The following is a 56676-nucleotide window of genomic DNA, read 5'->3' on the forward strand; positions in this document are numbered from 1 at the left end:
GTTACGGGCGAAGGGTGGGAGGGCACCGGTGTCCGGCCGAACGTAGAGGTACCGGCAGAAAGGGCACTTGATGAGGCGCTGAAATTGGCGGGCGTGACGTATGACAGCAAGTCGCCCCAAGTGACGCTTCGGTGATGCAAGCATGTCCGGATGGGTTAGAAGCAGACATTCGTAGCCATGGGACTTCGTAGTAAAACAAGCCAAGGTATTGCTACGCCGAGCCTGCGTTCCTGACGAGCGTGGGGAAGGCCACACGTCAGCTACAGAAAAGCCCGTGTGCGCAACGTCTTAGCTGTGCATGTATGCCGACTCCGGCTCCGCCAACTTCTTTGATTGCCATCGCTCCCTCAACGTCCATGCTGCCCGCGTCGCTCCCTTGGCCGAGGCTTCCTGTGTGCGGCGTCGTCCACTGACATGCCTGCGACCACGAGGAAGTGCCCGGACCTGCTTGGAAGGAGGGATAGGGCGGCTGCTTTTCCGGGGACTGGGCCCGCTTCATTTGCGACCACGTGAGGCCTTGCTTGCTGCCTGAAACAGCTACCTGCCTCAGCTCACAGTAAGCGTTTCTGCAGTATGGTGGTGTCCTGCGGCGTGAATACGGTTTCGGCGTGGGCCGCGTGAGCAACGAACAAGCTCAATTCCTTGCCGCACAAGGGCTTTGAGAGAAGGACGGCGTGCTGAAAGCGAGCGGGCAGTTCGGTAACTCCGAAGCCGGACAGGAACCCGAACGGCTTTCCTTCCTCGCCGAGCAGATCGGCGATCGGGAAACTGCGCGCTCCGTTGAGATCCACGTCGAGGAGGGCAGCGTCGATTTCTGCTCCCCCCATCAGTTCCAAGGCTTCGCCCACGGTGGCTGCTGGACCGATTACCCGGCACCCGGCCTCAACCAGTAGCTGCGCGATCTGCAGCGCAATCAGGGGTTCGTCCTCGACAACAAGCACAGAAAGCGACTTGTCGCGATGAGGCTCGGCATGGGCTTGTTGCGGCACTCGCAAGACGGGAAGCTGCCTTCCTCTCTCCACCAGCTCCTTGCCGGGAAGCGACATGTCACAGCAGAGACCTTCCGGCCGCCAATTGTACCGGAGGGTGCCTCCTAGCTGACGCTCGATACTGGCGCTGATCACGGTGGTGCCGAAACCCTTGTGATCGGGCGGGCGAAGCGTGGGACCTCCTTGTTCGCACCACTGGATGTTCAAGCGTTCGTGCTCCCCAAGAGCGTGCCACCAGTGCAGATGCACCGTTCCATTCTCGTTTGACAGAGCACCGTACTTGGCAGCGTTCGTGATCAGTTCATGGAGCACGAGCGCCATCGATTGAGCGGCGGCTGGTCGGAGCTTCACCGGTGGACCTTCGACTTCGAGCTGCTGCGCGACGCCTGTAAACGGCGCCAATTCCTCCTCGATCAGCAAGCAGAGGTCCGCACCTTCCCAGCGCGAGGAGGCCAGCAGGCTGTGAGCCCGTCCGAGCGCTTGAATGCGGCCGTTAACGGCTTGCCGGAAAGCATCAATGTCGTTGGCACGCGTAAGCTGGACGAGAGATTGCACCACGGTCAGCAAGTTCTTGGCTCGGTGATCGACCTCCCTGGCCAACAGGTGCTCGCGCTCCTGCGCTCGGCGGCGATCGGTGACATCGCGGACTATACCGACCATCCTCGCCGCTCGGCCTTGCTCGTCGGCGATGATGCCCCCGTCCACCCGTACCCATCGCACTACACCGTCGTTCGAACGAACGATGCGGAACTCGCTTCTGAACTGCCGGTCGTCTCGCAGCGCAGCATCGATTTCAGTGCGGAAGGCTTCCAGGTCCTCTGGCAGAACAACTCTCAGAACATTCGAATAAGTAGGAGTTGTGTTCGGGCCGTAGCCGAAGATGTCATAGCAGCCCTTGGAAGCCGCTCCTTCTCCAGTCACTAAATTCCAGTCAAAGCTGCCGACGCCCCCAAGCTCTAAGGCAAGGAGGATGTGACGCTCATCCAAATCGGCCCATGAAATCGATGTGTCCGAGCCGATGGAGCCTGGACTGAAAGTAGGCGAAACGGACGACCCGGTATCTACCATCGAGCTCACCAACGCCCGCCCGCTCGATAAACGCTGGATCCCGTAGCAAGTTGCGAGAGACCCACGTCTCCAATGCTGTGCGTTCGTTCATGGTCAGCTTTCGGCCAAGTCTGGCCGTCCGGCCATGAACCGTGCCTAGCTCGGCTTGAGCTCATCCACTTCGGCGATCTTGGCCGCCAACTCTTCCTCCCGGAAGGGCTTGACCAGCCGCACAAGGTCCGGCGCCACGCCGTCTGCTTCAGCATATCCGGACACGAGGAGAACCTTCAGGTCGGGGTCGTTAGCTCGCGCCAGCCGCGCCAGCTCGCTTCCATTCATGCCGGGCATCAGATGATCGGTGACAAGCAAGTCGATGCTTCCGCTTTCGCGCAAGAAAGGTAGCGCTTCCGCAGCGGACGCAGCCTCGACGACCGTGTAGCCCAGTTGAGCCAACATATGGGCCGTGCTGACCCGCACCAGCTCCTCGTCGTCAACCAGCAGCGCTCGGCCGCCGGTTGACCGCACCGGTTCCGCTTCGGGTTTCGTTGCGACCTGCATCTGTGCAGCGCTTGTGGCTGGCAGCCATACTTCAACATTGGTTCCCACCCCGGGCGCACTCTCGATCGTCAGCACACCTCCAAGCTGCGAGGCGAGCCCGTGCACCATCGAGAGGCCCAAGCCGGTGCCCTGACCCACACCCTTCGTAGAGAAGAAGGGCTCGATCGCTCGCTCCCGAGTAGGCGCGTCCATGCCGTTTCCTGTGTCAGATACCGAAAGGCAGATGTAGCGACCCGGCGCCAGTCCGGGCGGATACGGTCGGTCTGGTCCATGCTCGTTCACCGAGAGACGAAGCACGCCTCCGTCCGGCATCGCGTCTCGAGCATTCACACACAGGTTGAGCACCGCCATTTCGATCTGGTTGGCATCAGCAATGGCTGGTGGGAGAGCTTCACTGATCTCGACTTTGACTTTGATCTGCGGACCGCTGGTGCTGGCAATCAGATTGACCATGCCCTCAACGAGATCCCCGACTTCAACGGGTCTCGGCTGCAGCGGTTGCCGCCGCGCGAAGGCGAGTAGTCTTTGCACCAGAACACGCGCCCGTTCGGCCGATTGGAGGGCGCCATCGATCAAACGGCGTTCCCGTTCGTCTCCGACTTGCTTTCGTTGCAGAAGATCGAGCGAGCCGATGATGGGACTGAGCAGATTGTTAAAATCGTGCGCCACGCCGCCGGTGAGCGCGCCCATGGCTTCCATCTTCTGACTCTGGCGAAGCTGCTCGTGAGCCCGCTCCAGCTCGGCGGTGCGCTCAGCAACTCGCTGCTCAAGCGTGTTGTTGAGCTCCCGCAGGGATTCCTCAGCGCGCTTCCGTTCGGTGATATCTACTTGAATGCCGTCCCAGACCACCGTTCCATCGGGCTGGGGCCGTGGTTCGGATCGCAGATGTGCCCAGCGCACCTCGCCGTTCGCATGATGAAAACGCACCTCGATCTCGAAACGCGAGCAGGTCTGGATGGCCTGCGCCGACGCTAGAAGGAACCGCTCTCGATCTTCCTCGACGAGCATCTGGTAGGGCAGCGTGGGGTCCCCCATCACCTGCTCCACGGTCAGCCCGCTCATCCGCTCATGGCTTTGCGAAAGATAGGTGAAGCGGCGATCGGAGCCGTCAGCATTGCCCGACATCTGGTAGACAGAGCCGCCTGGCAGGTTGTCAGTCAGGGCGCGCAGCCGCGCCTCGCTCTCCCGCAAGGCCTCCACGGCGGAATGCTGGGCCGTGACATCATGACCTTCGACGAAGATGCCGGTAACCTGCCCACTTCCGTCGGTCAGCGGCTCATAGATGAAATCGAGTAGGCGCTCCTGGAGTGCCTCGCCGACGTCTGACCCGATGCGGATTGGCACTCGCTCCGCGACAAACCGCTGACCACTGCGGAAGACCGTGTCGAGTAGGCTGAAGAATTCCTGTTCTTGCAATTCGGGAAAGACGTCCCGAACGGTGTTGCCGACATACTCGCGCTCGCCGAATAGCCGCTTGTAGGTTGCGTTGACGAATTCAAACTCGTGGTCGGGTCCACCCAGGATGGTGATAAACCCTGGCGCCTGCTCGAACATGCGAGCCAGCCGTTTGCGCTCTTCCTCCTGCTGTCCTCGCAGGAGGACCGCTTCAGTCGTTTCAGTGCAGGTGCAGAACATGCCGGCAACCTGTCCATCGTCGTCGAAGACGGGCGAGTAGGAGAAGGTAAACCAGGTCTGCTCGTCGTAGCCCCGGCGGTTCATCAGAAGCGGCAAGTCTTCGCGGAAGCTTGCCTCGCCCGCCAATGCGGCGTTGATCAGTGGCGAGATGTCGGGCCAGATTTCGGCCCAGATGTCCCGGAACGGTCTGCCCAGCGCTTCGGGATGCTTCGATCCGAGTACCTGGGCGTATGGATCATTGTAAAGGAAGGCGAGTTCGGGTCCCCACGCGACGAACATCGGAAAGCGGGAATTGAGCAGCAATGCGACGATGGCCCGCAAGGACGCGGGCCATCGCTCGGGCGGTCCGAGTGAGGAAGACGACCAATCGTGATTACGCATCAGCGCTCCCATCACGCCGCGAGCAAATAGATGGTTTGAGCTCATAGGGTTCCTACTTCGGTCACCTTCGCGCTCTGCGCCAAAGTCGTGAAATGGTCCAATCACGCAAGCTCCCAACGCCGCGGTGCGAGCGCAGGTGGGCCAGTCGCCTTCAGCGGTGATGCTATTCCTCGCTTCAGGTGGAGAACTGTTGCGTCGAAGCGGGGCTTTTCCGGGCACGGCGCGAGCAGACGCGATAGTTACCTAATGGATGAAGTTGTCCCGCGGATTGCGGCCCGAACAGCCACCCGGAGTCGCACTCGGATCCTTGGCACCGCCACTGGCCGGCAGCCGCAGGCTCACGCAAGCATAGCACTCGGAGCCACGGCTTTCATCATTGTTGCCCGCCCGGAACGGGAGCGCCCTTGGAGCGTAGTACGGGCACGAGACGGACGCAGGTGGCACCCTGCGTGGCTTCCCCCGGCGCCCATCCCCGGGAACACTCCAGCGACCCGCCAGGGAGGGCGGAGACCGAAGCAGAGATCAAGCCCGCTTCGGGGTCGCTGAAGTCGTTCAGGCGCTTTTTCTATGATGACGTATCCGGCGCAGCAATGCGTGGGCAAGGTACGGCCGATCACGGGTCCTTGGTCCTATGCCTTGCGGTATAATACCGAACCTTGTCGTCCGGCTTGCAGTGCCGCTCTAGTCCGGTTGCACGGACAGACGGTGCTCCCGCTCATAACGGAGCACCTCATCCTCGTGCACGCGCAGGTGCCGGCCGCCGATCCGTCGTCCGACCAGTCGCCGCGTCCTGATCTCCTCGACGATGTAGTCCTGACTGACGCCCCATCGCTGAGCCAGGCGGGACACGGAATATTCGTGAGGCTGTTGCGCTTCTCGCATGACACGGCCCGCTTCGTTTTCCCCATCGGGAATAACCGTGGCGCTGCCGGCAGGTCCAGCGGTCCTCACCTCAAGCTTCTCGAGATCAAGGGAGACCACCACGAGTGTCCGTTGGATTGACTCACGTCATGGCGATCAAAAAGGTCAGTTCGCCGGATTACCTTCGAGCTCTGTTCGCAGCTTGGCGCGCGGGCGACGCCGTGATGCCGCTCAACGATCTGAGCGAGACTGACGTGCCTGGGACGCTGGTTCAGCAGCGATTGACCGTGCTGGAAGGCGGCGGCTGGTTCGACGACCAGATCAGCCTGGCAGATGACGGCACCCCAGCTCTGGTCAGCTTCACGTCAGGCACCACCGGCAAGCCCAAGGCTATCTTGCTCAGCCGGGGAGCGCTCGGCGATGTCACTCAGCGTCTCATTGACGTATCCGGCCTGGACCATTCGGTACGTGAATACGTCGGTGTTCCGGTGACCTATTCGTTTGGATTGGGTCGGGCGCGCGCGGTCGCGGCAGTGGGTGGACGTAGCTTCCTGCCCGCCAAGGGCTTTCGCCCGAGCGAGCTTGCCGAGATGCTCAGCAACGGTGCAATGAACGCGTTCTCCGCAGTTCCGACCATGCTCCGTCTGGTGCTGGCGCAGGACCATCTGTTCCGCGAGTGCGGCCGGAATCTGCGCTGGCTCGAGATCGGTAGCCAGCCGATGAGCCCGGAAGAGAAGCGGGCCATCCGCCGGTTGTTCCCCGAGGCCCGGATCGTCCAGCACTATGGTCTGACGGAAGCCTCGCGCTCGACATTTCTGGACATCAGCGCTGCCGACTACGTGGAGATGGACAGCGTGGGCCGCCCGAACGGATCGGTGGAGGTGCGGGTCGATGCAGATGACCGTATCTGCATCCGCGGTCCGCACCTGGCGAGCGGCGAGATTACGGCCGACGGGCTGGTCAGCTTGACGGACGATGAAGGCTGGCTGCGGACTGGCGACCTCGGCGTCATCGATGCGGGCGGAAGCCTCCACTACCAGGGCCGGGCGGACAACCTCATCAACGTCGGCGGCTTGAAGGTTCCGCTGGAATTGTTCGAGCAGCGCCTGCTCGACAGGGTCACCGCCGAGCAGGGAAGCGTCGCCGTGGCATCCCGCAGCGACCCGTTGCGAGGGCAGGCCATCGTGCTCGCATACGAGCCGGGGGCCGATCTTCGCATACTGCGAGACAAGGCGGTGGAGGTCGCCCACGATTTCGGCCTGAGCGCCGCGGACTTCTTGCTCGTCGAGGTGGCGGCGATTCCAAGGACAGACACCGGTAAGGTCCGCAGAAACGAGCTCTCCCAGCTAGCGCCGGATCTCGGCGGCCGCACCGCTCCACCTGCTCGAAAGTCCGGCGGAGCCATCTCCAGCCGACTTGCCGAGCTGCTGAACCGTGAAGCCATCGACCCGAGCCTCAGCTATGTCGAACTGGGCGGCGACTCTCTGACATTCGTGCAAGTGTCGATGTTGCTCGAAGAGGAACTTGGTGAGCTGCCCGACGACTGGGAACTGCTACCCGTAAGTCAGCTGGATGCACTCACCGCCGGGCACAAAGCCACCGTGCCGACGGGGGCAACGATGGACACCCAGATCGCTTTACGAGCCCTGGCCATCATCGGCGTGGTCCTTAACCATACCACGGAAGCTCAGATTGGCGGTGGTGCCTACCTGCTGCTCGTGCTCGCTGGCGCCCTGTTTGCCCGCTTCCAATACGGTCGGCTGATATCCGGCGACATGCTGCGCGGGTTTGCGCCATTCCTGGTACGGCTGCTGGGTACCTATTATCTGATCTTGGCAGGTTACCAGTTTCTGCGCGGCGACGTAGACTGGCGCCGATGGGCGCTGATCGGCAACTTCTTCCCGGACCTGCAAGCGCAGCATAGCCTGCTCCCGTTCTTTTGGTTCATCGTTGCCTTCGTCCAGCTGGTGCTCCTGTTCACTCTCCCCTTCGCTGTTGCAGGCTTCCGGCGGCGGATGAGCGAGCATCCGTGGCGAGCCGGATTCGCCCTGACGGTCGCCGGCTTCGCCGTGGCTGTGATTAGCCGCTTGGCCGTCCATTTCTTCGCTCCCAGCCTAGCGCTGGAGGAAAATGGGCACTTCACGACCCGCACGCCGATGTTCCTGTTCTACCTGTTCGCCTTCGGCTGGACTCTCCAGTTCACCCGAACTCGCAAGCAGAAGCTGGTGATGTCAGCTGCCACCTTCGTGATGTTTCCCCTGATCGGCGTCCTGCCGTATGCAGTATGGCTGATACTCGGCAGCCTCGCCGTGATCTGGATCCCGCGCGTGCCCGTACCCAGGCACCTCAAGCGCCTCATTGGCGCCGTTGCCGGTGCCACCTTCTATATATTCCTCGTGCACATGTTCCCCGTCCATGTGGTCATGGGCGTATGGCCGAGCAGAGGTTCGCCGCTGCCGAACCTCCTGGCTGTCACCTTCGCCATTGCTCTGGGACTGTTGGTGGCGTTCGTCGTTGACCGGACGGTCAGACGAGTTCGGTCCGTTGCGCCAAGCTACCAACGGATCGAACCAGCCGAATGATCGAGTTACCCGCTTGCCATCCGACAACACGTTGAGGCGGATGCAGGATCTGCTTAGCAGCTGAACCAATGACTGCTTACGAGTGCCCGCGTGAACAACCGCGCCGTTCAAGGAAGCGCTTGGCTGACGGGTCGCAATGGCTGGCAAGCAGACATTTCGGCCAAAGGACACGGGTTTATTGCTTTCCCGATCGGGTCCGACCCGCTGCGCGTCGGCAAGCTGTGGGCGCACTGAGCGGCGTCACGCTGCCCAAGCTTTCGGATGACTTCCATGTGTGCCATCCCGACGGGGTGCTTACCCAGAAGTCACGCTATGCTCTGCGTTCGCTGCTCTACCTGGTGGAAGAGGGCGCCGGAGCGCCTATTCAGCTCGCCCGCATTGCGGACACGCAGAAGATCCCGCCGAAGTACCTGGAGCTCATCATGCTGGAGCTGAAGAAGGCCGGCATCGTGCGCAGTACGAGGGGCCCGCGGGGCGGCTACGTCCTGACCCGATCCCCGCATGAGATCTCGTTCGGGGCAATCGTGCGGGCGTTGGAAGGACCGATCGCACTGATCAGCTGCGCAAGCGAGAATTTCTACGCTCCCTGCGGTGACTGCCACGATGAAGTTAACTGCGCGATCCGGCGGGCCTTCATGGTGGTGCGGGACGAAACGACTCGCGTCCTGGACTCGATCTCGCTTTCCAAGGGGGCGGACTGGGAAGGCAGGCTTCCCGCGTCGGACGGTTCGGAAATCAAGCCGGGGTGAACAAAAGATTAATTGTCTAGTCGTGAGCTAGGGTTCATCTTTTCAACTCTCCTGATACGGGAGTTGAAGATGGCTCGACGTCGTTCGTTCCTTCTGGGTGTGACAGCCCTTTGCGTAGCCGCTCTGCTGCCACAGCGGACCGCCGCCCAGGCTTCGGTTCAAATCCTGAACGTATCGTACGACCCGACGCGCGAACTGTACCGCGACGTCAACCAGCGCTTCGCGCAGCGCTGGCGAGCGGCGTCGAAACAGCAAGTTGCTATTCGGATGAGCCACGGTGGATCAGGCAAGCAGGCGCGCGCTGTGATCGACGGATTGCCGGCCGACGTGGTCACCCTGGCGCTCGCCTACGACATCGACGAGATTGCCAGTCGGGCCAAGCTGCTGCCGGCCAATTGGCAGACGCGCCTGCCGAACAACAGCGCACCCTATTATTCCACGATCGTGCTGCTCGTACGCAAGGGCAATCCAAAGAACATCCGCGACTGGAACGACCTCATTCGTCCGGATGTGAAGGTTATCACGCCCAACCCCAAGACCAGCGGCGGCGCCCGGTGGAACTACCTTGCCGCGTGGGGCTATGCCCAGCGCAAGTACGGTTCGCCTGCGAAGGCGCGCGAATTCATGACCCGCCTCTTCCGCAACGTGCCGGTCCTCGACAGCGGAGCGCGAGGCGCGACGACGACCTTCGCGCAGCGGGGGCAGGGCGATGTCCTGATCGCGTGGGAGAACGAAGCGTTCCTGGCCACCAATGAGCTGGGCCGAGGCAAGTTCGAGATCGTGGCTCCGTCCATTTCCATCCTGGCGGAGCCTCCGGTCGCGGTGGTCGACAGGGTTGTCGACCGCCGCGGCACGCGCCAGGTGGCCGAAGCTTACCTCAAGTACCTTTACACCGGTGAAGCCCAGGACATCATCGCCAGGCATTATTACCGCCCCCGCAACCCGCAGGTCGCGGCCCGTTATGCGGCGCGCTTCCCGCGCATGCAGCTACTGAGCATCGACCGGCACTTCGGCGGCTGGGGCCGGGCGCAAGCGATGCACTTCAACGATGGGGGTTTGTTCGACCAGATTTTCGAGGCCGCCAAGCGCTGACGCACCCGTAACAGGGGACCACCCATGATCGCCATCCTGCTTGCCAGTGCTGCCGCGATGTCACTCGAGGTGCAGCAGGCAACCGTTCCTCCAGGCACCGAGCAGCCGACGGAGGTCGATCCTGCCGTCAGTCCGATCGACAGCATCGTGGGCGACGATTTGAAGCCCGAAGCTGCTGCGCCGAGGGCGACGGGGGACCCCGTGCTGGATCGCCTGAACGCGCTGGAAGCGCGCGTGCGTCAGCTGGAGGCGCGCAATGCGGAGCTGGAGCAACAGGCCGACTTCAACCAGCAGCGGCTGGAAACGGTGGAAACGCGGGCGGCCAAGAACGCGCAGTTCGGCTGGGTTCCGTCGACCTCGGACTCCACGGGCGCTTTCACGTTCAAACCGCGCGGCGTGGTCGAAGCCGATGGCGCCGCATTCTTCGAGCGCAAGGGCGGCTACGACTACAACAATGGCACTGCGTTCCGCCGCGCCCGGCTGGGCGTGGAGGGCACGGCCTTCAAGTGGTTCAACTATCGGTTGGAGGTGGACTTCGCCGGCAATGCGGTGAACCTGACGGACGCATACCTCCAGTATACCAAGATCCCCAAGACCGTTCTGACGCTGGGCCAGCACAAGGCTCCGTTCGGGCTGGAGAGCAACAACAGTGACAATTACAACACGTTCCTTGAACGTGGGATGTTCACCAACGCGTTCGGCAACGCGGGTGCCGAGCGTCGGATCGGGCTGTCCGCCACCTACGGCGCACGGGAGAACCTGAATATCGCCGTGGGCCTGTTCGGGGACAATGAAAGTATCTCCCGCTCAAGCGCAGCGCCGGTCACCGACACCCCGGATGAAAGCTGGGGCGTCAATGGCCGGATCACTTGGGAGCCGCTGCTGCAGCCCAACCGCATCCTGCACCTGGGTGCCGCGGGCTATTATCGAACCGCCCTGAAGTCGGGCGACACGGAAGATGCGGTGCGACTCACTGACCGCCCCAACATCCGCGTGGACAACGGCAATATCGCCGACAGCGGCGTGATCACCGGTGTCCGGTCGCTGCAGTACGGCGGGATGGAAGCGGCAGCGGTGCTTGGACCACTCACATTGGCGGGGGAGGCAGGTCGGCTGTGGCTGGTTCGACCAGGTTTGTCGGACCAGCATTTCACCGGCTTCTACGGCTACGCATCCTACTTCCTGACCGGAGAGAGCCGACCGTTCAAAGCCGGCAATTTCGACCGCGTGAAGCCTTTCAGGGAGCTTGGGAAGGACGGGCTCGGCGCATTCGAGGTGGCGCTGCGATACGACCGGCTCGACCTGTCGAATACGCCGGTACTCGTGCGCCGCGGCAATGACGCGCGAAGCTGGACGTTCGGGATCAACTGGTACTTCAATCCCTATGCCAAGCTGATGGTCAACTATGTGCGCTTTCGCGGGGACAACACCCCGCTGGACCCGGTTGGCGACGAAACGGCTGGTGACGTGCTCGCAACGCGCCTGCACCTGGACTTCTGAAGGAGAGGCCGCATGCTCAAGGTGCGAAGCAGTCGCCCCGTGCTCCCCGGCTTCCGGCTCTCGCTGGGCATCACGCTCTTCTGGCTGAGCGTCATCGTGCTTGTCCCGCTCTCTGCGGTATTCGCGAAAAGCGCGACTGGTGGCTGGGACGGGTTTGTCGCTGCGGCTCTGTCCGAGCGTGCCCTGGCCTCCTACCGGTTGACCTTCGGAGCAGCCCTGCTGGGGGCGGCGATCAACTGCGTGTTCGGACTGATCGTCGCGTGGGTTCTCGTGCGCTACGACTTCCCTGGCAAGCGCGCACTGGGCGCCGCCGTCGACCTGCCCTTCGCACTTCCGACTGCCGTCGCCGGGATCGCGCTGACGACCCTGTATGCGGATACGGGACTGCTCGGGAGGCCCTTGGCTGCCCTGGGCCTGCCGGTGGCCTACCAACCGGCCGGTGTGGTCCTGGCCCTTACCTTCATCGGCTTGCCATTCGTCGTGCGAACGGTGGAGCCGGTCCTGGCGGAAGTCGCGCATGAGACGGAGGAGGCGGCGACGACCCTGGGCGCGACCCGGCTGCAGACGATGGCGCGGGTGATCTTCCCGACCCTGCTGCCGGCACTCGCCACCGGCTTCGCCCTGGCGTTCGCGCGCGGCGCCGGGGAATATGGATCGGTGATCTTCATCGCTGGCAACATGCCGTTCCGATCCGAGATCGCACCTTTGCTGATCGTTACCCAGCTCGAAGAATATGACTTCGCCGGAGCTGCCTCGATCGCGGTCGTCATGCTCCTGGTTTCGGTTGCCATGCTGCTGGTCCTGAACATGCTGCAGCACTGGCAGAGGCGAAAGGGCTGACCGATGGCGCATCCACGGCATCTGTCAGAGCCGCGCCTGCTGCAACTGCTGCTGATCGGGATTGCACTGGCATATCTTGGGCTCATGATCTTCCTGCCGCTGGGAGCAGTGCTGGTGCAGGCGCTTCAGGATGGCTCGGGGGCTTGGGTGGCGGCGGTGACGGAGCCCGATGCCCTCGCTGCCGTGCGACTTACCCTGCTGGTCGCGAGCATCGCCGTACCACTCAACCTGGTGTTCGGGGTCGCCGCCTCCTGGGCCATCTCGAAGTACGAGTTCCGGGGCAAGACGCTGCTGGTGACCTTGATCGAGCTTCCCTTTTCGGTCTCGCCCGTCGTCTCGGGGCTGGTCTTCGTGCTGCTGTTCGGGGCGCAGGGCTGGTTCGGCGAATGGCTGGCGTCGCGCGACATCGAGATCATCTTCGCGGTCCCGGGCCTGGTGCTTGCAACCGTGTTTGTGACCTTTCCCTTCGTCGCTCGGCAGCTGATTCCGCTAATGACGATGCAGGGGCGCGAGGAAGAGGAGGCCGCCCTCTCCCTTGGCGCGTCGGGCTGGCAGACGTTCTGGCGCGTGACGTTGCCGAACATCCGCTTCGGCGTCCTCTATGGCGTGCTGCTCTGCAATGCCCGGGCCATGGGTGAGTTCGGCGCCGTCAGCGTCGTGTCAGGACACATCCGCGGCGAGACAAACACCATGCCGCTTCAAGTCGAGGTGCTGTACAATGAGTACAACTTCGTTGCCGCCTTTGCTGTCGCCTCGCTCCTTGCGGGACTCGCACTCGTCACTCTTCTTCTCAAAAGTTTCCTCGAGTGGCGACACGGAGACGAACTTGCTGCGCGGCACTAGCGCCTCCGTGTCCGTCAGGAGCGTGTCCAAGCGCTTCTCGGCATTTCCGGCATTGACCGACGTGTCGCTCGATATCGCCGCAGGTGAGTTCATGGCGCTGCTGGGTCCGTCCGGATCCGGGAAGACAACCTTGCTCCGGGTGATCGCCGGGTTGGAGGTGCCTGACAGCGGGCATGTGCTGTTCGATGGGCGGGATGTCACCAGGGTGCCGGCGGCCGAGCGAGGCATCGGCTTCGTCTTCCAGCACTATGCGCTGTTCGGACACATGACGATCGAACAGAACATCGCCTTCGGCCTAGATGTGATGAAGCGTCGGGAGCGGCCGCCACGATCGCAGATCAGGGAGCGGGTGAGCGAGCTCCTCCAGCTCGTGCAGCTCGAGGGATATGAGAAGCGGTATCCCAACCAGCTTTCCGGGGGGCAGCGCCAGCGCATCGCCCTGGCGCGGGCGCTGGCTCGCAGGCCATCCATTCTGCTGCTTGACGAGCCATTTGGGGCGCTTGACGCCAAGGTCCGCCGGGAGCTGCGATCCGCGCTGCGGAAGATCCACGAGGAGATCGGACTGACCTCCATCTTCGTCACGCACGACCATGAGGAAGCGTTCGGGCTGGCGGACCGGGTGAGCATCCTGGGTACCGGACGCATCCTCGAAGTCGGCACGCCCAATGGGCTGCGAACCTCGGCTAACCAGGTTGTCAGAAGCTTCCTCGACTAGGCCGGTCCTCCAAGCGAGCCTACCGCGGCAATTGCATCGGACCGGGCTACCCCTTGCGTCCACCTTGCTGGTTGAAGCTGCGCGTTGGCGGTAGTGATTCTCGGATGCACCCGGTCCAGACGTTCGAACTGATCCTAGTCCTGCTTGGGGCCGCCGTGGCGCTGCACCTGATCGCGGCTCGGCTGGGCCTCCCGCCCTCCGCGGCGCTGCTGGTCGGCGGCGGGGCTCTGGCGTCGCTTCCCGGCCTGCCGCCGGTGTCGCTGGACCCGGAACTCATCCTGGTGCTGTTCCTCCCACCCCTGCTGTTCGATGGCGCGTACTACACGGCATTCGGCCGCTTCCGCCGCCACCTGCCCGGGATCATGTCCCTAGCGGTGGGTGCCGTGCTGTTCACGGCCGCGGCAGTGGCGATTGTCACGCACTGGCTGATCCCGGGGCTGTCCTGGGCCGCCTGCTTCGCCCTGGGCGCGGTCGTCTCGCCGCCGGACGCGATCGCGGCCCGTGCCGTGCTGCAGCGGGTGACGCTGCCGCGCAGACTACAGGCACTGCTGGAGGGCGAGAGCCTGCTCAATGACGCCACGGGGCTGGTGCTGTTCCGCTTTGCGGTAGCCGCGACGCTGGTCGGGTCATTTGACGCAAACCAGGCTGTCGGCAGCTTCTTCCTGCTGGCGCTCGGCGGCGTGGCGGTCGGTGCCATCGTCAGCGCAGCCTGGATGTTCGTGCTCCGCCGCCTTCATGACGACACGCTGGTCGTCGCCGCATCCACGCTGATGTGCTGGGCTGCCTATCTCGCGGGCGAGGCGCTGCAGGTTTCGGGGGTGATCGCCACGGTAACCTCCGGGATCGCGTTCGGCTGGTTCCAGCACGGGCTGCTGCCCGCCCGCGTGCGGCTGCAGGGCTCGGCCTTTTGGCGGACGCTGGTGTTCACGCTGGAAGCGCTGATCTTTATCCTGATGGGCTTCTCGCTGCGCGGCGTGGTTGATCGCATCGGCTTTGAACAGGTGCTCGGCTCCCTTCTCGGGCCCGCGCTACTGGTCACCGGCGCCGTGATCGTGGCGCGCCTGGTCTGGGTCATGGGCACGGAAGCCTTGCTGACCACTGTTCGTGCGATGGGCATGCGGTCCGCCCGTCCCCTTGGGTGGCGATCGGCCGCCGTGCTTGGCTGGGTCGGCATGCGCGGCGTGGTGACGCTGGCCATCGCATTGAGCTTGCCCGCCGGCTTTCCTCAACGCGACTTGATGCTGGTGACCGCCTTCGCCGTGATCCTGGTGACCGTTGTCCTGCAGGGCGCGACCCTTGGCGGCGTGATTGCCCTGGTCCGGCCCAAGGACATCGACCCGCCCGCACCGGTGGCGTTGCCAGCGGCCGAAGCGGCGGTCGCGCGGGTCAAGTTCGAGGCTGCCGAGCAGGTCGCTTATGACGGCAACGGCGAGCTCATCCATCCGCAACTGCTTGAAACCTACCGCAGCCGGGCAGTGGGAACGGAGCGCTATGCGGCGGACGCCGACCGCTTCATGGAGAAGATCCGGCCGCACTTCAGCCTGATGCTGGGCGTCATCGCGGCCGGGCGAGCGGAGCTGCTGCGCCTGCATCGCGAGGGCCAGATCGAGGACGAGGTGCTGCACGACCTGGAGCGCGACCTCGACTTGGAGGAGGTTGGCATTATCTATCAGCGTGGCGACGACGCGCCCGGTTGAGTCTAGCCGCCGGTCGCCAGCGACAGCAGCAGCTTGGCATTGAGGCCGGTGATGACGGCGGCGATCACCCAGGCGCTCCACCTCAATGCGGCGCCGTTGGCGAAACGACCCATCAGCGCACGATTGCTGGTGAACGCGACGAGCGGCACTACCGCGAACGGCAATTGCATGCTGAGCACCACCTGGCTGAGCACCAGCAGTCTGGTTGTCCCCGACTGGCCATAAAGCGCCGCGACGACCACGGCTGGAACGATGGCGAGGAGCCGGGTGAGCAGCCGGCGCTGCCAGGCTGGCAGCCGGATCCTGAGGAAGCCTTCCATGACAATCTGGCCGGCCAAGGTCGCGGTCAGGGTGGAGTTCTGCCCGGACGCCAGCAGCGCAACGCCGAACAGGGTGCTCGCCAGACCGACGCCCAGCATGGGGGTGAGCAATTGATATGCATCCTGGATCTCGGCAACGTCGGTGCGGCCGGCGGCATGGAAGGTCGCCGCGGCAAGGATCAGGATCGCGGCATTGATGAACAGCGCGAGCATCAGGGCGATGGTGCTGTCGAGGGTAGCGAAGCGGATTGCCTCCTGCTTGCCGCTGTCGGTCTGCTCGAACGCCCGGGTCTGCACCACGGCCGAGTGGAGGTACAGATTGTGAGGCATCACCGTTGCCCCCAGGATACCGATCGCGATGTAGAGCATGGCCGGATCGGTGACGATTTCGGGCGTGGGCACGAAACCCCGCATGACGGCGCCGATCGCCGGCTGCGACAGGGCGATTTCGACCACGAAGCAGCCGGCGATCACGATGAGCAGGGCGATGATGAAGGCCTCGAGCAAGCGGAACCCTCGCTGCTGAAGCAGCAGCACGAGCAGCACGTCGAGCGCGGTCAGGCATACGCCCCAGACGAGGGGAATGCCGAACAACAACTGCAATGCGATGGCGGTGCCGATCACCTCGGCCAGGTCGCAAGCGATGATCGCGAGCTCGCACGCGATCCATAGCAAGAACGACACTTCCCGGGGGTACTGGTTGCGGCAGGCCTGGGCGAGGTCGCTCCCGGTGACGATGCCGAGCTTGGCCGCGAGTGCCTGAAGCAGAATCGCCATGACGTTCGACAGGAGAATGACGGACAGCAACGTGTAACCGAACTGCGAACCGCCAGCGAGGTCGGTCGCCCAATTGCCCGGGTCCATGTAGCCGACTGCCACGAGGTAGCCCGGACCGGAAAAGGCGCCGAGCTTGCGCCAGAACCGTCGATCCTTGGGAACGGCGATCGAGCGGAATACCTCGGGCAGGCTGTTACCGGACTCTATGGCCAGCTCCCGGTAGATCTTGCGGAACCATAACGGGTCCTTGCAAGCCAAGCAGGCCCGACGCAAGCGGTTGCGGGCCCAGGTCGGGCCTGTCGCAACCTGCCGATCAGTTCGGGCGTAGCAGCGCGGCGGTCCGGGCGAACTCGCCGATGCGGTCGAGGTCGGTCTCGCCGGCGGGAGCGATCCAGCTGCCGCCGATGCAGGACACGGCCGGGTGGGCGAGCCATTCCGACGCGGTGGCAGCGGTGATCCCGCCAGTCGGGCAGAAACGGACATCGCCGAACGGGCTGGCGAGGGCCTTCAACGCCGGCAGTCCACCCGAACTTTCCGCCGGGAAGAGCTTGAAGCGGTCAAGGCCGTGATCAAGTCCGCGCATGATATCGCCGGCGGTGGCGACGCCGGGCAGGTAGGCGGTGCCACTGCCGATGGCGGCGCGGGTCAGGCCGTCGGTCAGGCCGGGAGCCACAATGAATTGGGCGCCGGCATCCAGCGCGGCGTCGAGCTGCCGGGGGTCGAGCACGGTGCCCGCGCCGACGATGGCGCCGGGGACGCTGGCCATCGCACGGATCGCCTCCAGCGCGTGGGGAGTGCGCAGGGTGACTTCCAGGACCGGCAGTCCGCTGGCGACCAGCGTCTTCGCCAGTTCAATCGGGTCGAGGCGTTCGTCCAGCACCAGCACCGGGATGACCGGAGCGGCGCTCATGATGTCATCGATCGTCATGCATGCATCCTGGCGAAGGCGGCGGCCGCGCCGAACAGGCCGGGCTGCGGATGGGTGATGAGCTTGACCGGCATGTCCTCCATCCTGCATTGGAACCGTCCCTTGGCGATGAAGCGATCGCGGAAGCCGGAGCGTGGCAGGTGCGCCGCCAGACGCAGGCCAAGCCCGCCGCCGATCGCCACGGCAGTCGCACCCTGCGCGAGTGCCAGGTCGCCGGCAGCCGCCCCGAGCGTCAGGCAGAAGCGGTCCAGGGCGGCCACGGCCAAGCTGTCGCTGCGATCCATGGCGGCGGCCCAAAGGACCTTCTCGTCGTGGATGGTGGAGGGCCGGGCCTCGATCGCCGCGAGCGCTTCATAGAGGTTCATCAGCCCTGGGCCGGAGAGCAGCCGCTCCAATGACGCCCGTTGAAAGCTGCGCCGCAGCTCGGCCAGGACTCGGTCCTCCAGCGCATCCAGCGGGGCGAAATCGATGTGCCCGCCCTCGGTCTCGATCACCTCGTGACGACCGTCCGTGCGCAGAAGACCCGCGACACCAAGGCCGGTGCCCGGCCCAAGGATCGTGATCATGCCCCTTTCTGGCAGCGGCCGGTCCGGGCCGCACAGGTGGGTGAAGGCGTTGCCGTCGAGCGCCCCCACGGCGTGGGCGACTGCGCCGAAGTCATTCACCACCGTGAACCGCTCGACTCCCAGCTGCTCGGCCACGAGGGCAGGGCGGATCACCCAGGGGTTGTTGGTCAGCTTGAGCAGCTCGCCGTAGACGGGGCCCGCGAAGGCCATCGCGAGCTCCGTCGGCAGCGGCTCACCAAGCTGCCTACCGAACTGCTCCCACGCCGTTTCGAAACTGGCGTGTTCGGCGGTCTTGAGGGTCAGCGCCTCAGACAAGCGGGCGACGCGGGTGCCGTCCAGTTCGGCAACGGCGAAGCGGGCGTGGGTGCCACCGACATCTGCCGTGACAATGCGCCTCATGGCGCCGCCATGGCGTCGGCCGGTGTGGCCCCGGCCTGGTCCTGGTCCATCAGTTCCAGCATGGCCGATGCACCATGCTCAGCGTCGCCGGCGGCCAGGCGCATCATGGCAAACAGCTCGCGCCCGGTGCCCGCGGGCGGCGGCGGCGGCGGGGCAGGATCGCGGCTCGCCAGGTCGACGCCGACCGCCTCCAGTACGCCCTGCTCAGCCGAAAGCCGCACCGGGTCGCCGTTCCGAAGTCGGCTGAGCGGGCCTCCGCCGAGCGCTTCGGGTGACAGGTGGATCGCGGCGGGCACTTTTCCGCTGGCGCCGGACATGCGCCCGTCGGTGACCAGCGCGACCCGATGCCCGCGGTCCTGCAGCACCCCGAGCGCCGGAGTGAGCTTGTGCAGCTCCGGCATACCGTTGGCGCGTGGGCCCTGGAAGCGAACGACGACCACCACGTCCCGGTCCAGCTCTCCGGCACCGAACGCCGCCAGCACCTGATTCTGGTCGGAGAAGATCCGGGCGGGCGCCTCGACCGTCCAGCGCGCCGGATCGACGGCGCTGGTCTTGAACGTCGCGCGACCCAGATTGCCCGCGACCAGCCGCAGCCCGCCGTCCGGCAGGAACGGGTCGCTCACGGCTCGGAGCATGGTCTGGTTGCGGCTTGCGCCCGGGTCGCGCCAGACGAGCGTATCGCCGTCGAGCTCGGGCAGGCGGGTGTAGGCGGCGATGTCCTCCGCACCCGCCGTCACCACGTCGCCGTGCAGCAGGCCCGCGCCGAGCAGCTCCCGAGCAACGACCGCGATCCCGCCGGCATAGTGGAAATCGTTCACGTCACCCGACCCGTTTGGATAAACGCGGGCGATCAGCGGTACCGCGCCGGAAAGGCCGTCGATGTCCTCCCAGTCGAGGATGATGCCCGCGGCTCGGGCAATCGCCGGCAGGTGGATGGCGTGGTTGGTCGATCCGCCGGTGGCGAGCAGTCCAACGACCGCGTTGACGATCGCCCGTTCGTCCACGCATTCGGCCAGCGAGCGCTGCCCGCCGGCGCTGAGCTCCGCCAGCCGGTGCACGGCTGCCCGGGTCAGCGCCTGACGCAGCGGGGTATTAGGCTGGACGAACGCCGCGTTCGGCACGTGCAGCCCCATCAACTCCATCATCATCTGGTTGCTGTTGGCGGTACCATAGAAGGTGCAGGTGCCGGGCGAATGGTAGCTAGCGGCCTCGCTCGCCAGCAGTTCGTCGCGGCCGACCTTGCCCTCGGCATAGAGCTGGCGGACCCGCTGCTTCTCCTTGTTCGGCAGGCCCGAGGGCATCGGCCCGCCAGGAACGAGCAGCATCGGCAGGTGCCCGAACCGCAGCGCGCCGATCAGCAGGCCGGGCACGATCTTGTCGCAGATACCGAGCAGGGCGGCGCCGTCGAACATGCCGTGGCTGAGCGCAACCGCGGTGCCGAGCGCGATGGTGTCGCGACTGAACAGCGACAGGTTCATGCCGTCCTGCCCTTGAGTCACCCCGTCGCACATGGCGGGGACTCCGCCCGCCACCTGCGCCGTCGCGCCGGCCTCGCGGGCGAAGACCTTCATCTGCTCGGGGTAGCGATAATAGGGTTGGTGGGCCGACAGCATGTCGTTGTAGGCGGTGACAATCCCGATGTTCGGGCCGCTGACCGTACGGATGCGCTCCTTGTCGCCTTCGGCAGCAGCGAAACCGTGGGCGAAGTTGCCGCAGCTCATCCGTTGCCGGCTGACACCGCGCTCCGCCTGCTCGGCCATCAGGTCGAGATAGCGGCGGCGGCCGGCGCGGGACCGCTCGATGATGCGGTCGGTGACTGCGGCGATGCGCGGGTCGAGGGTCATGCTCGGCACCAATGGATGTCGATCGGCTGTTCCGCCTCCGCCAGCACGCGTCCGATCGGTAGGCGGCTGCCGGCGCCGTCGGCGATGGCCTGCTCCAGCAGGGCCTTCTTCTTCTCGCCGGCGATGGTCACCAGGATCGTGCGGGCCGACAGGATCGCGGCACGGGTCAGGGTAACCCGGGGGACCGGCGCTTCCGCGGGAAGCGGGTCGGGGCGCACCCCGACCATCCGCCGGCTCTTGGGCGCTTGAAGGGCCTCGTCCAGGTCGGGTCCGGCGAAAATGGACGCGGTGTGGCCATCCTCACCCATGCCCAGCCAGACCAGGTCGGGCGGCCAGGACAGGTCCTGCAACCGCGCATCGGCAGCGTTGCCGGCGAGCTTCACGTCCGGGTTGATCGTCGCCACGGGGAAGACCCGGGCGCCGGTGCTGAGGAAGCTCTCCGCGAGCAGCCGGACGTTGCTGAGTTCCGACTGCACCTCGACCAACCGATCGTCGGTCGGAATGATCGTGGTTTTCTTCCACGGCAGCCGGGCCTCCGCCAGCCGCGCGAAGACTGGCCGCGGCGTACTTCCGCCAGGGAGAGCGATGAGGCTCTGGCCGCGGGCCTCGACCGCGCTTTCGACGATAAAGCCGACGTCGCCTGCCACCGCCTCGGCAAAGGCGGCCGGATCGTCATATTCCCACCATTCCGCTTCAATCATTCCAGCTCACTCCGGCACGCTCGGTCAGCGCGATCGCGGCCGGCGGACCCCAGTTGCCGGCGCCATAGGGCCGGGGATGAACGCCGGCGGCGGTCCACGCGGCGCGGACGCCGTCAATCCATTGCCATTGCGCTTCCACCTCGTCGCGGCGCACGAACAAGGTAGGGTCTCCCTCGATCAGGTCCAGCAGAAGCCGTTCGTAGGCGATCCGGCGACGAGTGTCGGCGAAGGCGTCGGACAGGCGGATGTCGAGCGGCACTTCGCGCAGCCGGATGCCGTTCCGGTCCAGCCCCGGCATCTTGGCCATCAGCTCCAGTGCGATATTCTCCTCCGGCTGGATGGCGATGATCAGCCGGTTGGGCGAGGTCTGCGCTCCGCGCGAGGCGAACATGGAGTGCGGCACGGGGCGAAACTGGATCACGATCTCCGTCCGCCGTTCAGGCAGTCGTTTGCCGCTCCGGAGGTAGAAGGGCACGCCGGCCCAGCGCCAATTGTCGACATGCGCCTTTAGCGCGACAAAGGTCTCCGTGGCCGACGCCCGCCCAAGCTCGTCGGCATAGGCCGGCACCGGCTGGCCGAGCACCGCGCCGGCGGCATATTGGCCAGTGACCGCATGACTTTCGACGGTGCGGGTATCAATCGGGCGCAGGGACCGGAGCACCTTCACCTTCTCGTCGCGGATGGCGGTCGCGCCGAAGCTGGCCGGCGGCTCCATCGCGACCAGCGCCAGCAGTTGAAGCATGTGGTTCTGGACCATGTCGCGCAGAGCGCCGGCCCCGTCATAATAGTCACCGCGTCCTTCCAAGCCGATCGTCTCTGCAACGGTGATCTGGACGTGGTCGATGAAGTTGGCATTCCACAGCGGCTCGAACAGCACGTTGGCGAAGCGCAGCGCCAGCAGGTTCTGGACCGTTTCCTTGCCAAGATAGTGGTCGATTCGGAACGTCTGCTCCTCGGCAAACGCCAGCGCCACCGCGTCGTTGATTTCCCGGCTAGACGCGAGGTCGGTGCCAAGTGGCTTCTCCAGCGCCAGCCGGACGCGGCTCCCGGCCAACCCGGCCGCTTCGAGGTTGTCGATCGTTGCCTTGAACAGCGAGGGCGCAGTCGACAGAAAGATGGCGATCTCGCCGCCGTCGTCGCGCGCCGCCTGCCGTAGGCGCTGGAAGCCCGCGGCGTCCGTCACGTCGAGTGGCAGGTAGTGCAGGCGCGCAAGGAAGCGTTCGAGCACCGCCTCGTCAATCGTGGCCCCGGGCACATGCTCCCGAATGGCGCTGCGGGCACGGTCGCGGAAGCTGTCGTCCGTACCGTCGCTGCGCGCGGTCCCCAGCACCTGCAACGTGTCGGGTAGCAGTCCATCCAGTTCAAGTCCGAACAGCGACGGCAGCAGCATGCGGGCGGCCAGGTCGCCGGTCGCGCCGAACAGGATCAGCGTGGTCGCCTTAAGGCGCCCCGGGCCGCTCACCGCCTGCCCCTGCACAATCGCCGTTGCTCGTCCATGATCCCGCCTATGCACCGGCTTGGTCTGCCCCGCTTCTTGCGCGCGATCACCGCGGATTGCCCGATCTCGCCCGCCAGCATGAGCGTGTCCTCCCAGTCGACCGCCACGTCCTTGATGGACTGGAGGGCCCCGGCTTGCCTCATAGCTCGGCGGGAGGTCGGCGGCCATCTGAATAGGAGGACAGAACGTCACGTGACCAGCTGGCTGCCGTTCCGGGGTCGACGGCACCCGCGTTCTCGTCGCTTTAGCCGATTTTGATCAAGGCCGCGGCGGCGGGCCTGATGGTGGCGGCGCGAGCCCTTAGCAGGTCGGCAGGGCTTGTTCCTGCCGGCGCTATGTGCCCACGGACCATCGTTAAGGCGGGCGTGATTATTGCCGATCCGGAACCATGTCCTTTTCGGCTGCGTTCCAACGACCGCTGACTTTGTGCGCCATCTCCGGTCCATTCGGAACAGGGGGAGCACGGTCTGCCGTTCAACTTCGGGAGAAGGCATATGAAGAAAACCGCTATGGCCCTGATGCTGGCCAGCTCCATTTCGCTGGGCGCCTGCGCCACCACGCCGCAGAATGACACGTTGGCCGACGCCGCCACCGGCGCCGCCCTCGGTGCTGCCGGCGGCGCCGCCGTTGGTGCCGTTGTCCCCGGGATCAGCCCGATCGCCGGTGCGGCGGTTGGTGCGGCCATCGGCGGCCTGTCGGGCGCCGTGTGGGCCGACCGCAACAATGACGGCCAGGCCGACGGCTACGTCCAGAACGGCCAGTACTACCAGGGTGCCCCGTCGGGTTACGACAACACCACCGGCACCATTGCCACGGGTGCGGTCGGCGGTGCGGCGCTTGGCGCTGCGGCCGGCGCGCTGATCCCGGGCGTCAGCGTCTTGGGCGGTGCGGTTGCCGGTGCGGTGGTCGGCGGTCTCGCCGGCGCCATCTGGGCCGACAACAACAACGACGGCCAGGTCGACGGTTACGTCTACAATGGCCAATATTACCAGGGTGCCCCGCCGCAGAGCGCGGCCCCCGCCCCGGCCCCGACGTACAGCGCGCCCGTTCGCAGCGGCGAGCGCGGCTAAGTCGCTGAGCTAGCCAGTCGGCTCGCTTGCCGCGAGCCAACTGGAGGAGAGGTGCCGGTCGCTCTGAAGCGGCCGGCACTTTCTTTTTGAGTCAGAGCCGCGACCAGGTGGCGATGTAGGTGACCCGGTCCACGACCGGCTGTCCACTACTGTCGCGTGCGGGCGCGAAGCTCATTCGTGGCAACAGCAGCGCGCAGATCGCCTGGTCGAGCTGCGGGCTGCCGCTCGAGCGAGCCGGGCGGCAGTCGATCGCCGTTCCATCCGGGCCGACGGTAATCGAGAAGGCCGCGCTGCCGCTGGGTACCTCGAACGCCCGGATTCTCCGGTAATCGCCGCGGGTCAGTCCGCCGCCGAGCCAGCGCGCCCCGCTCGCGCCACCGGTTCCAGCCCCACCCATGCCGCCACTGCCCGCTCCTTCGCCGGTACCGCCGGCGCCGTTCCCGGGTCCGCTGACCGCCCCCGCGCCGGCAGTCTGGTCGGTGCCAGGCACAGGTCCGCGCTCGACTGCCGTCCGAGTCGGGGAACGAGTTGGGACCGGCCTCAGCGGACGAGGCGCGACCACGGGGGCGGCCTTGGCTGCACGATCCGGCGCGCCGGCCGCTGGCTTGGCGCCGCTGGCAGCCGACAGGGGCGGCGGTGGCACGTGGGACAGGGAAATGGAGAAACGAGTCAGGCGCTCTTCTGCGGCCCGCACCAGTTGCGGGCCCTTAAGCCCAGCCAGCAGTGCAATGCCAAGCGCCGCGTGGACGCCGACCACCAGGCCTAGCGCCTTACCCCGGTCACGCCTGTCGGTTCGGTACGGCATGGCCCGCCTGTAACAAGTTTTCCGCGGCGCGGGAGCTAGGCGCTCAACGGAGCGCCGGCACCGGCAGGCTGGCCAGCGACGAGGCGGCGACGAGGCGGCGACGGTTGCACCGACGGGTGCGCTTGCCAACTCGACCGTTGGCACGCTGCGCCGAGAGCCGTGGGTCCAGCGCCGGCCCGACGCCGCGAACGTCAGCACCGCCCAGCGAGCCGGGGCGCCGGTGGCCTTGCTGTGAGAAACCCGGCTCCAGCGAGCATCCAGCGGCGTGCGCTCGATCTGCAGGGGGACCGAGCCAAAAACGTCGGGCTGGTTGAGGGCGATTTGCGCGCGTTCCTCGGCAGGTGCGGGCAGTAGCATCGGCGCTGCCTCGGCAACCGCCGCCGGACGGAGCAGCGTCGCCGCAAGCGGCTGGCCGGTCTAGGCGGCGATCAGCGCCGCCAGCCGGCTCGGTGTGCCGAGGATCGCCTCGCTCTTGGCCGCGGCGATTGTCGTTTGCGCCGTGGCGGGCGTCGTTGCCGCGAAGAACAGGCCGAGCCCGAGAAGAAGCTTGCCGCGCATAGGACCGTCTGTCGCCAAACAAGACGCACATCGGCATAAGCGTCGTGATTACGGCGAGGTAAGCCTAGCTGTTTGCTTCGGCCCCGGCGAGAAAGGCGGCGAGGACGCGGTTGAAGATCGCCGGCTGCTCGACATTCGGCAGGTGCCCGGCGCCGGCAATCTCGACCAAGGTCGCATGGGGCAAGCGGTCCTTCAGTTCCTCGCTCAGGGTCGGCGGGGTGATCCGGTCCTCGCTGCCGCACAGGATCAGCGTCGGGCAGCGGATGGGGGTGACCTGCTCGCGCTGGTCGGCCAGCCACACGGCCGCCGCGCCAAGCTCGTAGGAGGCCGGGTCGATCAACGCCATGGTCTCGATCAGCTCGCGGCGCAGTTCGAGGGAAGCGCCAGGAGCGAGAAGGTGATCGATCCGCGCCTTCGCCAGCTCGCGCATGCCGATCGTCCGCGACGCATCGACCGAGCGGTCGTAGATGGCTTGGCCGTCCGGATGCACGGCGAACGTGTCTGCCAGGATGACCGAGGCGCAGCGCTCCGGCGCCTGGGCATGCATGGCAATCGCAACGATGCCGCCAAGCGAGAGGCCACACAGATGCGCCGTACCCACGCCCAGCCCGTCCAGCGCGGCCCACAGGGCGGTCGCATAAGTGTCGCGGGTGGCGCCGGGCTGCGGAGCGCTGTCGCCATAGCCCGGATAGTCGAATGCCAGTGTGCGACGAGCAGCACCGAACTCGTCCAGCTGCGGCCGCCAGACGCTCTTGTCCGACCCGACGCCGTGCAGCAGCACCAGCGGCACGCCGCCGCTGCCCGCTTCCAGGAAGCCGATCGCGCCGGCGGCGGTGTGCACGGTGGCCATGGCGCCTCTTGGCAGGTCGGTTGCGACCGCGCTAGCCGTGCGCCATGGCCAGCATGACGGTTAACGGACAGGCGCTGCAATACCGACTGGACCCGCAGACCCCTCTGCTATGGGCGCTGCGGGAAGCGTCGAACCTGACCGGTGCCAAGCATGGCTGCGACGACGGCGGCTGCGGCGCTTGCACCGTAATCGTTGATGGCCGGGCGGAGCGCAGCTGCCAGCTGCCGCTGTCGGCCCTGGAAGGCGCATCGGTGATCACCATCGAGGGCCTGAGCGAAAACCGCTCGCACCCGGTGCAACAAGCGTGGCTGGCCGAGCAGGTTACTCAGTGCGGGTTCTGCGAACCTGGCTTCATCATGGCGATCGCCGCGCTGCTGCAGGCCAGTCCGCGACCGAGCGCGGAGCAGGTGGCGGCCTTGCCGAACCGATGCGCGTGCGGCGCGCAGCTACGTATCCTGCGCGCGATTGCACGGGCCGGGAAGATGATGGCGGAAGCGGCGGCGCCGATCCCCGGCCCGAAGCGTTAAGGACCCGCTCAGTCGACGCTGGATAGTAGGTTCGAGATGTTACCGCGCTTGCCCATTTTCGTGGTTGCGCTTGCAGCGGCAATGCCGGCGGCGGCGCAGCGCACGCCCGCGGATGACGCCCTCCAGCGGGTGCGCGACAGTCGCGCAGCGCGGGCCGCGGATGGAACGGAGCGGGCGGGAGCCGTCCGCGACCTGCTGCGGCCGAACGGGAGCGTGAACTCTGCGGTCCGCTCGGGTACGCTATACGAACGGCAGGTTCTGGTCGGCCGCAGCCTGACCCCGCCCGCGAAAGACACCGTACGCCGGCCGCAGCCCGTGATCACCCAGCCGGTCGACACCCTCCTAATTCCGCAGGGCAAGCCGTTCGGGCGCACGCCGCCGCGTCAGCGCCGAACTCTCGCTGAGCGTTAAACGCCGTTGATCGAACGGACAGTTGCCGTCACACGGGCGGCACCGCTTGCCGACGAGCGCCCCCATGTTTCTCAAGGACCTGCCCCACCGATGACCCGTTTCCTGCTGGCCGCTAGCCTGCTCGCCCTCGCTGCCTGCTCGGCCGCGCCGGCTCCCATCGCCGGGCCTGTGCCGGTCGCGCTACCTGAGTCACCGGCCGCTCCGGCCGCCACTGCGGCCAGCGAGCATGAGAAGCTGTTCGCCATTTTCAAGGCGAGCGACGAGGCGAGCCTCGAGCGCAATCCGTTGAATGCCCTGTTCCGCGGCGACATGCGCTTCGCCGACCGGCTCGGTGACAACATCACGGACGCTTATTATGCGGGCGAGAAAGCAGCGGCGGAGAAGGACCTGGCGGCGCTCGGCACCGTCGATCGCTCGGCCCTGAGCGCGACCGACCAGCTGGCCTACGACGTGTTCAAGTTCTCGACCGAGGACACGCTGCGCAACCTGCAGCCGGAGCTGCTGGCGCTGACACGGGTGCGGCCGATGAACCATTTCTTCGGCTTCCACACCTTCTACCCCACCTTCGCCAGCGGCAAGGGAGCCGCGCCGTTCAAGACGCTGGCCGACTACGAGAACAGCCTGAAGCGCAACGCCGACTTCGTCACCTACATGGACCGGGCGATCGGCCGCTGGCGCGAAGGCATGGCGAGCGGAGTGGTCGACACCAAGCTGACCGTCCGCAACATGATCGAGCAGCTCGATACGCAGCTGAAGCAACGGCCCGAGCAGTCGCCTTACTACGGTCCCGTGAAGCAGTTCCCGGCGAGCATTTCGGCGGCGGACCGCGCGCGGCTGACCCGCGCCTACCGGGCTGCGATCACCACGCAGATCTATCCGGTCCTGACCCGCGCGCGCGATTTCCTGAAGAACGACTATCTACCAGCCGCTCGCGAGGGCGTGGGCCTCAGCAGCATGAAGGGCGGCGACCAGCTTTATCGTCAACTGGTCAAGTCCACGACGACGCTCGACATGACGCCCGAGGAGATCCATCAGCTTGGCCTCAGCGAGGTCGCGCGGATCACCGGCGAGTTCGAGAAGGTTCGCCAGGAGGTCGGCTTCAAGGGCAGCTTGCCCCGGTTCTTCGACTACATGCGCACCGCCAAGCGCTTCCAGCCGAAGAGCCGCGCAGCGCTGACGCAGGACTATTACGCGGTCGGCAAGAAGGTCGAAGCGCAGATCCCGCGCTTCTTCAGCGCGGTGCCCAAGGCGCCGCTGGTGATCCGCCCGTACGAGCCGTTCCGCGAGAAGTTCGAGGCCGGCGGCTCCTACGAGCAGGGGACGCCCGACGGCACTCGCCCAGGCACCTTCTACTTCAATGCCTATGACCTGCCGTCGCGCAGCACGTGGGAGGAGACGACTCTGTTCCTGCACGAGGGCGAGCCGGGGCATCATTTCCAAATCAGCCTGGCGCAGGAGAATGAGGCGCTGCCGAGCTTCATGCGGTTCGGCGGCAACACGGCCTATGTCGAGGGCTGGGCGCTCTACGCCGAGACGCTGGGCTACGACATGGGGTTCTACAAGGACCCGTACCAGCGGTTCGGAACGCTGAACGACGAAATGCTGCGGGCGATGCGGCTGGTGGTCGATACCGGCATCCATTCCAAGGGTTGGACCCGCGACCAGTCGATTGCGTACATGCTGGGGCATTCGGGCATGAGCCGCACGGACGCCACCGCCGAGGTCGAGCGGTACATCGCAATTCCCAGCCAGGCGCTGGCCTACAAGCTCGGCGCGCTGACCATACAGCGGCTGCGGCGTAAGGCGGAGGCCGAGCTCGGGCCGAAGTTCGACATCCGCGATTTCCATGCCGAGGTGCTGATGACGGGCGCCCTGCCGCTGGCGATCCTGGAGCAGAAGATCGACCGTTGGATCGCGGCCACGAAGGCTAGCTAGGGCGCGACCCGATCAGGCTGATTTGCCGGCCATAGCTGGGTTCGTTCCGGTGGGTGGCGCGCCGGTAACTGTAGAAGCACTCCGACTGGCCGTAAGTGTCTTGGCCGAGCGCTTCGACCTGGCGAAGACCAGCGGCGGCGAGGCGGGCGAGGACGTAGCTTTCGAGGTCGAAGTGCGGCTTGCCCGACGGCCCTTCGTTGAAGAAGCGTTCGGCGGACGGATCCACCTCGAGGAACGGGTCGGCAAAGCGGAAGTCGACCTCATAGGAGCGCTGGGCGATGCACGGTCCGACGGCGGCGGCGATGCGCTCGCGGCGGGCGCCCAGCTGCTCCATCGCCTCGACGGTGCGGTCGGTGACGCCCGCGAGAGCTCCTTTCCAGCCGGCGTGGGCGGCGGCGACCACGCCGGCCTCCCGGTCGGCGAACAGCACCGGCGCGCAATCGGCGGTCAGAATGCCGAGCAGAATCCCCGGCCGGTCGGTGACCACGGCGTCGGCATGCGGGCGGTCGTTGTCGGGCCACTCGCCGGCTTCCACCACCTCAGCCGAGTGGATCTGGTGCGGTGACACGATCCGGGCACCTGGCAGCACCGCATCGGCGGCTCTCCGGCGGTTCTCGACAATCAGCGCGAGGTCGTCGCCGCTGCCCCAGCCGCAGTTCAGACTGGCCATTGCGCCGGTGCTGAGCCCACCCTGACGGCCAAAGAAGCCATGCGGCACGCCGTCGAGCGCGGCCGCGCGCCAGGCCGGCACGATCACAGGTTCGCCTCCCACACCCGGTCGCAATCCGCCTGGTTGCCGACCATGAACGCATAGGGGCCGCGATCTTCGAAGCCGTAGCGCCGGTAGAATGCCTGAGCGCGGCGGTTATCCTCCCACACAGACAGAGCGATGCGTTTGGCGCCGCGACGCCGCGCTTCGTCCAGCACCCATTCCATCAGCTGCCGGGCGAGCCCGGTACCGTGGGCTTGCCCGAGCAGGTAAAGCTGCTTCAGTTCGATCGCGCCCTCCGGATCGACGTGGGGCAGCTTGACAGGACCGAGCTTCGCATAGCCGACCACGTCGCCGTCCTGCCCGCCGACCTGGAAGGCGAAGGCGGGATCATCAAACTCGCGCTGCCAGGCGCCCGGGGTGAACTGGCCAAGGAAGCTCGCGAGGTCCTCCGGCGCGTAGAGGTGCGCGAAGGTATCGCAGAAGCTGGTGCGGAACACCCGGTCGATGGCGGGCAGGTCGGCTGCGGTGGCGGGACGGATGGTCATAATCCCGCAGGCGTTGGCCACTCCGGCGCAGAAATCGCAAGCACCTTGAACAGGCTGCCCATCTGGTCGGGCCGGCACAGGCGGGCGCGGGCGCCCTCGATCTCCGCCGCACGCTCCGGCGCAGCGTTCGCGAGCATACGGGCCCGCGCCATGATGCCGAGCCGTTCGAGCCAGGGTCCCTGTTCGGCAGGTCCGCTGAAGACGGCACCGGCCTCGCGCGCGATCTCGCCTACCCGCTGAAAGTCAACATGGCTGGTCAGGTCTTGCTCGCCCGGGTTGACCAGCACGGGAGTGAATCCGTGCCGCCGCACCGCTTGCAGGGTATCGCCAGGCGCGGTCCGCTCATGGCCATAGTCGATCACCAGCGCCATGCCACCCAGCGCGACCAGCCGCTCGGAAATCGCCCGGACCGCTCCATCGCGCGCAGGTGACGTTTCCACGATCTCGCCATCCCGGTCGAAGGCGAGCTGGCCGGCGGTGATCACGATCCGCCGCTCAATCCCGCCGACGTGCTGACGGATCGGCAGGGCGTCGAGGAACTCGTTGGCGACCACCAGGAGCGGGCCGTCGCCAGGCAGGTGTTCGATATGCTCGTGCCAGGTCGCGTCCGGGATCGCCGCCTTCTGAGCGGCCCGCAGTGTCTCGCTGGTCTCGACGAAGTGGACCGGAGGGACGAGCCCGGCCGAGCGCATCACTCGCAGCGCATCGCTCGCCAGCGTCCCGCGACCGGGCCCAAGCTCCACGTAGCGCGCGTTCGCCGGCCGGCCCGCGCGCGCCCACACATCCGCCAGAGCGGCGCCGACCAACTCGCCGAACATCTGGCTGATTTCCGGCGCGGTGGTGAAATCTCCCGCCGCCCCCAAGGGATCGCGGGTCGCGTAATAGTAGCTGTTGCAGGCCTCCATGAAGGCCTCGCCCGTCAGCGGGCCCTCCGTCCGGATGCGCTCGCGCAAGGCCCGTTCGAGCGGCGTCACCTCTAGGCCACGCTCTCCGTGCCGACGATCGGCTCCACCCGCTCGCGCCGTCCCTTGGCTGACAGGAACAGCCACAGGCCGCCAAGGATCATCGGAATGCACAGCCATTGCCCCATGTGCAGGCCGGTGGCGCGGGCGAACCCGACCAGCTGCGCGTCCGGCTCACGGATGAACTCCACGCCGAAACGGAACAGGCCGTAGAAGAGCAGAAAGGCGCCGGTCAGCTTGCCCGGCTCGTAGCGGGCGCGGGTACGCCAGAACATCCACCACAGGATTGCGAACAGGACTACGCCCTCAAGCAGCGCTTCATATAGCTGGCTCGGGTGGCGCGGCGGGCCGAGCACCGTCACGCCGGCAACCAGTTCGGGAAAGCGAACTGCCCAGGGCACGGTGGTCGGCGCCCCCCAGAGTTCGGCGTTAACGAAATTGGCGAGGCGTCCCGTGAACAGACCAATGGGCACCACGCAGGCGACATAGTCGTGCAGACGGAGCCAGTTCAGCTTGTGTTTCCAGGCGAGGTACAGAATGCCGAGGCTGGTGCCGACCACGCCGCCGTGGAAGCTCATGCCGCCGTCCCACAGCTTCACGATCTCCAGCGGATTGTGGAAGTAGAAGAACGGCCGGTAGAACAGGACATAGCCGATGCGGCCGCCGAGGATGACGCCCAGCGCGGCGTAGAACACCAGGTCGTCGGCATGGCGGCGAGCCATCGGCGCGCCCGGCTCGCGGATCAGGCGCAGCATGTACCAATAGCCGAGGAAGATGCCGGCGAGGTAAGCGAGGCTGTACCAGCGCAGCTGGAAGAAGCCGAGGTCGAGCGCGACCGGGGACAGGTGGAGGTCCGTCCATGCCACCCCGTTTGTCGCTGTCGCCAGAAGGCTCATCGAAACCTCTTCCCCGTTGCTGTGGCCCGCCTCATAAGGACCCCCGCCCCAAACGCCAAGGAGAGCCGGATGCCCAGTGAACTCGACCAACGCTATGACGCGGTGTTGGCGGCGGTCACCGGCCCTGGCGGCCGCGTGGTGCTGGGCAAGGACGATCTCGGGCGCACGGTGGTGACCAACTTTCCAGCGACCCTGCCGCTGTTCTTCAAGACCTTTTGCGCGCTGAACGGCCAGGTAGAGGCGGTGATCGCCGGTGAGGAGCGGCTGACTTTCGCTGACCTCGATTGCATCTCGGACGACCTCGCCCGGGCGCTGGTGGCGCGGCACGGGGTCCAGAAGGGCGACCGGGTCGGCATTGCCATGCGCAACTGTCCGAGCTGGATCGTCAGTCATATGGCAGTGCTCAAGGCAGGCGGCATTTCCACCCTCCTCAACGGCTGGTGGCAAAGCCACGAGATGGCGCACGCGCTGGAGCTGACTGAACCGAAGCTGATCCTGGCCGACCCGCCGCGCGCGCAGCGGATCGGTGCGGCCTGCGGTCCATGGCCGATCGTGTCGCTGGAGGTCGCCCAGCCGCTCGGCCAGGCACTTGCGCCGTTGCTGGACGACGTTCCGTCGTTCGACACCGTGCTGCCGGATGTCGCGCCCGACGACGAGGCCACCATCCTGTTCACGTCCGGCTCGACCGGCGGCGCCAAGGGTGCGCTGTCGACCCACCGGGCGGTGACGCAGGGCGTCTACACCTATGCCACCAGCCTCATGTGCCTGCTCGGGATCATGGAGAGCATGGGCGAGGGGCCGAAGAACCCGCCCAAGACCCTGGTCAGCGTGCCGCTGTTCCATGTCACGGGCGAGGTGCCGGTGCTGCTGAACAGCTTCGTCATCGGCCGCGGCATGGTGCTGATGCCCAAGTGGGACGCGGGCGAGGCGCTGCGGCTGATCGCCCGGGAGAAGGTCACCTACTTCGTGGGCGTCCCCACCATGAGCCTGGAAATGATGAACCATCCCGACCGGGATCGGCATGACCTTTCCAGCCTGACCGACATTGCGGCCGGCGGCGCGGCGCGGCCCGTGGCGCACGTCCAGCGCCTCAAGGACAGCTTCGAAACGGCGCAGCCGGCCTTGGGCTACGGCCTGACCGAGACCAACGCGGTCGGCTGCGGCAACTACTGGGGCAACTACATAGCCAAGCCGGCTTCGACGGGCCGCGCGCTGCCTTATGTGGAGGTGGCGATCCTCGGTGCCCACGATGCGCACCTGCCGCAGGGCGAGCGCGGCGAAGTCGCCATCCGCACGGCCGCGAACATCAAGGGTTATTGGAAGAACCCGGACGCGACGCTCGCCGCGTTCACTGAGGACGGCTTCTTCAAGACAGGCGACATCGGCTACCTCGACGAGGACGGCTACCTGTTCATCGTCGACCGCAAGAAGGACATCATCATCCGCGGCGGCGAGAACATCAGCCCGGTCGAGGTCGAGGCCGCCATCTACACCCACGAGAGCGTCACCGAGGCGTCCGTGTTCGCCGCGCCTGACGAGCGGCTGGGCGAGGTGCCGGTCGCGGTGGTCCTGCCGGCCGAAGGCGCCGACCTCAGCGAGGAGGAGCTGCGCCGCTTTCTCGAGCCGCGACTGGCGGCGTTCAAGATCCCGGCCCGCTTCATCTTCGCTCACGACAATCTGCCGCGGCTCGGCACCGGCAAGATCGATCGGGTGGCGCTCAAGGCACAGTACGCCGCTTGAGGATCGATCGGCGTACGCTGCTGGTCGGCGGCGGCGCCGGGCTGGGGCTGGTCGTCGCCTGGGCGGCCTGGCCGCGCCGGTTTGCGCCCGGGCTGCCGATCGGCAAGGGCGAGCAGGTTTTTGGCCATTACCTGAAGGTTGGGACCGACGGGCGGGTCACGGTGGCCGTGCCGCAGGTGGAGACCGGGCAGGGCATCTGGACCGCGCTGCCGCAGCTGCTGGCCGACGAACTCGGTGCGGACTGGACCAAGGTGGCGGTCATCCCCGCGCCCGTCGGACGGGTGTACGACAATCAGGTGCTTGGCGGCCGGGGCCGGACCACCGCTGCTGCGACGTCTGTTCGGGCGTTCGCCGAGCCGATGCGCCAGGCCGGTGCGACCGCCAGAATCATGTTGTGTGCGGCGGCAGCGAAGCAGTGGGGCGTCGCGGCCGGGGAGTGTGACACGGCCGGCGGGTTTGTCCTGCATGAGGGCAAGCGCCTGCCCTTTGCTGCGCTCGCGGAGGCCGCAGCGCAGGCCGCCGCTCCGGAGGACGCCCCGCTTCGCAACCGCCCAGCCGGTCTCGCAGCGCAGCCGCTTCCTCGCGTCGACGGGCCGCCCAAGAGCGACGGGTCAATGCGCTTCGCCGCGGATGTTCGCTTGCCCGGCCAGGTCTATGCCGCAGCGCTGATCGGCCGTCCGGCCGGCGAGGTGCCGAAGGGCCTGCATCGGGGCGAGGGGTGGGTCGCCGCCGTGGCCGACACCAGCTGGGCGGCACGCCGAGCACTGGCCGCAGCCGCGCCGGCATTCCAGGGGTCACGTGGCGACGACGACGGCATCACGCAGGCGGTCGAGCTGGCACTGGCCGGCAACGAGTTGCCGTCGCTGACCGGCCGCACCGTGACGGCCGATTACGCCATGGCGCCTGTTCCGCACCTGGGGCTGGAGCCACCCGCTGCCACGGCCCGCTGGGTCAATGGCCAGCTGGAAGCGTGGGCATCGACCCAGCAGCCCGACGCCCTGCTCGCCGCAATCGGCGGTGGCCAGCTCTATCCCATGCCGGTCGGCAGTCCCGATGGGGTCGCAATGAGCAACCCGGCGGCACCGATCGCCGTCGAACTTGCCCGGCGCCTCGGGCGACCGGTGCAGGTGGTGCTGTCGCCGGCTCACGCCCGCGCCGTCGATCCGGTGCTCGCCCCCGCCCGCGCACGGCTGCGCGCGCAGCTGGGCCCCGATAACCGACCGATTGCGCTTGCCGGCCAAGTGGCGGGGCTGTGGCCGTCGTTCCCGTACGCGGTGGGGCGGGTGGACGTCCGCGCCGCCCAGCCCGCCGTGCCGATCACCGCCGGTTACTTGCGTGGTCAGGACGGCCTGTTTGCCGCCTTCGCCCGGGAAAGCTTCATAGACGAACTGGCCCGGCAGGTGGGCTCCGAGCCGCTCGCGTTCCGCATCTCGCTGCTGCCCGGCAAGCCCCGGCTGGCGCGGGTGCTGTCCACCGCCGCCGCGATCGGCGGCTGGGACGGCGGCGGTTCGGGCAGCAGCCTGGGGCTGGCCGCGCATTCGGCCTACGGCAGCCACATCGCCTTGCTCGCCAGCGCGACGATCGGAGGCGACGGGCAGGTCGCCGTAGACCGCTTGGTCTGCGCCGTGGACTGTGGCCGGGTAGTCAATCCGCAGCTGGTTCGCCAGCAAGTCGAAAGCGGGCTGATCGCCGCGCTGGCCTATGCTCGCGCGCCAGCGCCGAGCTTCCGCGACGGCCTGCTGCGCTCCGGCGGCGGAGTGGCGCCGACGCTGGCCGGAACGCCGCGGATCGAGGTGGAAGTGATTCCCAGCGCTGCCGAGCCGGGGGGCTTGAGCGGCCTGTCCACCGCCGTGCTCGCGCCAGCTGTCGGAAATGCCGTAGCGGCGGCGAGCGGGCGGCGCTTGCGCGCCCTGCCGTTCGATCCGATGTCCGAGGCATGAATCCGCCCGCCGAGCATCCAACCATTTCGCCGCGCAAGATCGGCGTGCTGCTGATCAATCTCGGCACGCCCGATGCCCCGGAAGCGCCGGCCGTGCGCCGCTACCTGGCCGAGTTCCTGTCCGACCGACGGGTCGTCGAAATTCCGCCAATCGCCTGGAAGCCGATTTTGCACGGCATCATCCTGCGGACCCGGCCGGCCAAGTCCGCGCATGCCTATAGTCAGGTGTGGACGGAAGAAGGCTCCCCGCTCGCCGCCATTACCCGCCGGCAGGCCGAGGCGCTGCAGCGGCAGTGGGGCGACCGGGTCGTGGTCGACTGGGCGATGCGCTACGGCAATCCCGGCATCCGGCCCGCGATCGAGAAGCTGAAGGCGGCCGGGTGCGAGCGGATCCTCGCCGCGCCGCTCTACCCGCAATATTGCGCCGCGACGACCGCAACGGCCAACGACACGGTGTTCTCGATGCTAGCCGAAATGCGCTGGCAGCCGGCCCTTCGTACGCTGCCGCCTTACCATGACGAGCCGGCCTACATCGACGCGCTGCAGCGCAGCATCGAGCGACAGCTCGCCGCGCTCGACTTTGCTCCCGACCGCCTGCTCTTGAGCTTTCATGGCATGCCTGAGCGCACGCTGTTCAAGGGCGACCCCTACCATTGCCATTGCCGCAAGACCGCGCGGCTGCTGGCCGAGCGGCTGAGCATCGGAGTCGAGACGGCGTTCCAGTCGCGGTTCGGCCGCGCCAAGTGGCTGGAGCCCGCGACGGAGGACGTGCTGGCGCGCCTTCCGGGAGCAGGCATGAAGAAGCTCGCCATCGCCGCGCCCGGGTTCTCGGCCGACTGCATCGAGACGATCGAGGAGCTCGGCATTCGCGGCAAGGAGACCTTCCTTGCTGCGGGCGGCACGCACTTCGCCCGGCTCGACTGCCTCAATGACAGCGACGAAGGGATAGCGATGCTCGACGCCCTGCTGATGCGCGAACTTGCGGGGTGGGTGGCCGGCGCATAGGCTCCTGCGCGGAGGAGACTTTTCATGGCCAGAACAGCAATCGTGACCGGCGGCACCCGCGGGATCGGCGAGGCGATCAGCGTCGCCTTGCGCGACATGGGGATGACGGTGGCGGCAAATTACGCCGGCAACGACGAGCGCGCCCGCGCCTTTACCGAGCGGACCGGGATCCGCGCCTTCAAGTGGGACGTCAGCGACTATGACGCGTGCCAGGCGGGCGTGAAGGAGGTCGAGGCGGCGCTGGGTCCGGTCGACGTGCTGGTCAACAACGCCGGCATTACCCGCGACACGACCATGAAGCGGATGGACCATGCCAAGTGGCAGGAGGTGATCGACATCAATCTCGGCGGTTGCTTCAACATGGCCAAGGCGGTGTTCGAAGGCATGCAGGGGCGCGGTTACGGGCGGATCGTCAACATCGGCTCGATCAACGGCCAGGCCGGCCAATACGGGCAGGTCAACTACGCCGCCGCTAAATCGGGCATCCACGGCTTTACCAAGGCGCTGGCGCAGGAAGGCGCGCGCTCCGGCGTGACCGTCAACGCGATTGCACCGGGCTATATCGACACGGACATGGTGGCGGCGGTGCCGGAGGACGTGCTGGGCAAGATCGTCGCCCGCATCCCGGTGAACCGCCTCGGCCGCGCGGACGAGATCGCGCGCGGGGTGGCGTTCTTGGTGGACGAGAATGCCGGGTTCGTCACGGGATCGACGCTGTCGATCAACGGTGGCCAGCATATGTACTGAGCGAAGCGCCGAGCGCAGCCTAGCCGAGCGGAAGCTCGGCGAGCTGCGCGAAGAGACGCAGAGCTTCGGACGGCCTGCAGCCAACGGCTGACAGGACCGACGGCGCGGATTCACTCCGCGCCGGCGCTCAGGGCCGAACCTCGGCCAGCCTTCCGCGTTGATCCAGCATGTTCGAAACCCTCACCTACGCCCCGCCGGTGAAGCGCAGCGTGCTGATCGCCGGTCACCAGACCAGCATCAGCCTTGAGCCGCTGTTCTGGAGCGCGCTGGAGATCGCCGCGCGGGATTCCGCGCTGCCAGTGAACGCGCTGGTGGCGGAGATCGACGAGGCCCGGCTACAGGTCGCCGACCCTCCGAACCTCACCTCGGCGATTCGGCAGTGGCTGTTCGGCCGCGCGCTCGGCGGCTGACAGGATCGCGCGGGCGAAGCGAGGCTTGGCGTCCTCGGCACAGTGCAGGAAGAGCGCAGGCTCGATCAGCTCCAGTTCGATCACCTGCAGCTCGCCCGAAGGCGCCACGACCAGATCAACGCGGGCGTAGGTGGCCTCGGCCGGAGCGGCGGCGAGGGCCTGCTGCGCCAATTCCAGCGCTCCCGGCGGCGGCGCGCACGCCACCGTGTCACCGCCAAAGTTCGGCTGCACGCGAAAGTCACCCGAAGCGGGCCGCTTCACCACCGTGTGGCTCAGTTCGCCCCCAAACAGAATCAGCGAATACTCACCGGTGGTCTGGATGGTCGGCAGCCACGGCTGGATCATCATGCGCTGGCCGTGCACGTCTTCCGGCACGGCTGCGCCATCGCCCCGGCACAGGCGATAGGTGCCGCTCGCCCCGGCTGAGACCGGCGGCTTGACGACCACCTCCTCCGTTCGAAGCGTGCCGAACGCCGCCGCTAGCGCCGCTTCGTTGAGGTGGTCGACCTCTAGCGTCGGCACGGTCGGGATGCCGCGCCGGTTGAACTCGGCGAGGTACGCCTTGTCGCTGTTCCAGCGCAGCAGCGGAACCGGGTTGATCACCCGTCGGCCTTCCGCTTCGAGCCGGTCGAGCAGCGCCAGCCATTCCGGGTAGCGCAGGTGATAGCCCCAAGCGACCAGCGGCAGAACGGCGTCGAACGGATCGAGCTCGCCGGCCGCCGTCCATGGTCGCGAGGTGACCTCCGCACCCGCTTCGCGCAGCGCCTCGGCCTGGACATGGAACGCCCAGGCGAACGGCTCCGGGTACTCCGGATCTGGCGTCAGCAGCAGCAGCCGGGTCATCGGGCGAGAAGGATCCGCGCCTGGTTCGCGATCTGCGCCAGCATCGGCACGCTCGGTGCACCGGCCGCGCGGGCGCGGTCAACCACGCGGCGGAACTGCTGGATGCGGGGCGCCTGGCGCTCGCACCAGCGCTCCACCGCCGCTTGCGGGTCCTCGCCGCGGCTGCGGCCCAGCCAGTCGAGCCGGAGTTGTTCGAACTCGCGCGCGAGGCCGGCGACGAGCAGGCGCTCCCACTGGTCGGCCGGGGCGAAGCGGCCGATCTGGCTGGTTGCCCAGTCGATCCCCAAGGCTTCGCCGAGGCGGACATAGGCCTGCGCGAGTTTTAGCTCGTCCGTTTCCTCGCGGGCGCCAAGCGCAACGATCCCGAACACGCCGTCTAGTTCGTAGAGCTTGACCAGGCCGCGCGTGATTTCCGGGCTAGCGCCCAACCCGACCAGCCGCTGCTCGCGCTCTGCCGCTTCGTGCCGGACCTCCTCGCGAATGATGTAGCGCGCGGCGGCGTTGACCTTGTTCAGGCCTGGCTCGAGCAATGCCACCAGCTTGCTGACGTTCGTCTCGCCGCCGCCGGCGCGCAGGACGTCGCTGATGTGCGCACGGATGCTCTGCGCAGCCGTGGCGAACAGTTCCAGCCGGCCTTTCTCGGTGACGTCCGCGCCGTCGATCCGATCCCACAATACGTCAAGCTGCAGCAGGTGCTCGGCGGCCAGGAACGAGGCGACTACCTGGCCCAGGCTGGCGCCTTCCTCTTCCGTCAGGTCGAGCGCGGTGCTCGGCCCAAGGCGGTTGACGAAACGGTTGGCGATCTTGGTCGCCAGGATTTCATTCCGCAGCCGGTGGGCGAGGATGGCATCGCGCTGCTGCTTGCGCATCGCGTCCGGGAACGCCGCCAGCAATTGCTCGTGCAGGAGCGGGTCGTCGGCCAACGCGAGGTCTTCGGCCGCGTCCTGCAGCGCCAGCTTGGAAAGGCTGGTCAGAACGCTCAGCTCTGGCCTGGTCAGCCCGCGATTGTCGGTCGCGCGGCGCAGCAGCACGTCGCTGGCATCCAGCCCTTCGACCCGCCGGTCGAGCCGTCCACTCGCCTCCAGCAGTTCCAGCGTGCGAACCTGCGCCGGCAAGGCCGCCGCCCCGCCGCTTTCGGCGATGGATATCGCCAGTGTCTGCAGGCGGTTGTCTTCCAGCACCAGCCTTGCAACGTCGTCGGTCATCCGCGCGAGCAATAGGTTGCGACTTTCGAGGCTGAGCCGCCCTTCGCGCATCTCCCGGTTAAGCGGAATCTTGATGTTGACCTCGTTGTCCGAGCAGTCGACCCCGGCCGAATTGTCGATGAAGTCGGTGTTGCACCGCCCTCCCTTGGCAGCGAACTCGATCCGCGCCGCCTGGGTAATTGCCAGGTTTGCGCCCTCGCCAATGACCTTGGCGCGCAGCTCGGCCGCATCCACGCGCAGCACGTCGTTGGTCGGGTCGCCGACGGCGCTGTTGGCCTGCGTCGAGGCTTTCACATACGTGCCGATGCCGCCGAACCAGATGAGGTCGACCGGTGCTTTGAGGATGGCGGTGATCAGCGATGTTGGGTCGATCGTCGCCGCCTCAATCCCCAGCGCCTCGCGGGCCTCCGGCGTGAGCTCGATCTGCTTTTGCGTGCGCGGCACGATCATTCCGCCGGCGCTCAGCAGCTTGCGATCATAGTCGTCCCAGCTCGACCGCGGCAGTTCAAACATCCGCTTGCGCTCGAGCCAGCTTTCCGCCGGGTCGGGATTGGGGTCGATGAAGATGTGGCGGTGGTCGAAGGCAGCGACCAGCTTCAGGCACTTGGAGAGCAGCATGCCGTTGCCGAACACGTCGCCCGACATGTCGCCGCAGCCGACCACCCGCACCGGCTGGCTCTGCACGTCCACACCCATCTCGCGGAAGTGGCGCTGGACAGAGATCCACGCGCCCTTGGCGGTGATGCCCATCGCCTTGTGGTCATAGCCGTTGGACCCACCGCTGGCGAAGGCGTCGCCCAGCCAGAAGCCGCGGTCGAGCGCGATCTGGTTGGCGACATCGGAGAAGGTAGCAGTGCCCTTGTCGGCAGCGACCACGAAGTAGGGATCGTCCCCGTCATGGATGACCACGCCGTCGGGGTGCACCACCTTCTCATCGACGATGTTGTCGGTAACCGACAGCAGCGAGCGGATGAAGATACGGTAGCTTTCCGTGCCCTCGGCGAGCCAGGCGTCGCGACTGCCGATGGGCGGCAGCTGCTTGGGGTAGAAGCCGCCCTTGGCGCCCGTTGGCACGATCACCGCGTTCTTGACCAGCTGGGCCTTCATCAGGCCGAGGATCTCCGTGCGGAAATCGTCGCGGCGATCGGACCAGCGCAGGCCGCCACGAGCGACCGGGCCACCGCGCAGGTGGATGCCCTCGACCCGCGGTGAATAAACCCAGATCTCGCGATACGGCACGGGCGCCGGCAGGCCCGGCACCTTGGTCGGATCAAGCTTGAACGCGAGCGCCTCGGCCGCGGCGGGTGCGAAGGCGTTGGAGCGCAACGTGGCTTCAACCACGGCGCGGAACAGCCGCAGGATGCGATCGTCGTCGATGGCGGAGACCGACTGCAGCGCTCCGTCGAAGGCCGTTCGGGCGGCACCGACCCCGGTCTCGCGAGCCTCGCCAACGGCCGGATCGTGCGCGGCCGTGAACCAGTTGATCAATGCCCGGGTCGCATCCGGCGAGCGGCGCAGCGCATCGACGATGGTGACGAGGCTGTAGGCGACTCCCGTCTGGCGCAGGTAGCGGAACCAGGCGCGCAGCCATACCACCGGCTGGGGGTCCAGGCCGGCCAGCAGTACCAGCTGGTTGAACTCGTCGTTCTCCGACCGGCCCTCCAGCACCGCGCCGATCGCGCCTTCGATCACCTCCGCGCGGGTCAGCAGTGTTTCGGCATCGCCGCCCTCGGGCAGGGCCACCAGGAAATCGTGGACGTGGCCCAGGCTGCCATCGCCGAGGGCCGTTGGCTGCTCCTCAAGCACGCGAAAACCGAAGTTCTCCAGCACCGGAACGGCGTCCGACAGCGGCACGATGCTCGACTTACGGAAGATCTTGAGCCGCAGCTGGCCAGGCCGCTCGGCCGCGGAGCGGACCAGGCGGACGCCGCGCTGCTCGTCGCTGTCGAGTGCGCTGATCCGCAGGATGTCCGCGGCAGCCTCCTGCGGGCGGACCCGCAGGCGATAGGCTTCAGGGAAGCAGGGCAGGTAGGACAAAGCCAGGCGCGTGGCCCGGCCGCTGCCGACCGCCTCCACCAGTTCGCTTTCGACCGATGGGCCCCAGCCGCGCACCATCTCGACCAGTTGCTGATCAAGGGCGTGCACGTCGGGCAACGGCCGCGAGGGGTCGAAGCCGAGCGTCAACCGGATCAGTGCCAGATCGCCGTCGCCCAATTCGATCGCCAGGCTCTTCACCGACGACAGAACCGCTTCCTCGATCATCCGGCTGATCGCGATGCGGCGGGTGGTGGTGAGTTCGTCACGCGGCAGCCAGACAAAGGCGAACAGGTGGCGGCGGAGCGCGCCGGGCAGCAGCAGGAGGGCGGGGCGGGGCCGGTCCGCCAGGCTCATCGCGGTCAATGCGGCCGCGCGCACGTCACGCGGGTCGAGCGACACGAGCAGGTCGTGGGGCAGGTTGGAGATGACGTGCGCCAGCGCCTTTGCGCCATGACTGGACGGCGAGAAGCCGAATTCCTCATCGAGAGCGGCGAGATGTCGGCGAAGCACCGGCACCTCCAGCGGTGGCGAGCGCAGCGCGGCGCTGGTCCATAGGCCTGTATGCAGGGACACGCTGCCGTCGCTGCGCAGGACCATGACGACGTCCAGCGGCACCCGGCGGTGCACGGGCGACACTCGGTCCGCCTTGAGGATCAACACCCGTCGCTCCTCGCCACCGACCTGCACCGTGGCGGCGGCCGGGTTGAAGTCGCCATCCCACAGTACCAGCCGGTCGCCGCGCAGGATGCCTCGGGCGCCCGTAATTGCGCCGCCAGCGTCCAGCTCGGCATGGCCAAGCAGGGTGAAATGGTTGTCGGCCAGCCACTGCAGCAGTGCTGCATTCTCGGGATCGTCGCTCTCCAGCGCCGCCGCGTCCGCCGCCATCTGCGCAGCCATCGCCTTCCAGTCCTCGACGGCCGCGCGGACGTGGCCCAGCACCGTGTCGATCTCGTTGCACAGCTCCTGCCGCCCGCGTGCGTCGGCGCGGTCCAGCTCGACGTAGATGATCGATTCCGGCTTGCCCGAGCCAATCTCTTGCAGTTCGCCAATATCCGAGCGGCTGACGTCGACGATCGGGTGCAGCAACCGGCGCACGGTCAGGCCGTACCCGGCGATCACGCCGGCGACGCTGTCGACCAGAAACGGCATGTCGTCGTTGACGATCGCCAGCCGCATGACCCGTTGGCCGGCCTCGCCGCCCATCGACTGCAGCTTCAGGGCGACCTGGCCCGGGTGGCGGTTCCGGGCCACTTCGGCGACGAAGCGGGCGGCCTCCGCCTGCTCTTCGGCCGTGAAGTTCTCGGTCTCGCCGGGCAATGCGCCTCGAACCAGCGCGTCGCGCAATGATTGTTCTTGGGGCCGCGAGACGCGATCAGCTGCCAACATGCTGGGCTTGGTCCGGTGCTGTGAGAGTGTCGCGGGCCTTTAGGACGGCCTGCCGCACCGGACAACCCGTAGGGGCCTCGCGTGGCCGCCCGGCTAGTGCGCTGCCTTCTTCAGAGCCTTATCGAGCAGGGCGGCGTCGCTGACCGCGGCGATCGGCGCCACCGCACCGGTCGCGTCGCGGCGGACCAGCACCAGCGCGAACTCGCCATTGCCCGCCAGGCTGTCCAGCGGCCGCGCGTCGGCGACGCGCAGGCGGTTGACGATGCGCTCGCGCCAGTCGCCCACCGGCTGCCCGTCCGGCCGGCGCAGCTGGCGCTCGGCCTCCACCAGCCCCTTGAGACCACCGTCCATGCCGTCGATGAAATCCAGGAAACCGCCGCGCTCGACGCCCTGGCGCGAGGCATAAGCGAGGGCGGCGGCATATTCGGTCAGCCGCGCCTTGTCGTAGTCGGCGCCGAACACGAGCTTCACGACCGGGGTCATGGGCGCACGGGCCTGGGGCACGATACCGCTTTCATCCATAAGTCGCTGGTATTCGTCGGGCGCATCGGCGGCAGCGCAGGCGAAATCGTATGCCTCGGCCAGCGCGCGGTAGAGCGCCTGGCGGCTGCGCCCGTCGGCGATCTTGGCATCCTCGGCCGTGGCGCGGGCGGCAACCAGCCACTCGACCAGCTCGGCCTCGTCCTCCTCAGTCGGCACGTCCCATTGGACGGGCGAAGCTTTCATTGGCTCGGACGCGGGCTCGGCGAAGTCCACCACCTCGGCAACCGGCTCCTCGTCGGCCAGATCCAAAGGCTCCGCGGACAGCTCCAGCGGCTCCTCGGCCAGCTCGACCGGGTGCTCCGGCAGGACCGCGCGCAACACGCGCATCGAGTCCTCGGCCGGCGCCTCTGCAGCCGGCGCGATCTGCACCGGTTCGGCTTCGTAGTGACCAAGATCGAGCGGCTCCACCGGCTGGTCGAGGTCGAGCGGCGGGTGTTCGTCCGTCAGCTCCAGCGCGTCATGCTCCTCCGTCAGCTCCAGCTCGCCGAGTTCCAGCACCTCGTCCTCGTCCCCCGGCACCTGGACGGCAACGTCCGGCACCTCTTCAGCCGTGACCTCCGCGTCGCTCCAGTTGAACACGCCGTAGACGAAGTCGATCGTGTCACCATCGGATGAGAAGGGCATCAGGATGCCGCGGTAGCAGCGGCCCTGGCCGCGCTGGTTGGCGAAGGTCACCTCGACCCCGACCGGCTCGCGGCTGTCGAGGATCTGCGGGTAATAGCCGGCCAGCTTGGCCAGCAGCGAACCGTTCGGCACCTCCGCCAGGCTATCGCTCTCCGCGTCCATGTCGCATTCGCGGCGCAGGGCGGCGCCGACATAAGCGGCCGTGGCGCTGGCAGGTCCGGTGGTGAAGTCCAGCAGCACGCTGTGCTTGGCGAAGTCCGCGATGCTGGACGGCTCCAGATCCTCGATCGAGGGGAAGTCGCGACCGGCCAGCAGCGAGGCCCAGTAGTTGTAGGCTCGTACCTGCATGCGCCGCTCGTCGGAACTGTCCAACTCGTCCGGCACCTCCGGCGCATGGCTGCCGAAAGCCGGCTCGAGATCGTTGGCGAAATCGCGAAAGTTATCCATGCGGCGGTTCCGATTCGTGCGTTTCTGCCACGGAGATACGCCGAACGGCGTTACCAAAGCGTTGAGCATATCGGTTCGACTCGCCGCTGAATCGGTCCGTCGCAGCGGGTGAGTCCGGCGGAGTCGCGCCGCGTTGGGACGATCATGGCATCGAGCTTGATCCGGGATGCACGCTACTGGCCGGACGAGCGGGCGCTGGAGCTGTGCTTCACCACGGGGCGGCGGTTCATCTACCTGGGCGTGCCGGCGCCGGTCGCCGAAGGGTTCGTCGCCGCACCGTCCAAGGGCCGCTTCTTCAACCAGTCGATCAAGGGCCGGTTCGTCTGCCACGAACTGGCCAGCCCCGCCGCTCCACGCAAGCGCCGCGCCGCCAACGACTGAACCGTCGCGGGACACCCGGAACCAGCCGTAGGGCTTGGCGTTCGTTACGCCAGCACAACAGGAGGCATTTTCATGGCCGATCTCAACAACGACGGCGTCAACGATACCGGCCGTGGTCCGGTGGAGCACACAACCATCGTCGAAACCGACCGTGGCGGCGGCGGCGGCGGCGTGCTGGCGGCGGTGATCCTGGTGATCGCACTGCTACTGCTCGCCTACATGTTCCGCGACAGCCTCGGCTTCGGCAACAAGACCACCGAAGTGAAGGTGCCGGACTCGATCAACGTCAACGTCAACTAAGCGGGGGACCCGCACGCGCCGATCGCCGTCGCCGCGTGCGGGTTTTCACTTGTGACGGCCGGGCGTAAGGCGGTGTCATGCTGAGCAACGCCACGCCCGCCTACCTTACCGGCTTCGGCGGCCACTTCGCGACCGAGGCCGTGCCTGGGGCCCTGCCGCAGGGCCGCAACTCGCCGCAGCGGCCCGCCTTCGGCCTCTACGCCGAGCAATTGTCTGGCACCGCCTTCACCATGGCCCGGCACGAGAACCGGCGCAGCTGGCTGTACCGGCTGCGGCCAACCGCCGATCATCGGCCATTCGAGCACTATGGGGGCGCACCGCGTTTCAAGGCTGACGCGGGCGCGGAGCCGCTTGCTCCCAACCGCCTGCGCTGGGACCCGCTGCCGGAGCCCGCGCCTGGCACCGACTTCGTCGACGGCCTGACCACCGCCATGTTCAACCGCGCGCCGTTCGAGCTGGAGGGCGTGGCGGTCCACCTCTATGCCGCCAACCGCGACATGGGCGGCCGCGTGTTCTTCTCGGCCGACGGCGAGCTGCTGATCCTGCCGCAATCTGGCCGCCTGGACCTCATGACCGAATTCGGCCGACTGGAGGTCGCGCCCGGGCAGGTTGCGCTGGTCCCGCGCGGCGTCCGGTTCCGGGTGGCGCTGCCGGACGGGGCCGCACGCGGCTATGTCGCCGAGAACTATGGCGCTCCGTTCCGCTTGCCGGACCTCGGCCCGATCGGGGCCAACGGCCTCGCCAACCCGCGTGACTTCGAGACGCCCATGGCCGCGTTCGAGGATCGTGACGAACCGACGGAGGTCATCCAGAAGTTCGGCGGCGAGCTATGGGTCACGACCCTCGACCATTCGCCGCTGGACGTGGTCGCGTGGCACGGCAACCTCGCCCCGTGGCGCTATGACCTCGCGACCTTCAATGCCATCGGCACTGTCAGCTTCGACCATCCCGACCCGTCGATCTTCACGGTGCTGACCTCGCCGTCCTCGGTGCATGGTCGGGCCAACGTGGACTTCGTGATCTTCCCGCCGCGCTGGATGGTGGGCGAGGATACGTTCCGCCCTCCGTGGTTCCACCGCAACGTGATGAGCGAGTGCATGGGCCTGCTGACGGGCGAGTATGATGCCAAGGCGGAGGGCTTCTCGCCCGGCGGTCTCAGCCTGCATAATCTGATGGCTGGGCATGGTCCCGACGTCGACACCTGGCGCAAGGCGTCGGAAGCGGAATTGAAGCCAGTGAAGATCGGCGGCACCATGGCTTTCATGATCGAAAGCTGCTGGCCCTTCCAGGTCACCGCCGAGGCACTCGGCCGGGCGCAGAGCGACTATGACCTCGCCTGGGCCGACTTCCCCAAGGCGCGCCTGCCATGAACGGCCTCGACCACACCCACGACCCCGCGCTGACCAGCTGGGTCGACAGCGCCAACGGCCATCGTGACTTCCCCATCCAGAACCTGCCACTGGGCGTGTTCAGCGCCGAGGGGGCAGGCCGGCGGATCGGGGTGGCGATCGGCGACTTCATCCTGGACCTGACCCAGGCCGCCGACCTGCTGGACGAGGAATGGCGCGAGGAACTGGCGTTGCCGGTGCTCAACGCCTGGCTGGCCCGCGGCAATGGCGACGGCCGCTTATTGCGCCATCGCCTGTCCGAGCTGCTGAGCGATCCGCGCTACCGCGACGATGTCGAGCCGCTGCTGATCGGCCAGTCGGAAGCGACCATGCACCTGCCGTGCCTGGTCGGCGACTACACGGATTTCTACGTCGGCATCCATCATGCCACCAACGTCGGCAAGCAGTTCCGCCCCGACCAACCGCTCTTGCCCAACTACAAATATGTGCCGATCGGCTATCACGGCCGCGCATCCAGCGTGCGCGCCTCGGGCGAGCCGGTCATCCGGCCGTCGGGCCAGCGTAAGCCACCCGAAGCGGAGGTGCCGGTGTTTGGTCCCTCCCGCCGCCTCGACTACGAATTGGAGCTCGGCGTGTGGATCGGCCGCGGCAATCGGTTGGGCGAGCCGGTTACGGTCGGCGAAGCGGGTGAGCATGTCGCCGGCTACTGCCTGCTCAACGACTGGTCGGCCCGCGACCTGCAGGCGTGGGAATACCAGCCGCTGGGGCCGTTCCTGGCCAAGAACTTCCTGACCAGCATCTCGCCCTGGGTGGTCACGGCCGAAGCGCTGAAGCCGTTCCGCGTTCCCGCCATGACCCGGCCGGAGGGCGACCCGCAACCGCTCGATTATCTGCGCGACAGCGATCCGGCGCCCGGCCTTGGTCTGACCGTGGAGGCGCTGCTCTCGACCGCCCAGATGCGCGAAGCTGGACAGGGCGCCCACCGCCTGAGCCATGGTAGTGCGGCCGCCGCCATGTACTGGACGGTCAACCAGATCGTTGCCCACCACACGGCCAACGGTTGCAACCTCCAACCAGGCGACCTGATCGGCACCGGCACCCTGTCGACCGACAGCGACACTGGCCTCGGCTCGCTGCTGGAGATCAGCCGCGGCGGCAAGCAGCCGATCGAACTGCCCACCGGCGAGACCCGCAGCTTCCTGGAGGACGGCGACGAGCTGATCCTGACCGCGCGGGCGGAAGCGGAGGGCGCCGTCCCGATCGGCTTCGGCGAGTGTCGCGGGCTGGTGGTCGGATGATCGGTCGTTTGCTGGCGCTCGCCGTCGCCGCCTTTCTCGCGAGTCCTGCCACTGCCGCGCTTACTCCGGCCGAGCAGCGGATGGCCGCGACCGTGCAGGCCGAAAATGACCGCACGCTCGGGTTGCTCGAGCGGATGGTCAACCAGAATAGCGGTACGCTGAACCTGGCCGGGGTCGAGGCAGTCGGCCGGATGATCCGCGCCGAACTGGAGCCGCTCGGCTTTCAGGTCCGCTGGATTCCATTGCGGGAGACCGGCCGCGCCGGGCATCTGGTGGCCACCCACAAGGGCCGGGCGGGTACCAAGCGTCTGCTGCTCATCGGCCATCTCGACACGGTGTTCGAGCCGGACTCGCCGTTCCAGCGCTTCGTTCGGGAAGGCAACAAGGGCCATGGCCCCGGCGCGTCGGACGACAAGGGCGGCGTGGCGGTGATGATCGCCGCTCTCCGCGCCATGCAGGCGGCCGGCACCCTGCGCGGAGCCAACGTCACTGTCTTCCTGACCGGGGACGAGGAGGACGCCGGCAGCCCGCAGGCGATTGCCCGCCGCGACCTGATCGCCGCCGGCAAGGCGGCCGACGTCGCGCTCGACTTCGAGGGGCTGGTCCGCGAGAATGGGCAGGACATGGGCTCGGTCGCCCGGCGCAGCGCGCAGGATTGGGTGCTGACCGTCCGAGCCCGCAGCGCCCACTCGAGCGGAGTTGGTGGCGGTTCCGGCTACGGCGCAATTTACGAGCTGACCCGCATCCTCGACACGTTCCGGCGCGAGCTGCCTGAGCCCAACCTCACCTACAATGTCGGGTTGGCCGGCGGCGGCACCACCGCCGCCTTTGACGCCGGCAAGGCGCGGGTGGAGGCGACCGGCAAGCCCAACATCATCGCTCCGGTGGCCGTCGCCCGCGGTGACCTCCGCGCCCTCAGCGCCGAGCAGATCGCCCGCGTGCAGGCAAAGATGCAATCAATCGTGGCGCAGAACCGCCTGGCTGGCGTGACCGGCGCCGAGCTGGTGTTCGAGGAAGGCTATCCGCCGATGGCGCCGACCGCCGGCAACCGGGCCATCCTGGACCGGCTAAATCGGGTCAACGCCGACCTCGGCCTGCGCGCCATGCCCGCCCTTGATCCGATCAAGCGCGGCGCGGGGGACATCAGCTTCGTCGCGGCCGACGTCGACGGGTTGATCGGCCTGGGCCCGGCGAGCAGCGGGGACCATACGGCCGAGGAGCGCGTCGACCTTCCTACCATCCCGCTCCAGGCGACCCGCGCGGCCATCCTGATGAGCCGCCTAGCCCGGGAGCGGCGATGAGCGACGTGATCGATAATCGACAGGAACGGCGCTTTGAGCTGGACCTCGGCGGCGGCGGCATGGCCTTCACCGCCTACCGATTGGAAGGTAACCGGATCGTCTTCCCGCACACGGTGGTGCCCGAAGGTCATGAAGGGGAGGGGATCGGCAGTCGGCTGGTCCGCGCCGCGCTGTCGTCCGCTCGGGAACGCGGGCTCTCGGTTGTTCCGCAATGCTCCTTCTTCGCTGCCTACATGGCGCGCCATCCCGAGACGCACGACCTGCTCGACCCGGACGCCGCCGGTCTGCTCGACCATTAGCAATCGATTCTCGCCGATCATGTGACCTTTGCGTCACTTGTCAGTCGCGCTTGCGCAAGCCCATAGCAGCCACCTTGCGGCCGCATGTTCCGCGGCCAGGGAGGGGAAGTACCCGCATGACCAAGTTCCTTCGCAGCGCCCTGCTGGGCGCCAGCCTGCTCGGCCTCGCCACCGCCGCGACACCCGCGTCCGCGCAGCAGGTCGACCGCATCGTTACCTTTGGCGACAGTTATGCCGACGACGGCAACCTGTTCCAGCTGACCGGCCTCAACCCGCTGACCTTCCAGAACGGCATCTACCCGACGGGCCGATTTTCGGGCGGGACCAATTATGTCGACACGCTGTCGACCATTCTCGGCGTGCCGGTCGAGAACTTCGCCGTTGGCGGCGCCACTGCCGTCCGCGGCAGCGGTTCGGCCTTCGACCTCCAGCTGCAGGTCGATCAGTTCCTGAATGTCGGCACGCAGCTGCCCGCATTTCCGAACGGCGCCCCGAGCTTCGACGCGAACGACCTCGTCACCGTGTCGATCGGCGGCAACGACGCCCGCTACTTCCAGCAGGGCATCTCCAACGGTCGCACCGTGACCGACTCCATCAACGCCACCACGACCCAGCTCAACCGGCTGGTCGGCGCCGGCGCGCAGAACTTCAGCGTGCTGGCCGGCAACACTGCGCTCCTGCCGGAGATCGCAGGCAACACGGCAGCGCAGCAGACCCGTCAGGCGTTCTCGAACACCTACAACACGGCCGTGCAGAACCTGCTGGCCGGCTACGCCGCAAACGGCGCGGTGGTCCACTATCTCGACCTCACGGCCGTTTCGAACAGCATCGCGCTCGATCCGGCCGCCTACGGCCTGGCGAATGGCGTCGCTTGCCCGGCAACCCAGGCCAACGTGATCTCCGGCTGTGCGGGCTACCTGTTCTACGTCGACAATCTGCACCTTAGCTCGAACGGTTTCGCGGTGGTTGGCCGTTATGTCGCGGCGCAGCTGCAGGGCCCGCTGGTGCTCGCCGCCCCGTCCGACCTGCAGCTCGACACCGCCCGCCAGTTAGGTCGCACGCTGGAAGGTCGGCTCGACACCGGCAGCCCGCGTGACGGCGAGACGGCGCAAGGGCTGCGCGTGTTCGCGCAGGGTGAGGCCTTCTCGCGCGATGCGCGCGCGACCACCCGCACCAACGGCTTCGACATCGACGGCGTCGGCGGCACGGCGGGTGTGGAGCTGGGCTTCGGCGGCAACGGCCTCATCGGCCTCGCCGGCGGGTACAGCCACGGCCGGACCAAGTTCCACACGAACACCGCCGACGGCAAGGCGCGCACCTGGCAGGTCGGCGGCTATGCCGGCTACGCCGTCGGGCCGGCGTTCGTGCAGGGTCACCTCGGCTACGGCCGGACCAAGCATGAGTTCGACCGCACCGGCGTGGTCCTGCCAGTCGGCGGCGACGTCGACGGCCACCATGTGGTCGCCGGCGCTAAGGCCGGCTACCTGGCCCCGCTCAGCATCTTCCGCGCCGGCCCGTTCGTCGCGCTCGACTATGCCCGGGCGACAATCGACGCCTACACCGAAGAGGGGGATGCGGCCCTGACGCTGAACGTCGGCAAGCAGCGCGTGAAGGCGGTGACCGGCAACCTCGGCATCGAGGCGCGCGGCGACTTCGGGGGTCGCGGCGTCGGTCTGAAGCCGTTCGTGCAGGCCAGCCTGGAAAAGGAGTTCTCAGGCGACGGGCGTACCATCCGCTTCGCGCAGACCGCCTCGCCGGTGATCGTCAACAGCTGGGCGCTCGATGACCGCTCCAAGAAGCTCTACGGCCGGGTTGCGGGCGGCGCCTCCGCGGCGATTCTGCCGGGCACCAGCGTCGACCTGCAGCTCGGCACCACCGTCGGCAAGGATGAGGGCAACGAGACCAACGCCCAGGTCGGCGTTCGCGTCGGCTTCTGATCGGAATTCGATTTGAGACCAAAGAGGGCGTCGGCCAAGTGCCGGCGCCCTTTTTGATGCACGGGCGTTTTCGCCGGGGCTGGATTGCCGGAGAACGCCGATGCCGATGAACTTGCTACCGCCGTCCACACTCAGCCGTGAACTGCGAGAAGGTCGCTCGGGCGACCTGACCCGCCGGCGTTGGGCGATCGGGCTGAGCTTCGCCGGTGGCACGATCGGCATGATCGTCGCCGCCTACCAGACCGGCATGATCAAGCGGCTGCCCGACGTCCTTCCCGGCCGCATCTGGGATGCGGAAAAGGTCGATGCCTCCGACTATGCCTACAAGCGGCTTCAGGGGCCGGATGGGCCACTGATGATGCTGACCTATGCGGTGACCGCCACCCTGTTCGCTACCGGCGGCAAGGAGCGGGCCGAACAGCAGCCGTGGATCGTGCTTGGAGCCACCGCCAAGGCGTGGGGCGACCTCGTCACCTGCCTGCAGTTGACCCGCGAGGAGTGGCGCGACAATTGTGCGCTATGCAGTTGGTGCCAGGTTGCGACCGGCCTGAGTGCAGTCACCGCTGTCCTCAGTGTGCCCGAGGCCCTCCAGGCTGGCCGGGCACTGCTGGGCGCATCCGCGCAGCCCGCCTGAGCGCTACTTCGCTGCCTTTCGAAGGGCCAGCCGGACCAAAGCGTCCAATGTTGCCGCCGGCCCCAGCTCCTCGTTGGCCGCTGCGACGGCGGCGCTTGCTTCGGCCGGCTTGAACCCCAGGTTGGCGAGCGCCGAAAGGGCGTCCGCCGCTGCGCCGCCCTTGGGGGTTGCAATGCCCGGCGCGAGTCCTGCCGCCAGCCCGAGTTTGCCCTGCAGCTCCAGCGCGATCCGCTGCGCCAGCTTCGGGCCGACCCCGCTCGCGCGGGCAATCATCGCCTTGTCCCCGGCCGACACGGCGCGCGACAGTTCGTCCGGCGACAGGATCGACAAGATCGCAAGCGCCAGCCGCCCGCCGACACCCTGGACCAAGGTCAGCTGCCGGAACGTTTCCCGCTCAGCCGCCGAGCCGAAGGCGAACAGCGTCATGCTGTCCTCGCGTACCTGTAGTTCCGTCAGCAGCACGACCGATCCACCGGCCGGGGGTAAGGCGTCCAGCGTCTTGCCCGACGCGAGGACCAGGTACCCAACGCCGTTCACGTCGATGACGGCGCTGTCGGCGGTTGCTTCGATCAGCACGCCCGATAATCTGGCAATCACGTCGTCAGTCTCCCCCCGCGCTCACGCCCCCGCTGTCGATGGACGAGCGCCGCGCACCCTTGGTCTTGCGATTTCTTGGATCCGCCAAGCTCAGGGTGAGCGCAAGCTGCTTCGTGCTGTGCTCGCCAGGTGGTGCGCATGGGTGATCGCCACGGCCAGCGCATCCGCGGCGTCCTCGCCCGCGATCACCGCTCCGGGCAACAGGCGAGCGACCATCGCATGCACCTGGTCCTTGGCCGCGCCGCCGGTGCCGACCACCGCCTTCTTGACCAGCGTCGGCGCATATTCCCCGACGGCGAGCCCGCTCCGCCCGGCGCACATCAGCGCAACGCCGCGCGCCTGCGCCAGCTTCAGGGTCGAGCCCGGGTTCTGGTTGACGAATACCTCCTCGGCGGCCGCCGCCTGAGGCCGGTGCTCGGCGATCACCGCCTCTAGTGCGGTCGCCAGCAGCACCAGTCGTTCAGCCAAGGGAGCGGACGTGGGCGTCCTCACCTGCCCATTGGCAACATGCGCCAGCCGATTGCCGTCCGCCCGGATGATCCCCCAACCCGTGCAGCTGAGCGACGGATCAAGGCCAAGCACGATCAGGCGAGCTTCTCCGCGACCGCGTCGCTGATCTCGTAATTGCCCCACACGGTCTGGACGTCGTCGTCCTCGTCCAGCGTGTCGATCAGCTTGATGAGCTGCGCCGCGTCGTCCTCGCCGACCTCGACCGGGGTCTGCGGCCGCCAGGCGAGCTTGGTGGCGTCGGCCTCGCCGAGGCTGCCTTCCAGCGCCTTGGCGACCTCGTGCAGGCTGTCGACGCTGGTCCAGATGCGGTGGCCGTCATCGTCGCTCTCGACATCGTCGGCACCGGCCTCGATCGCCGCTTCCAGCACCTTGTCGGCGTCGCCCGCGGTCGCCGGATATTCGATCAGGCCGAGCCGGTCGAAGCCGTGGCTCACGCTGCCCGATGCGCCGAGGTTGCCGCCGTTCTTGGAAAAGATCGTCCGCACGTTGGTCGCGGTGCGGTTGCGGTTGTCGGACAGCGCTTCGACGATCAGGCTCACCCCGCCGGGGCCAAAGCCCTCGTACCGGATCTCTTCATAGCTCTCAGCATCGCCCGCCGACGCCTTGTCGATCGAGCGCTGGATGTTGTCCTTGGGCATGGATTGCGCCTTGGCGGCCAGCACCGCCGCGCGCAGCCGGGCGTTCATCTCCGGGTCCGGCAGGCCCATCTTGGCCGCGACCGTGATCTCGCGCGACAGCTTGGAGAACATCGCCGAGCGCTTCTTGTCCTGCGCGCCCTTGCGATGCATGATGTTCTTGAATTTGCTGTGACCTGCCATGGCCGTTGCTCTCCTTAGTGCAGGCCCAGCGCGTTGCGGTAGGTCTCAAGCAGCGCGTCCTGCTCGTCGCGGGCGTGCTTCTCCATCTTTCTGAGCCGGACGATCTGGCGCATGATCTTGCTGTCGAAGCCCGTCGCCTTGGCCTCGCCGTAGACGTCCTTGATGTCGTCCGCGACACCCTTCTTTTCCTCTTCGAGCCGCTCGATGCGCTCGATGAACAGCCGCAGCTGCTCTGCCGAGACGTTGTCGTCCGCCATAAACCCCGATTCCCCGCGTGAATGTCAGTTGCCCGCGGCGCATTAGAGGAGCCGCGGGCGTTCTTACAAGCGGTTGAACCGCACGGCTCAGCGGCTATGGCCTTCCCGCAACAAGGGAGATGTGAGTGGCGAAGGTGGTCGGCCCGCGGGGGCGCAAGGTCAGGATCCTCGCCACGCTGGGGCCAGCGAGCGACAGCCGGGAGATGATCGCCAAGCTGATGTCCGCCGGCGCCGACGCCTTCCGCATCAACATGAGCCACGGCGACCAGCAGGCGAAGGCCCAGCTCGTTCAGGCGATCCGCTCGTTGGAAGAAGAATCCAAGCGGCCAAGTACGATCCTGTTCGATCTTCAGGGACCCAAGCTGCGGGTCGGTCGCTTCATCGACGGCTCGGCCGAAATCGCAACCGGCAGTCGCTTCCTGCTCGACCGTTCCAGCGAGTCTGGCACCGCCGAGCGCGCTGAACTGCCGCACCCCGAACTGTTCGAGGCGGTCAGCGAGGGCGACCGGCTGCTGATCGACGACGGCAAGATCAGGCTGCGCGTGGCGGCGGTCGCGCCCGAGCGGATCGAGACCATCGTCGAGGTCGGCGGCCGGATCAGCGACAACAAGGGCGTCAACGTGCCCGATGTGCTGGTGCCCATCCCCGCTCTGACCGAGAAGGACCGCAGCGATCTGGAATTCGCATTGCAGCAGGGGGCCGACTACATCGCCCTGTCATTCGTCCAGCGGGCCGAGGACGTGGAGGAAGCGCGGCGCCTGATCGGCGACAAGGCGCTGCTGATGGTCAAGATCGAGAAACCGTCGGCGATCGAGCGGCTGGAAGGCATCCTTGCCCATGCCGATGCCGCGATGGTCGCGCGCGGCGACCTTGGCGTCGAGCTTCCACCCGAGGCAGTCCCGGCGCTGCAAAAGCGAATCGTCGCGCGCTGCCGCGAACTCGGCAAGCCGGTGGTCGTCGCGACGCAGATGCTGGAATCGATGATCCACGCGCCGACCCCGACCCGGGCCGAAGTGAGCGACGTGGCCAATGCCATCTACGACGGCGCCGACGCGGTGATGCTGTCAGCGGAAAGCGCAGCGGGCGACTACCCGTGCGAGGCGGTGCACATGATGGACCGCATTGGCCGCACGGTGGAATCGGACTCCGCTTACGCCGAACGGGTCCACTTCACCGCCACCCCGGCCGAGCCGACCACCGCGGACGCGCTGGCCGAAAGCGCCGGTAATGTCGCCAACACGGTCGGGGTGGCAGCGATGGTCTGCTATACCAGCTCCGGCTCCACCGCCCGCCGTATCGCGCGCGAACGTGGCCCGGTGCCGTTGCTGGTGATGACCGCCAGCAAGACGGTCGCGCGCCGCATGGGCCTGGTGTGGGGTGTTCACGCGGTCCACACTCGCGACGTCGCGAGTTTCGAGGAAATGGTGGCCAAGGCCAAGCGCATGGCGCTGCGCACCAAGCTTGCCGGACCCGGCCAGCGCCTGATCATCCTCGCTGGCATCCCATTCGGCCACACCGGCTCCACCAACGTCATGCACGTGGCGCGCCTGGTTGGCGACGAGCTGGACGACTATTCCGCCTGAGCTCCTTGCGGGAACAGCAGGGCGGGGATCTCGCCAGGCAATTCACGGGCCAGATAGCCGAGGGTGCCGATGCGCTCGCCCAGCCGGCGGCCCGCCTCGCCATGGCACCACACGCTCCACAACAATGCAGTAAGTGGGTCCGCGCCGCGCGCCAGCAGCCCCCCGACGATACCGGCGAGCACATCGCCTGAGCCCGAGATGCCAAGCCCCGGTCCGCCACCAGCGTAGTGGAAGGCGCGCCCGTCGGGTGCGACCACGTAGCTCTGCGTGCCCTTGACCAGCGTCACTGCATCGTAGCGATCGGCACAGCGCCGTCCGGCGCCGAGCGGGTCGGCCTGGACCTCTTCCTCGTCGCATTCAAGCAAGCTCGCCATCTCGCCCGAATGCGGCAGCAGCACCGGCGGCACCTCCGCCCGCTTGGCGGCGTCTGCACGTTTCGGCAGCGCGTGGAGCAAGGCGGCATCCAACGCGACCTTGTTGCGATTCTTGAGCACGGCGGCGGCAAGGTCGGCGCAGACCTGATTGCCCTGTAACCCCGGTCCGGCGACCACGGCGTCCGCCTTGCCCGCCCGCTCGGCCAAGTCTCGCACAGCCGACGCCGCGAAGCCGCCATCGTCGGCCTGCGCGACCCCGATCACCATCGCTTCGGGCATTGCGAAGGCCAGCTGGGGCGTGGCGCTCGCAACGGTGGCA

At 67.1% G+C, this 56676-nt stretch carries 52 protein-coding genes and 1 other annotated feature (2 of these 53 running past the window's edge); of the genes, 27 read left to right on the plus strand and 25 right to left on the minus strand.

Annotation, left to right across the window (positions count from 1 at the left end):
• A protein-coding gene (locus tag OMW55_RS09655) for a S41 family peptidase (protein WP_264882735.1) crosses the window boundary here: on the plus strand, positions 1–135 show its 3' portion. It extends 918 nt beyond the left edge of the window; 135 of the gene's 1053 nt are visible here — the last part of the coding sequence; its start codon lies beyond the left edge, outside the window; the stop codon is at positions 133–135.
• Between the two features lie 416 nt (positions 136–551).
• On the opposite strand, the gene OMW55_RS09660 is transcribed toward OMW55_RS09655, so the two are convergent.
• The 3 genes from OMW55_RS09660 to OMW55_RS09670 all read right to left on the minus strand — a co-directional run bounded on the left by OMW55_RS09660 (position 552) and on the right by OMW55_RS09670 (position 5459).
• On the minus strand, positions 552–2057 hold the full coding sequence (locus tag OMW55_RS09660; RefSeq protein ID WP_264882737.1) for an HWE histidine kinase domain-containing protein: 1506 nt from the start codon (positions 2055–2057) through the stop codon (positions 552–554).
• A gap of 135 nt (positions 2058–2192) precedes the next feature.
• On the minus strand, positions 2193–4655 hold the full coding sequence (locus tag OMW55_RS09665) for a PAS domain-containing protein (RefSeq protein ID WP_264882739.1): 2463 nt from the start codon (positions 4653–4655) through the stop codon (positions 2193–2195).
• Positions 4656–5036: 381 nt separating this feature from the next.
• Positions 5037–5093: a sequence feature (sul1 is cis-regulatory element that is thought to sense ions involved in sulfur or methionine metabolism; They are found in Alphaproteobacteria), on the plus strand.
• Between the two features lie 198 nt (positions 5094–5291).
• Positions 5292–5459: a hypothetical protein gene (locus OMW55_RS09670; protein WP_264882740.1), complete on the minus strand. Its 168-nt coding sequence runs from the start codon at positions 5457–5459 to the stop codon at positions 5292–5294.
• Positions 5460–5695: 236 nt separating this feature from the next.
• Here OMW55_RS09670 and OMW55_RS09675 point away from each other — a divergent pair, with 236 nt between their 5' ends.
• The 8 genes from OMW55_RS09675 (at position 5696) to OMW55_RS09710 (ending at position 15489) form a co-directional block, all read left to right on the plus strand.
• Positions 5696–8053, plus strand: a complete 2358-nt coding sequence (locus OMW55_RS09675; protein WP_264883978.1) for an AMP-binding protein — start codon at positions 5696–5698, stop codon at positions 8051–8053.
• Positions 8054–8274: 221 nt separating this feature from the next.
• On the plus strand, positions 8275–8802 hold the full coding sequence (locus tag OMW55_RS09680; protein ID WP_264882742.1) for an RrF2 family transcriptional regulator: 528 nt from the start codon (positions 8275–8277) through the stop codon (positions 8800–8802).
• Positions 8803–8871: 69 nt separating this feature from the next.
• Positions 8872–9894 carry a sulfate ABC transporter substrate-binding protein gene (locus tag OMW55_RS09685; RefSeq protein WP_264882744.1) on the plus strand — a complete coding sequence of 341 codons (1023 nt, stop codon included), beginning with the start codon at positions 8872–8874 and terminating at the stop codon, positions 9892–9894.
• A 24-nt stretch (positions 9895–9918) separates the two neighbouring features.
• Positions 9919–11394 (plus strand): OprO/OprP family phosphate-selective porin, encoded by a 1476-nt coding sequence (locus OMW55_RS09690; protein ID WP_264882745.1) that lies wholly within the window; start codon positions 9919–9921, stop codon positions 11392–11394.
• A 12-nt stretch (positions 11395–11406) separates the two neighbouring features.
• Complete coding sequence (gene cysT / locus OMW55_RS09695) at positions 11407–12234, plus strand: sulfate ABC transporter permease subunit CysT (RefSeq protein WP_264882746.1); 828 nt, start codon at positions 11407–11409, stop codon at positions 12232–12234.
• A gap of 3 nt (positions 12235–12237) precedes the next feature.
• Complete coding sequence (cysW, locus tag OMW55_RS09700; RefSeq protein ID WP_264882747.1) at positions 12238–13077, plus strand: sulfate ABC transporter permease subunit CysW; 840 nt, start codon at positions 12238–12240, stop codon at positions 13075–13077.
• Positions 13078–13084: 7 nt separating this feature from the next.
• Complete coding sequence (locus OMW55_RS09705) at positions 13085–13792, plus strand: sulfate/molybdate ABC transporter ATP-binding protein (RefSeq protein ID WP_264882748.1); 708 nt, start codon at positions 13085–13087, stop codon at positions 13790–13792.
• 104 nt (positions 13793–13896) lie between these two features.
• Positions 13897–15489: a Na+/H+ antiporter gene (locus tag OMW55_RS09710; RefSeq protein WP_264882749.1), complete on the plus strand. Its 1593-nt coding sequence runs from the start codon at positions 13897–13899 to the stop codon at positions 15487–15489.
• 2 nt (positions 15490–15491) lie between these two features.
• Here the strand turns inward: OMW55_RS09710 and OMW55_RS09715 are convergent, their stop codons facing one another.
• The 7 genes from OMW55_RS09715 to OMW55_RS09745 form a co-directional block, all read right to left on the minus strand.
• Entirely contained in the window at positions 15492–16799 is a 1308-nt protein-coding gene (locus OMW55_RS09715; protein ID WP_407822153.1) for an Nramp family divalent metal transporter, read from the minus strand.
• A gap of 100 nt (positions 16800–16899) precedes the next feature.
• Entirely contained in the window at positions 16900–17514 is a 615-nt protein-coding gene (eda, locus tag OMW55_RS09720) for a bifunctional 4-hydroxy-2-oxoglutarate aldolase/2-dehydro-3-deoxy-phosphogluconate aldolase (RefSeq protein ID WP_264882752.1), read from the minus strand.
• The gene (locus OMW55_RS09725) at positions 17511–18479 is read right to left on the minus strand and encodes a glucokinase (RefSeq protein ID WP_264882753.1); all 969 of its coding nucleotides are present in this window, start codon (positions 18477–18479) and stop codon (positions 17511–17513) included. Before OMW55_RS09725 ends, eda begins: the two co-directional genes overlap by 4 nt.
• Complete coding sequence (edd, locus tag OMW55_RS09730; protein WP_264882754.1) at positions 18476–20323, minus strand: phosphogluconate dehydratase; 1848 nt, start codon at positions 20321–20323, stop codon at positions 18476–18478. The genes OMW55_RS09725 and edd overlap by 4 nt, the downstream gene beginning before the upstream one ends.
• Entirely contained in the window at positions 20320–21024 is a 705-nt protein-coding gene (gene pgl / locus OMW55_RS09735; protein WP_264882755.1) for a 6-phosphogluconolactonase, read from the minus strand. Before pgl ends, edd begins: the two co-directional genes overlap by 4 nt.
• Positions 21017–22414: a glucose-6-phosphate dehydrogenase gene (zwf, locus tag OMW55_RS09740; protein ID WP_407822154.1), complete on the minus strand. Its 1398-nt coding sequence runs from the start codon at positions 22412–22414 to the stop codon at positions 21017–21019. Before zwf ends, pgl begins: the two co-directional genes overlap by 8 nt.
• A gap of 68 nt (positions 22415–22482) precedes the next feature.
• Positions 22483–22665 carry a hypothetical protein gene (locus OMW55_RS09745; protein WP_264882759.1) on the minus strand — a complete coding sequence of 61 codons (183 nt, stop codon included), beginning with the start codon at positions 22663–22665 and terminating at the stop codon, positions 22483–22485.
• Positions 22666–23016: 351 nt separating this feature from the next.
• Here OMW55_RS09745 and OMW55_RS09750 point away from each other — a divergent pair, with 351 nt between their 5' ends.
• Positions 23017–23592: a glycine zipper domain-containing protein gene (locus tag OMW55_RS09750; RefSeq protein WP_264882761.1), complete on the plus strand. Its 576-nt coding sequence runs from the start codon at positions 23017–23019 to the stop codon at positions 23590–23592.
• Positions 23593–23683: 91 nt separating this feature from the next.
• On the opposite strand, the gene OMW55_RS09755 is transcribed toward OMW55_RS09750, so the two are convergent.
• The 3 genes from OMW55_RS09755 to OMW55_RS09765 all read right to left on the minus strand — a co-directional run bounded on the left by OMW55_RS09755 (position 23684) and on the right by OMW55_RS09765 (position 25805).
• Positions 23684–24397: an energy transducer TonB gene (locus OMW55_RS09755; protein WP_264882762.1), complete on the minus strand. Its 714-nt coding sequence runs from the start codon at positions 24395–24397 to the stop codon at positions 23684–23686.
• Between the two features lie 417 nt (positions 24398–24814).
• Positions 24815–24955: a hypothetical protein gene (locus OMW55_RS09760; RefSeq protein WP_264882764.1), complete on the minus strand. Its 141-nt coding sequence runs from the start codon at positions 24953–24955 to the stop codon at positions 24815–24817.
• Between the two features lie 64 nt (positions 24956–25019).
• Positions 25020–25805, minus strand: coding sequence for an alpha/beta fold hydrolase (locus OMW55_RS09765; RefSeq protein ID WP_264882765.1), 786 nt, complete (start codon positions 25803–25805; stop codon positions 25020–25022).
• A gap of 44 nt (positions 25806–25849) precedes the next feature.
• Between OMW55_RS09765 and OMW55_RS09770 the strand changes: the two genes are divergently transcribed.
• The 3 genes from OMW55_RS09770 to OMW55_RS09780 all read left to right on the plus strand — a co-directional run bounded on the left by OMW55_RS09770 (position 25850) and on the right by OMW55_RS09780 (position 28678).
• Positions 25850–26332 carry a (2Fe-2S)-binding protein gene (locus OMW55_RS09770; RefSeq protein WP_264882767.1) on the plus strand — a complete coding sequence of 161 codons (483 nt, stop codon included), beginning with the start codon at positions 25850–25852 and terminating at the stop codon, positions 26330–26332.
• A gap of 36 nt (positions 26333–26368) precedes the next feature.
• Positions 26369–26743, plus strand: coding sequence for a hypothetical protein (locus tag OMW55_RS09775; RefSeq protein ID WP_264882768.1), 375 nt, complete (start codon positions 26369–26371; stop codon positions 26741–26743).
• A gap of 90 nt (positions 26744–26833) precedes the next feature.
• Entirely contained in the window at positions 26834–28678 is a 1845-nt protein-coding gene (locus tag OMW55_RS09780) for a DUF885 domain-containing protein (RefSeq protein ID WP_264882769.1), read from the plus strand.
• On the opposite strand, the gene pgeF is transcribed toward OMW55_RS09780, so the two are convergent.
• From pgeF to lgt, 4 genes are read right to left on the minus strand one after another with little or no spacing between them, the layout of a single operon-like run.
• A complete protein-coding gene (pgeF, locus tag OMW55_RS09785; RefSeq protein ID WP_264882771.1) occupies positions 28671–29435 on the minus strand; it encodes a peptidoglycan editing factor PgeF in 765 nt (254 codons plus the stop codon). The genes OMW55_RS09780 and pgeF overlap by 8 nt on opposite strands.
• Positions 29432–29935 carry a GNAT family N-acetyltransferase gene (locus OMW55_RS09790; RefSeq protein WP_264882772.1) on the minus strand — a complete coding sequence of 168 codons (504 nt, stop codon included), beginning with the start codon at positions 29933–29935 and terminating at the stop codon, positions 29432–29434. Before OMW55_RS09790 ends, pgeF begins: the two co-directional genes overlap by 4 nt.
• Positions 29932–30909: a class I SAM-dependent methyltransferase gene (locus tag OMW55_RS09795; RefSeq protein ID WP_264882774.1), complete on the minus strand. Its 978-nt coding sequence runs from the start codon at positions 30907–30909 to the stop codon at positions 29932–29934. Before OMW55_RS09795 ends, OMW55_RS09790 begins: the two co-directional genes overlap by 4 nt.
• Before the next feature lie 2 nt (positions 30910–30911).
• On the minus strand, positions 30912–31793 hold the full coding sequence (gene lgt / locus OMW55_RS09800) for a prolipoprotein diacylglyceryl transferase (protein WP_264882776.1): 882 nt from the start codon (positions 31791–31793) through the stop codon (positions 30912–30914).
• A 69-nt stretch (positions 31794–31862) separates the two neighbouring features.
• Between lgt and OMW55_RS09805 the strand changes: the two genes are divergently transcribed.
• The 5 genes from OMW55_RS09805 (at position 31863) to OMW55_RS09825 (ending at position 37634) form a co-directional block, all read left to right on the plus strand.
• Complete coding sequence (locus OMW55_RS09805; RefSeq protein WP_264882778.1) at positions 31863–33533, plus strand: class I adenylate-forming enzyme family protein; 1671 nt, start codon at positions 31863–31865, stop codon at positions 33531–33533.
• Positions 33530–35473, plus strand: coding sequence for a molybdopterin cofactor-binding domain-containing protein (locus tag OMW55_RS09810; RefSeq protein WP_264882779.1), 1944 nt, complete (start codon positions 33530–33532; stop codon positions 35471–35473). Before OMW55_RS09805 ends, OMW55_RS09810 begins: the two co-directional genes overlap by 4 nt.
• Positions 35470–36477, plus strand: coding sequence for a ferrochelatase (gene hemH, locus OMW55_RS09815; RefSeq protein WP_264882780.1), 1008 nt, complete (start codon positions 35470–35472; stop codon positions 36475–36477). Before OMW55_RS09810 ends, hemH begins: the two co-directional genes overlap by 4 nt.
• Before the next feature lie 24 nt (positions 36478–36501).
• Positions 36502–37224, plus strand: coding sequence for an acetoacetyl-CoA reductase (gene phbB, locus OMW55_RS09820; protein ID WP_264882781.1), 723 nt, complete (start codon positions 36502–36504; stop codon positions 37222–37224).
• Between the two features lie 167 nt (positions 37225–37391).
• The gene (locus OMW55_RS09825; RefSeq protein ID WP_264882782.1) at positions 37392–37634 is read left to right on the plus strand and encodes a ribbon-helix-helix domain-containing protein; all 243 of its coding nucleotides are present in this window, start codon (positions 37392–37394) and stop codon (positions 37632–37634) included.
• Here OMW55_RS09825 and OMW55_RS09830 read toward each other — a convergent pair.
• The 3 genes from OMW55_RS09830 to OMW55_RS09840 all read right to left on the minus strand — a co-directional run bounded on the left by OMW55_RS09830 (position 37560) and on the right by OMW55_RS09840 (position 44719).
• Positions 37560–38477, minus strand: a complete 918-nt coding sequence (locus OMW55_RS09830; RefSeq protein ID WP_264882783.1) for an ATP-grasp domain-containing protein — start codon at positions 38475–38477, stop codon at positions 37560–37562. The two genes, OMW55_RS09825 and OMW55_RS09830, sit on opposite strands and share 75 nt — an antisense overlap.
• Positions 38474–43105 carry an NAD-glutamate dehydrogenase gene (locus OMW55_RS09835; RefSeq protein ID WP_264882785.1) on the minus strand — a complete coding sequence of 1544 codons (4632 nt, stop codon included), beginning with the start codon at positions 43103–43105 and terminating at the stop codon, positions 38474–38476. The genes OMW55_RS09830 and OMW55_RS09835 overlap by 4 nt, the downstream gene beginning before the upstream one ends.
• 93 nt (positions 43106–43198) lie before the next feature.
• On the minus strand, positions 43199–44719 hold the full coding sequence (locus OMW55_RS09840) for a PAS domain-containing protein (RefSeq protein WP_264882786.1): 1521 nt from the start codon (positions 44717–44719) through the stop codon (positions 43199–43201).
• A 156-nt stretch (positions 44720–44875) separates the two neighbouring features.
• Between OMW55_RS09840 and OMW55_RS09845 the strand changes: the two genes are divergently transcribed.
• From OMW55_RS09845 to OMW55_RS09880, 8 genes are all read left to right on the plus strand, one after another.
• Positions 44876–45100 carry a KTSC domain-containing protein gene (locus OMW55_RS09845; RefSeq protein ID WP_264882787.1) on the plus strand — a complete coding sequence of 75 codons (225 nt, stop codon included), beginning with the start codon at positions 44876–44878 and terminating at the stop codon, positions 45098–45100.
• 72 nt (positions 45101–45172) lie between these two features.
• Positions 45173–45400: a hypothetical protein gene (locus OMW55_RS09850; RefSeq protein ID WP_264882789.1), complete on the plus strand. Its 228-nt coding sequence runs from the start codon at positions 45173–45175 to the stop codon at positions 45398–45400.
• Between the two features lie 77 nt (positions 45401–45477).
• Complete coding sequence (hmgA, locus tag OMW55_RS09855) at positions 45478–46770, plus strand: homogentisate 1,2-dioxygenase (protein WP_264882791.1); 1293 nt, start codon at positions 45478–45480, stop codon at positions 46768–46770.
• On the plus strand, positions 46767–48047 hold the full coding sequence (gene fahA / locus OMW55_RS09860; protein WP_264882792.1) for a fumarylacetoacetase: 1281 nt from the start codon (positions 46767–46769) through the stop codon (positions 48045–48047). The genes hmgA and fahA overlap by 4 nt, the downstream gene beginning before the upstream one ends.
• Positions 48044–49348 carry a M20/M25/M40 family metallo-hydrolase gene (locus tag OMW55_RS09865; RefSeq protein WP_264882793.1) on the plus strand — a complete coding sequence of 435 codons (1305 nt, stop codon included), beginning with the start codon at positions 48044–48046 and terminating at the stop codon, positions 49346–49348. The genes fahA and OMW55_RS09865 overlap by 4 nt, the downstream gene beginning before the upstream one ends.
• Positions 49345–49647 carry a GNAT family N-acetyltransferase gene (locus tag OMW55_RS09870; RefSeq protein WP_264882794.1) on the plus strand — a complete coding sequence of 101 codons (303 nt, stop codon included), beginning with the start codon at positions 49345–49347 and terminating at the stop codon, positions 49645–49647. The genes OMW55_RS09865 and OMW55_RS09870 overlap by 4 nt, the downstream gene beginning before the upstream one ends.
• Positions 49648–49763: 116 nt before the next feature.
• Entirely contained in the window at positions 49764–51584 is a 1821-nt protein-coding gene (locus tag OMW55_RS09875; protein ID WP_264882795.1) for an autotransporter domain-containing protein, read from the plus strand.
• Positions 51585–51684: 100 nt separating this feature from the next.
• The gene (locus tag OMW55_RS09880) at positions 51685–52218 is read left to right on the plus strand and encodes a vitamin K epoxide reductase family protein (RefSeq protein ID WP_264882796.1); all 534 of its coding nucleotides are present in this window, start codon (positions 51685–51687) and stop codon (positions 52216–52218) included.
• A gap of 3 nt (positions 52219–52221) precedes the next feature.
• Here the strand turns inward: OMW55_RS09880 and ruvA are convergent, their stop codons facing one another.
• The 4 genes from ruvA to OMW55_RS09900 all read right to left on the minus strand — a co-directional run bounded on the left by ruvA (position 52222) and on the right by OMW55_RS09900 (position 54400).
• Complete coding sequence (gene ruvA, locus OMW55_RS09885) at positions 52222–52815, minus strand: Holliday junction branch migration protein RuvA (RefSeq protein WP_264882798.1); 594 nt, start codon at positions 52813–52815, stop codon at positions 52222–52224.
• Between the two features lie 90 nt (positions 52816–52905).
• Positions 52906–53403 (minus strand): crossover junction endodeoxyribonuclease RuvC, encoded by a 498-nt coding sequence (ruvC, locus tag OMW55_RS09890; RefSeq protein WP_264883980.1) that lies wholly within the window; start codon positions 53401–53403, stop codon positions 52906–52908.
• A complete protein-coding gene (locus OMW55_RS09895) occupies positions 53400–54143 on the minus strand; it encodes a YebC/PmpR family DNA-binding transcriptional regulator (RefSeq protein ID WP_264882800.1) in 744 nt (247 codons plus the stop codon). Before OMW55_RS09895 ends, ruvC begins: the two co-directional genes overlap by 4 nt.
• A gap of 14 nt (positions 54144–54157) precedes the next feature.
• Positions 54158–54400, minus strand: a complete 243-nt coding sequence (locus tag OMW55_RS09900; RefSeq protein ID WP_264882802.1) for a DUF2312 domain-containing protein — start codon at positions 54398–54400, stop codon at positions 54158–54160.
• 125 nt (positions 54401–54525) lie between these two features.
• Here OMW55_RS09900 and pyk point away from each other — a divergent pair, with 125 nt between their 5' ends.
• On the plus strand, positions 54526–55983 hold the full coding sequence (gene pyk, locus OMW55_RS09905; RefSeq protein WP_264882804.1) for a pyruvate kinase: 1458 nt from the start codon (positions 54526–54528) through the stop codon (positions 55981–55983).
• Here the strand turns inward: pyk and OMW55_RS09910 are convergent.
• Positions 55971–56676, minus strand: the 3' portion of a protein-coding gene (locus OMW55_RS09910) for an NAD(P)H-hydrate dehydratase (protein WP_264882806.1). It continues 179 nt past the right edge of the window; the window shows 706 of its 885 coding nt (coding positions 180–885); its start codon lies beyond the right edge, outside the window — the gene reads right to left on this strand; its stop codon occupies positions 55971–55973. The genes pyk and OMW55_RS09910 overlap by 13 nt on opposite strands.

The sequence above is a fragment of the Sphingomonas arvum genome, assembly GCF_026013565.1.
Lineage (GTDB): Bacteria > Pseudomonadota > Alphaproteobacteria > Sphingomonadales > Sphingomonadaceae > Sphingomicrobium > Sphingomicrobium arvum.

Excerpts from the sequence above, each read along its gene's own strand:
- OMW55_RS09660 (WP_264882737.1), bottom strand. The coding sequence starts at position 2,057 with ATGGTAGATACCGGGTCGTCCGTTTCGCCTACTTTCAGTCCAGGCTCC.
- OMW55_RS09665 (WP_264882739.1), bottom strand. The coding sequence starts at position 4,655 with ATGAGCTCAAACCATCTATTTGCTCGCGGCGTGATGGGAGCGCTGATG.
- OMW55_RS09675 (WP_264883978.1), top strand. The coding sequence starts at position 5,696 with ATGCCGCTCAACGATCTGAGCGAGACTGACGTGCCTGGGACGCTGGTT.
- OMW55_RS09685 (WP_264882744.1), top strand. The coding sequence starts at position 8,872 with ATGGCTCGACGTCGTTCGTTCCTTCTGGGTGTGACAGCCCTTTGCGTA.
- OMW55_RS09690 (WP_264882745.1), top strand. The coding sequence starts at position 9,919 with ATGATCGCCATCCTGCTTGCCAGTGCTGCCGCGATGTCACTCGAGGTG.
- cysT (WP_264882746.1), top strand. The coding sequence starts at position 11,407 with ATGCTCAAGGTGCGAAGCAGTCGCCCCGTGCTCCCCGGCTTCCGGCTC.
- cysW (WP_264882747.1), top strand. The coding sequence starts at position 12,238 with ATGGCGCATCCACGGCATCTGTCAGAGCCGCGCCTGCTGCAACTGCTG.
- OMW55_RS09710 (WP_264882749.1), top strand. The coding sequence starts at position 13,897 with ATGCACCCGGTCCAGACGTTCGAACTGATCCTAGTCCTGCTTGGGGCC.
- eda (WP_264882752.1), bottom strand. The coding sequence starts at position 17,514 with ATGACGATCGATGACATCATGAGCGCCGCTCCGGTCATCCCGGTGCTG.
- OMW55_RS09725 (WP_264882753.1), bottom strand. The coding sequence starts at position 18,479 with ATGAGGCGCATTGTCACGGCAGATGTCGGTGGCACCCACGCCCGCTTC.
- edd (WP_264882754.1), bottom strand. The coding sequence starts at position 20,323 with ATGACCCTCGACCCGCGCATCGCCGCAGTCACCGACCGCATCATCGAG.
- pgl (WP_264882755.1), bottom strand. The coding sequence starts at position 21,024 with ATGATTGAAGCGGAATGGTGGGAATATGACGATCCGGCCGCCTTTGCC.
- zwf (WP_407822154.1), bottom strand. The coding sequence starts at position 22,414 with ATGCTGCTGCCGTCGCTGTTCGGACTTGAACTGGATGGACTGCTACCC.
- OMW55_RS09745 (WP_264882759.1), bottom strand. The coding sequence starts at position 22,665 with ATGAGGCAAGCCGGGGCCCTCCAGTCCATCAAGGACGTGGCGGTCGAC.
- OMW55_RS09750 (WP_264882761.1), top strand. The coding sequence starts at position 23,017 with ATGAAGAAAACCGCTATGGCCCTGATGCTGGCCAGCTCCATTTCGCTG.
- OMW55_RS09755 (WP_264882762.1), bottom strand. The coding sequence starts at position 24,397 with ATGCCGTACCGAACCGACAGGCGTGACCGGGGTAAGGCGCTAGGCCTG.
- OMW55_RS09760 (WP_264882764.1), bottom strand. The coding sequence starts at position 24,955 with ATGCGCGGCAAGCTTCTTCTCGGGCTCGGCCTGTTCTTCGCGGCAACG.
- OMW55_RS09765 (WP_264882765.1), bottom strand. The coding sequence starts at position 25,805 with ATGGCCACCGTGCACACCGCCGCCGGCGCGATCGGCTTCCTGGAAGCG.
- OMW55_RS09770 (WP_264882767.1), top strand. The coding sequence starts at position 25,850 with ATGGCCAGCATGACGGTTAACGGACAGGCGCTGCAATACCGACTGGAC.
- OMW55_RS09775 (WP_264882768.1), top strand. The coding sequence starts at position 26,369 with ATGTTACCGCGCTTGCCCATTTTCGTGGTTGCGCTTGCAGCGGCAATG.
- OMW55_RS09780 (WP_264882769.1), top strand. The coding sequence starts at position 26,834 with ATGACCCGTTTCCTGCTGGCCGCTAGCCTGCTCGCCCTCGCTGCCTGC.
- OMW55_RS09790 (WP_264882772.1), bottom strand. The coding sequence starts at position 29,935 with ATGACCATCCGTCCCGCCACCGCAGCCGACCTGCCCGCCATCGACCGG.
- lgt (WP_264882776.1), bottom strand. The coding sequence starts at position 31,793 with ATGAGCCTTCTGGCGACAGCGACAAACGGGGTGGCATGGACGGACCTC.
- OMW55_RS09805 (WP_264882778.1), top strand. The coding sequence starts at position 31,863 with ATGCCCAGTGAACTCGACCAACGCTATGACGCGGTGTTGGCGGCGGTC.
- hemH (WP_264882780.1), top strand. The coding sequence starts at position 35,470 with ATGAATCCGCCCGCCGAGCATCCAACCATTTCGCCGCGCAAGATCGGC.
- phbB (WP_264882781.1), top strand. The coding sequence starts at position 36,502 with ATGGCCAGAACAGCAATCGTGACCGGCGGCACCCGCGGGATCGGCGAG.
- OMW55_RS09825 (WP_264882782.1), top strand. The coding sequence starts at position 37,392 with ATGTTCGAAACCCTCACCTACGCCCCGCCGGTGAAGCGCAGCGTGCTG.
- OMW55_RS09830 (WP_264882783.1), bottom strand. The coding sequence starts at position 38,477 with ATGACCCGGCTGCTGCTGCTGACGCCAGATCCGGAGTACCCGGAGCCG.
- OMW55_RS09835 (WP_264882785.1), bottom strand. The coding sequence starts at position 43,105 with ATGTTGGCAGCTGATCGCGTCTCGCGGCCCCAAGAACAATCATTGCGC.
- OMW55_RS09840 (WP_264882786.1), bottom strand. The coding sequence starts at position 44,719 with ATGGATAACTTTCGCGATTTCGCCAACGATCTCGAGCCGGCTTTCGGC.
- OMW55_RS09850 (WP_264882789.1), top strand. The coding sequence starts at position 45,173 with ATGGCCGATCTCAACAACGACGGCGTCAACGATACCGGCCGTGGTCCG.
- hmgA (WP_264882791.1), top strand. The coding sequence starts at position 45,478 with ATGCTGAGCAACGCCACGCCCGCCTACCTTACCGGCTTCGGCGGCCAC.
- fahA (WP_264882792.1), top strand. The coding sequence starts at position 46,767 with ATGAACGGCCTCGACCACACCCACGACCCCGCGCTGACCAGCTGGGTC.
- OMW55_RS09865 (WP_264882793.1), top strand. The coding sequence starts at position 48,044 with ATGATCGGTCGTTTGCTGGCGCTCGCCGTCGCCGCCTTTCTCGCGAGT.
- OMW55_RS09870 (WP_264882794.1), top strand. The coding sequence starts at position 49,345 with ATGAGCGACGTGATCGATAATCGACAGGAACGGCGCTTTGAGCTGGAC.
- OMW55_RS09875 (WP_264882795.1), top strand. The coding sequence starts at position 49,764 with ATGACCAAGTTCCTTCGCAGCGCCCTGCTGGGCGCCAGCCTGCTCGGC.
- OMW55_RS09880 (WP_264882796.1), top strand. The coding sequence starts at position 51,685 with ATGCCGATGAACTTGCTACCGCCGTCCACACTCAGCCGTGAACTGCGA.
- OMW55_RS09895 (WP_264882800.1), bottom strand. The coding sequence starts at position 54,143 with ATGGCAGGTCACAGCAAATTCAAGAACATCATGCATCGCAAGGGCGCG.
- OMW55_RS09900 (WP_264882802.1), bottom strand. The coding sequence starts at position 54,400 with ATGGCGGACGACAACGTCTCGGCAGAGCAGCTGCGGCTGTTCATCGAG.